The 57,319-nt window shown below is 38.7% G+C and carries 54 protein-coding genes and 1 pseudogene; 35 read left to right on the forward strand and 20 right to left on the reverse strand.

What is annotated here, in order from left to right; translation table 11 throughout:
* Nucleotides 1-159 precede the first annotated feature (159 nt).
* The gene (locus QL998_RS09850; protein ID WP_290192590.1) at nt 160-531 is read right to left on the reverse strand and encodes a TolC family protein; all 372 of its coding nucleotides are present in this window, start codon (nt 529-531) and stop codon (nt 160-162) included.
* A gap of 81 nt (nt 532-612) precedes the next feature.
* Nucleotides 613-939: a hypothetical protein gene (locus QL998_RS09855; RefSeq protein WP_010388429.1), complete on the reverse strand. Its 327-nt coding sequence runs from the start codon at nt 937-939 to the stop codon at nt 613-615.
* Nucleotides 940-1,133: 194 nt separating this feature from the next.
* Here QL998_RS09855 and QL998_RS09860 point away from each other — a divergent pair, with 194 nt between their 5' ends.
* The 5 genes from QL998_RS09860 (at nt 1,134) to QL998_RS09880 (ending at nt 7,887) form a co-directional block, all read left to right on the forward strand.
* The gene (locus QL998_RS09860; RefSeq protein ID WP_002962256.1) at nt 1,134-2,033 is read left to right on the forward strand and encodes a cation diffusion facilitator family transporter; all 900 of its coding nucleotides are present in this window, start codon (nt 1,134-1,136) and stop codon (nt 2,031-2,033) included.
* A gap of 61 nt (nt 2,034-2,094) precedes the next feature.
* Nucleotides 2,095-2,415, forward strand: coding sequence for a hypothetical protein (locus tag QL998_RS09865; protein WP_138578965.1), 321 nt, complete (start codon nt 2,095-2,097; stop codon nt 2,413-2,415).
* Between the two features lie 157 nt (nt 2,416-2,572).
* The gene (locus QL998_RS09870) at nt 2,573-3,781 is read left to right on the forward strand and encodes a TolC family protein (protein WP_290192591.1); all 1,209 of its coding nucleotides are present in this window, start codon (nt 2,573-2,575) and stop codon (nt 3,779-3,781) included.
* Between the two features lie 70 nt (nt 3,782-3,851).
* Entirely contained in the window at nt 3,852-4,748 is an 897-nt protein-coding gene (locus QL998_RS09875) for an efflux RND transporter periplasmic adaptor subunit (protein WP_002962254.1), read from the forward strand.
* Nucleotides 4,749-4,758: 10 nt separating this feature from the next.
* Complete coding sequence (locus tag QL998_RS09880) at nt 4,759-7,887, forward strand: CusA/CzcA family heavy metal efflux RND transporter (RefSeq protein ID WP_197098559.1); 3,129 nt, start codon at nt 4,759-4,761, stop codon at nt 7,885-7,887.
* 84 nt (nt 7,888-7,971) lie between these two features.
* Here QL998_RS09880 and QL998_RS09885 read toward each other — a convergent pair whose 3' ends face one another.
* Nucleotides 7,972-8,859: a cation diffusion facilitator family transporter gene (locus QL998_RS09885; protein WP_002962252.1), complete on the reverse strand. Its 888-nt coding sequence runs from the start codon at nt 8,857-8,859 to the stop codon at nt 7,972-7,974.
* A pseudogene (locus QL998_RS09890) lies at nt 8,846-9,576 on the reverse strand (transglutaminase family protein). The gene QL998_RS09885 and the pseudogene QL998_RS09890 overlap by 14 nt, the downstream one beginning before the upstream one ends.
* A 78-nt stretch (nt 9,577-9,654) precedes the next feature.
* Here QL998_RS09890 and cadR point away from each other — a divergent pair.
* The 5 genes from cadR to QL998_RS09915 all read left to right on the forward strand — a co-directional run bounded on the left by cadR (nt 9,655) and on the right by QL998_RS09915 (nt 12,627).
* Nucleotides 9,655-10,044 (forward strand): Cd(II)/Pb(II)-responsive transcriptional regulator, encoded by a 390-nt coding sequence (gene cadR / locus QL998_RS09895; protein WP_002962247.1) that lies wholly within the window; start codon nt 9,655-9,657, stop codon nt 10,042-10,044.
* Between the two features lie 51 nt (nt 10,045-10,095).
* Complete coding sequence (locus QL998_RS09900; RefSeq protein WP_028834999.1) at nt 10,096-10,464, forward strand: MerR family transcriptional regulator; 369 nt, start codon at nt 10,096-10,098, stop codon at nt 10,462-10,464.
* A 102-nt stretch (nt 10,465-10,566) separates the two neighbouring features.
* Nucleotides 10,567-10,983, forward strand: a complete 417-nt coding sequence (locus QL998_RS09905) for a MerC family mercury resistance protein (RefSeq protein ID WP_235207522.1) — start codon at nt 10,567-10,569, stop codon at nt 10,981-10,983.
* 576 nt (nt 10,984-11,559) lie between these two features.
* Nucleotides 11,560-12,048: a hypothetical protein gene (locus QL998_RS09910; RefSeq protein WP_055011428.1), complete on the forward strand. Its 489-nt coding sequence runs from the start codon at nt 11,560-11,562 to the stop codon at nt 12,046-12,048.
* 21 nt (nt 12,049-12,069) lie between these two features.
* Nucleotides 12,070-12,627: a YfbU family protein gene (locus QL998_RS09915; protein WP_055011429.1), complete on the forward strand. Its 558-nt coding sequence runs from the start codon at nt 12,070-12,072 to the stop codon at nt 12,625-12,627.
* Nucleotides 12,628-12,886: 259 nt separating this feature from the next.
* Here the strand turns inward: QL998_RS09915 and QL998_RS09920 are convergent, their stop codons facing one another.
* From QL998_RS09920 to QL998_RS09955, 8 genes are all read right to left on the reverse strand, one after another.
* Nucleotides 12,887-13,618 carry a glutaredoxin gene (locus QL998_RS09920; protein WP_024032682.1) on the reverse strand — a complete coding sequence of 244 codons (732 nt, stop codon included), beginning with the start codon at nt 13,616-13,618 and terminating at the stop codon, nt 12,887-12,889.
* A gap of 33 nt (nt 13,619-13,651) precedes the next feature.
* Nucleotides 13,652-14,161 carry a DUF305 domain-containing protein gene (locus tag QL998_RS09925; RefSeq protein ID WP_024032683.1) on the reverse strand — a complete coding sequence of 170 codons (510 nt, stop codon included), beginning with the start codon at nt 14,159-14,161 and terminating at the stop codon, nt 13,652-13,654.
* A 140-nt stretch (nt 14,162-14,301) separates the two neighbouring features.
* Nucleotides 14,302-14,820, reverse strand: coding sequence for a DUF411 domain-containing protein (locus tag QL998_RS09930; protein WP_024032684.1), 519 nt, complete (start codon nt 14,818-14,820; stop codon nt 14,302-14,304).
* Between the two features lie 10 nt (nt 14,821-14,830).
* Entirely contained in the window at nt 14,831-15,319 is a 489-nt protein-coding gene (locus tag QL998_RS09935; RefSeq protein WP_008109928.1) for a nuclear transport factor 2 family protein, read from the reverse strand.
* Nucleotides 15,320-15,341: 22 nt separating this feature from the next.
* Nucleotides 15,342-16,250 carry a CopD family protein gene (locus QL998_RS09940; protein ID WP_290192592.1) on the reverse strand — a complete coding sequence of 303 codons (909 nt, stop codon included), beginning with the start codon at nt 16,248-16,250 and terminating at the stop codon, nt 15,342-15,344.
* An 11-nt stretch (nt 16,251-16,261) separates the two neighbouring features.
* Nucleotides 16,262-16,669: a copper resistance CopC family protein gene (locus QL998_RS09945; protein ID WP_004588802.1), complete on the reverse strand. Its 408-nt coding sequence runs from the start codon at nt 16,667-16,669 to the stop codon at nt 16,262-16,264.
* A 22-nt stretch (nt 16,670-16,691) separates the two neighbouring features.
* Complete coding sequence (locus tag QL998_RS09950) at nt 16,692-17,555, reverse strand: copper resistance protein B (RefSeq protein WP_055011431.1); 864 nt, start codon at nt 17,553-17,555, stop codon at nt 16,692-16,694.
* A complete protein-coding gene (locus tag QL998_RS09955) occupies nt 17,552-19,375 on the reverse strand; it encodes a copper resistance system multicopper oxidase (protein WP_024032687.1) in 1,824 nt (607 codons plus the stop codon). The genes QL998_RS09950 and QL998_RS09955 overlap by 4 nt, the downstream gene beginning before the upstream one ends.
* A 166-nt stretch (nt 19,376-19,541) precedes the next feature.
* Here QL998_RS09955 and QL998_RS09960 point away from each other — a divergent pair, with 166 nt between their 5' ends.
* Nucleotides 19,542-20,228 (forward strand): heavy metal response regulator transcription factor, encoded by a 687-nt coding sequence (locus QL998_RS09960; protein WP_004588805.1) that lies wholly within the window; start codon nt 19,542-19,544, stop codon nt 20,226-20,228.
* Entirely contained in the window at nt 20,218-21,615 is a 1,398-nt protein-coding gene (locus tag QL998_RS09965) for a heavy metal sensor histidine kinase (RefSeq protein WP_024601570.1), read from the forward strand. The genes QL998_RS09960 and QL998_RS09965 overlap by 11 nt, the downstream gene beginning before the upstream one ends.
* Nucleotides 21,616-22,036: 421 nt before the next feature.
* Here the strand turns inward: QL998_RS09965 and QL998_RS09970 are convergent, their stop codons facing one another.
* The 6 genes from QL998_RS09970 to QL998_RS09995 form a co-directional block, all read right to left on the reverse strand.
* Nucleotides 22,037-22,252, reverse strand: a complete 216-nt coding sequence (locus QL998_RS09970) for a GDCCVxC domain-containing (seleno)protein (RefSeq protein WP_076916053.1) — start codon at nt 22,250-22,252, stop codon at nt 22,037-22,039.
* On the reverse strand, nt 22,240-22,629 hold the full coding sequence (merC, locus tag QL998_RS09975) for an organomercurial transporter MerC (RefSeq protein WP_024601094.1): 390 nt from the start codon (nt 22,627-22,629) through the stop codon (nt 22,240-22,242). The genes QL998_RS09970 and merC overlap by 13 nt, the downstream gene beginning before the upstream one ends.
* 65 nt (nt 22,630-22,694) lie before the next feature.
* On the reverse strand, nt 22,695-23,072 hold the full coding sequence (locus QL998_RS09980) for a MerR family transcriptional regulator (protein ID WP_010557530.1): 378 nt from the start codon (nt 23,070-23,072) through the stop codon (nt 22,695-22,697).
* A 258-nt stretch (nt 23,073-23,330) separates the two neighbouring features.
* Nucleotides 23,331-23,657, reverse strand: a complete 327-nt coding sequence (locus tag QL998_RS09985; RefSeq protein WP_055011433.1) for a hypothetical protein — start codon at nt 23,655-23,657, stop codon at nt 23,331-23,333.
* A gap of 39 nt (nt 23,658-23,696) precedes the next feature.
* Nucleotides 23,697-23,921, reverse strand: a complete 225-nt coding sequence (locus tag QL998_RS09990; protein WP_069438784.1) for a hypothetical protein — start codon at nt 23,919-23,921, stop codon at nt 23,697-23,699.
* Between the two features lie 380 nt (nt 23,922-24,301).
* Complete coding sequence (locus tag QL998_RS09995) at nt 24,302-24,625, reverse strand: hypothetical protein (protein WP_069438783.1); 324 nt, start codon at nt 24,623-24,625, stop codon at nt 24,302-24,304.
* A gap of 676 nt (nt 24,626-25,301) precedes the next feature.
* On the opposite strand from QL998_RS09995, the gene QL998_RS10000 reads away from it, so the two are divergent.
* The 11 genes from QL998_RS10000 to QL998_RS10050 all read left to right on the forward strand — a co-directional run bounded on the left by QL998_RS10000 (nt 25,302) and on the right by QL998_RS10050 (nt 38,652).
* The gene (locus tag QL998_RS10000) at nt 25,302-25,913 is read left to right on the forward strand and encodes a TnsA endonuclease N-terminal domain-containing protein (protein WP_069438782.1); all 612 of its coding nucleotides are present in this window, start codon (nt 25,302-25,304) and stop codon (nt 25,911-25,913) included.
* Complete coding sequence (locus QL998_RS10005) at nt 25,910-27,937, forward strand: DDE-type integrase/transposase/recombinase (RefSeq protein WP_214552594.1); 2,028 nt, start codon at nt 25,910-25,912, stop codon at nt 27,935-27,937. Before QL998_RS10000 ends, QL998_RS10005 begins: the two co-directional genes overlap by 4 nt.
* Before the next feature lie 35 nt (nt 27,938-27,972).
* Nucleotides 27,973-28,836, forward strand: coding sequence for a TniB family NTP-binding protein (locus QL998_RS10010; RefSeq protein ID WP_290192593.1), 864 nt, complete (start codon nt 27,973-27,975; stop codon nt 28,834-28,836).
* Between the two features lie 45 nt (nt 28,837-28,881).
* Nucleotides 28,882-30,213, forward strand: a complete 1,332-nt coding sequence (locus QL998_RS10015; protein WP_139129352.1) for a hypothetical protein — start codon at nt 28,882-28,884, stop codon at nt 30,211-30,213.
* Between the two features lie 590 nt (nt 30,214-30,803).
* Nucleotides 30,804-31,667 (forward strand): DUF6279 family lipoprotein, encoded by an 864-nt coding sequence (locus QL998_RS10020; RefSeq protein ID WP_290192594.1) that lies wholly within the window; start codon nt 30,804-30,806, stop codon nt 31,665-31,667.
* A gap of 85 nt (nt 31,668-31,752) precedes the next feature.
* Nucleotides 31,753-32,781: an XdhC/CoxI family protein gene (locus QL998_RS10025; RefSeq protein WP_290192595.1), complete on the forward strand. Its 1,029-nt coding sequence runs from the start codon at nt 31,753-31,755 to the stop codon at nt 32,779-32,781.
* Complete coding sequence (locus QL998_RS10030) at nt 32,775-33,392, forward strand: nucleotidyltransferase family protein (RefSeq protein WP_290192596.1); 618 nt, start codon at nt 32,775-32,777, stop codon at nt 33,390-33,392. Before QL998_RS10025 ends, QL998_RS10030 begins: the two co-directional genes overlap by 7 nt.
* Before the next feature lie 101 nt (nt 33,393-33,493).
* The gene (locus QL998_RS10035) at nt 33,494-33,982 is read left to right on the forward strand and encodes a (2Fe-2S)-binding protein (protein ID WP_007582016.1); all 489 of its coding nucleotides are present in this window, start codon (nt 33,494-33,496) and stop codon (nt 33,980-33,982) included.
* Nucleotides 33,983-33,994: 12 nt separating this feature from the next.
* On the forward strand, nt 33,995-36,286 hold the full coding sequence (locus tag QL998_RS10040; RefSeq protein WP_290192597.1) for a molybdopterin cofactor-binding domain-containing protein: 2,292 nt from the start codon (nt 33,995-33,997) through the stop codon (nt 36,284-36,286).
* A gap of 187 nt (nt 36,287-36,473) precedes the next feature.
* On the forward strand, nt 36,474-37,445 hold the full coding sequence (gene moaA / locus QL998_RS10045) for a GTP 3',8-cyclase MoaA (protein ID WP_024598551.1): 972 nt from the start codon (nt 36,474-36,476) through the stop codon (nt 37,443-37,445).
* 169 nt (nt 37,446-37,614) lie between these two features.
* The gene (locus QL998_RS10050) at nt 37,615-38,652 is read left to right on the forward strand and encodes a GGDEF domain-containing protein (protein WP_024598550.1); all 1,038 of its coding nucleotides are present in this window, start codon (nt 37,615-37,617) and stop codon (nt 38,650-38,652) included.
* 10 nt (nt 38,653-38,662) lie between these two features.
* Here the strand turns inward: QL998_RS10050 and QL998_RS10055 are convergent, their stop codons facing one another.
* Nucleotides 38,663-39,601, reverse strand: a complete 939-nt coding sequence (locus QL998_RS10055) for a LysR substrate-binding domain-containing protein (protein WP_007582020.1) — start codon at nt 39,599-39,601, stop codon at nt 38,663-38,665.
* 119 nt (nt 39,602-39,720) lie between these two features.
* Between QL998_RS10055 and QL998_RS10060 the strand changes: the two genes are divergently transcribed.
* The 5 genes from QL998_RS10060 (at nt 39,721) to QL998_RS10080 (ending at nt 49,357) form a co-directional block, all read left to right on the forward strand.
* The gene (locus QL998_RS10060; RefSeq protein ID WP_182197399.1) at nt 39,721-40,890 is read left to right on the forward strand and encodes an efflux RND transporter periplasmic adaptor subunit; all 1,170 of its coding nucleotides are present in this window, start codon (nt 39,721-39,723) and stop codon (nt 40,888-40,890) included.
* 9 nt (nt 40,891-40,899) lie between these two features.
* Entirely contained in the window at nt 40,900-44,052 is a 3,153-nt protein-coding gene (locus QL998_RS10065) for a multidrug efflux RND transporter permease subunit (protein ID WP_290192598.1), read from the forward strand.
* Nucleotides 44,045-45,457, forward strand: coding sequence for a TolC family protein (locus tag QL998_RS10070; RefSeq protein ID WP_182197402.1), 1,413 nt, complete (start codon nt 44,045-44,047; stop codon nt 45,455-45,457). Before QL998_RS10065 ends, QL998_RS10070 begins: the two co-directional genes overlap by 8 nt.
* Nucleotides 45,458-45,467: 10 nt before the next feature.
* Nucleotides 45,468-46,496, forward strand: a complete 1,029-nt coding sequence (locus QL998_RS10075) for a zinc-binding dehydrogenase (protein WP_182197403.1) — start codon at nt 45,468-45,470, stop codon at nt 46,494-46,496.
* A 605-nt stretch (nt 46,497-47,101) separates the two neighbouring features.
* Nucleotides 47,102-49,357 (forward strand): acyl-CoA dehydrogenase, encoded by a 2,256-nt coding sequence (locus QL998_RS10080; protein ID WP_290192599.1) that lies wholly within the window; start codon nt 47,102-47,104, stop codon nt 49,355-49,357.
* 391 nt (nt 49,358-49,748) lie between these two features.
* Here the strand turns inward: QL998_RS10080 and QL998_RS10085 are convergent, their stop codons facing one another.
* The gene (locus QL998_RS10085) at nt 49,749-50,678 is read right to left on the reverse strand and encodes an integron integrase (protein WP_290192600.1); all 930 of its coding nucleotides are present in this window, start codon (nt 50,676-50,678) and stop codon (nt 49,749-49,751) included.
* A gap of 242 nt (nt 50,679-50,920) precedes the next feature.
* On the opposite strand from QL998_RS10085, the gene QL998_RS10090 reads away from it, so the two are divergent.
* The 7 genes from QL998_RS10090 to QL998_RS10120 all read left to right on the forward strand — a co-directional run bounded on the left by QL998_RS10090 (nt 50,921) and on the right by QL998_RS10120 (nt 57,127).
* Nucleotides 50,921-51,277 carry a hypothetical protein gene (locus QL998_RS10090; RefSeq protein ID WP_290192601.1) on the forward strand — a complete coding sequence of 119 codons (357 nt, stop codon included), beginning with the start codon at nt 50,921-50,923 and terminating at the stop codon, nt 51,275-51,277.
* 101 nt (nt 51,278-51,378) lie between these two features.
* On the forward strand, nt 51,379-51,834 hold the full coding sequence (locus tag QL998_RS10095; RefSeq protein ID WP_138627491.1) for a hypothetical protein: 456 nt from the start codon (nt 51,379-51,381) through the stop codon (nt 51,832-51,834).
* A 129-nt stretch (nt 51,835-51,963) separates the two neighbouring features.
* A complete protein-coding gene (locus QL998_RS10100; protein ID WP_290192602.1) occupies nt 51,964-52,335 on the forward strand; it encodes a hypothetical protein in 372 nt (123 codons plus the stop codon).
* Nucleotides 52,336-52,428: 93 nt separating this feature from the next.
* Complete coding sequence (locus tag QL998_RS10105; RefSeq protein WP_290192603.1) at nt 52,429-52,806, forward strand: hypothetical protein; 378 nt, start codon at nt 52,429-52,431, stop codon at nt 52,804-52,806.
* A gap of 248 nt (nt 52,807-53,054) precedes the next feature.
* Nucleotides 53,055-54,581: a transposase gene (locus QL998_RS10110; protein ID WP_290192604.1), complete on the forward strand. Its 1,527-nt coding sequence runs from the start codon at nt 53,055-53,057 to the stop codon at nt 54,579-54,581.
* Between the two features lie 363 nt (nt 54,582-54,944).
* The gene (locus QL998_RS10115) at nt 54,945-55,919 is read left to right on the forward strand and encodes a transposase (protein ID WP_169045311.1); all 975 of its coding nucleotides are present in this window, start codon (nt 54,945-54,947) and stop codon (nt 55,917-55,919) included.
* A 251-nt stretch (nt 55,920-56,170) separates the two neighbouring features.
* A complete protein-coding gene (locus QL998_RS10120) occupies nt 56,171-57,127 on the forward strand; it encodes a phosphotransferase (protein ID WP_290192605.1) in 957 nt (318 codons plus the stop codon).
* The last annotated feature ends 192 nt before the right edge of the window (nt 57,128-57,319 follow it).

Here is a 57,319-nt window from a genome sequence, read left to right on the forward strand (position 1 = left end):
TTTGAGGAGCTTGGTTTATATCCAATAGAAAAAGTGAATACGGGATGGCTTGCTTTATCAGCGTTTAGGAAATAAGTTGATAAAATGTGAAGGGTACAGGAGCCGTATACGAGGTCCGTACGTACGGTTCTGTGAGAGGGATGAGGCATAAGCCTCACCCTACTCGATAGAATCGAGTAGAGATAACAATTGTTGCTGGTTTGCATAAACATCAATTTCACCAATGGTTTTATTTGTTGATTGCTTATCCCAAAAATCTATCGTTTGACTGATACCAATAGAGTAATTATCAAAATCACCTTCTTTTTCATAGCTTGCTTCAAGCTCTGGGTTATATACGGCTTGAGTTAAGCTTTTGGCTCTATGATTACTTGCATTAAGTAACTCTTTAGCCGCAACAACTTCGGGATCTTTATTTATTTGACTATCTAGCCATGAAATACTTTTCTGTTTGCCATAAGTGGCAACTGAAAAACTCACAGCCATGCATAAAGACAGGGTTAAACCTGCATTTTTTAAAAATATATACATAAAACTTCTTAATTTTTTAATTTATAAACACGAACCCTTTATCCTTCTCATGGACAAATAGGTCATTAAAAATCAATCTAATTAAGAAATGGGTGGGCGAAGTATCGCTTCAAGGTAAGTATTTGTTTGATCAATTTGATAAGGCGTTTTATTGATAATGTTTAGTTTGCCCGTGGTATTTGAATTACTGACTAAAATCCAAGATAAGTGGCTGCCACTGCAATGACCGCAGTGATGACAATCTTTTTCATTATGCTGCTCATCACCTACATTATCATTTGAGACATTTCGATCATCTGCATGATCATGTTGAGTTTGAAGGTGCTCTATATCTATTTGGTGATTCTCAGATGTTGAGGATGCTACAGCAGTTAACGATTGTAAAACAATCGAAATAACCAAGAGCATTTTTAGTACAACATAACATTAAGGTTCAAAGTTATCACCAGTTAAATATAGTATTTAAAATACTAGCAGAAACTATTTTCTTAAACTAGCTTTTCAATTCAGTTTCCACGCTTTTACATTAAATAATTTTTTATTTGACTCTATAGCCACTATAGATTTTATACTTATTTTAATATTATTACGGAGTGTTAAATATGTCAGAAAAATGTAGTGGTCAGTGTCAATCATCTTCTACCAATGAAGATGTAAAAATTGATACACAATTAGATAACTATAGTGGCGCGTTTGTCAGTACATTTAAAGTACCTCAAATGGACTGTCCTTCAGAAGAGAGATTGATTAGGTTAGCACTTGACTCAATTGAGCCTTCAGTTGGGTTGCAATTTGATATTCCTAGCCGTTTAGTCAAGGTTTTTCATGATGAAAATTTAGATGAGATAACAAAAAAATTACAACAACTCAATCTCGGTGCAGAGTTGGCATCAACTAAAGAAAGTTGCAGCACCGAAGCTGCAAAAGCAAAAGATCTAGCCCAAAAAAATGAGATGAAAGAAGCATCAACGCTAAAATGGTTGTTAGCCATTAATGGAGTCATGTTTTTTATAGAAGTAATTGCTGGGATTATTGCGCAATCTGCTGGCCTTATTGCCGACTCATTAGATATGTTTGCTGATGCTGCTGTTTATGGTTTAGCTATATATGCTGTCGGTAAAAGCATAAGCATGAAACTTAGAGCGGCACATATATCTGGTGTACTTCAAATTATTCTAGCGCTAGGTGCTTTGAGTGAAGTCGTAAGACGCTTTATTTACGGTAGTGAACCTATCTCTTCTTTAATGATGATATTTGGTGGAATAGCACTAATCGCTAACATTGCTTGTCTGTTTTTAATATTTGGCAACAAAGAAGACGGCGCTCATATGAAAGCGAGTTGGATTTTTTCCGCAAATGACGTAATCGCAAACGTAGGTGTAATCTTAGCTGGCTTATTAGTTACAGTAACTAGCAGCCGTTATCCAGATTTAGTGATTGGTTTGATTATTGCTGTTGTCGTTTTAAACGGTGCTCGCCGCATCTTACAGCTAAAGTCTTAAGTAGAAAGTAGTTAAAAGAATGCACCCGTCATATTTTAAACCATATATATCATACGTGATAATGATTTTAATCGCGGTGCAGTCTGTGTTTTTTTCGCAAGAAGAGATTGAAGGAAACTTAATTGAAAGTTCTTTTAATATATCACTAACTGAGTCTATTACCCCGCTAAAAGCTCCTGAAAGCTCTAATTTATTTGAGGAGGGTAATAGCCAAACTTTAATTGATAATTGTAATTTTTGTTGCTGCTGTCAGTTATTTTTAAATACAGATTCTTCTTGTAATATTTTACAAGCAATAGAATATTTCCCTACCTACGCCTTAGTTTCCCCTGAGCTAAAAGGCTATATGTCGGTGCCATTCCGCCCACCTAAATACGCCTAAATTTTATAGAAAATTAAGAAAGGTCACATGTTAATGACCTAAATATTACATATAAATTTATAGGAAAGTATACATGGCACTTAATACCTGTGTGCATCGCAAGATAGCAATTTTGAGGTGTGTAACACCTCGGCTTAAATATATCGCGTTTCTCGCTTTGTCACTTTTTACATTTAATGTTTATGCGTTTGAAAATCAGTTAAACCTTCAAGAAGCAATTCAGTGGACGCTTAAACAAAATCCAGAACTTAAAATATTTGATTTCAAGCAAACGGCATTAACAGGACAAGAACAAACAGCAAGTTTAAATCCTGCTTATGAACTAGAGCTTGAAGCTGAGAACTTTGCAGGTTCAGGTGAATTTAATGCATTCGGCAGTGCTGAATTAACTGTCGCTCTATCTTCGGTTATTGAAATGGGAGACAAACGCTCAGCGCGAATTGGGCTTATTTCAAACTCAAGAGCACTGCTCACTGCTGAAAAAGAGGTAGCAGCGCTAAACTTAATGGCTCAAGTCACTGAAAAGTACGTGGAAGTACTAGCAGCACAACAAAGAGTAATATTGGCAAAAAATGCACTGAGTTTAGCGAAAGAAACGTTAGAGATTGTATCTCAGCGTAACCGTGCAGGTGCTACTCCTGAGGCTGAAGTGAAACGTTCAAAAGCAGTTATTGCTCAGGCAAATTTGACCGTTCAATCTGAACAAAAGCGCTTGGAATATTTGAAGCTCTCATTAGCAGCCTACTGGGGGGAAAACTCTGTAACCTTCTCTGAAGTACAAGGGGATCTTTTTCAGTTTGGCAAAGATAGTGACTTTAACAGCCTTTTTGCGAAGTTAGAGAAGAACCCTGCTATTCAAATCTATGCAAGTGAACAGCGACTAAAAGAGGCCGAGTTACAGTTGGCTAAAACAGAGTCAACGGCCAATATCAAATGGTCTGTTGGTGTTAGGCGCTCTCAAGAAGCCAATGATACGGCACTGGTCGCTGGCTTTAGCTTACCTTTGTTTGCTGAAAAGCGAAATTCTGGCGCAATCGCTAGTGCGCTAGCAGAGCGTGACCAAGTTGCCATAGAGAAAGAGGCGACTAAGTTAAGATTTAGAAATCACTTACTACGAGCATACTCCAATAGAAAACAAGCCATATTAACAGCTAATTCATTAAAGCAGTCGGTTATCCCAATGCTTGAAGATGCACTGGAAGATACTCAAGACGCCTATCAAAAAGGTCGATATGGATATCTTGATTATGTATCGGCTAGACAAGAGCTGTTAAATGCTCGGCGAACCCTTATTGACGCGGCATCTGCTGCCCTAATTTATGGCGCAGAGATAGAAAAACTAACAAACGAAGCGCTGTCACTCTAAATAAACATCACTTTAAGTTTAATAACAATTTATTGATTCAGTGATTAACTGAATCGTTTAGGAATTCAAAATGAAAAACTATTTACTCGCACTATTGATTTTTATTGGGTATCTATCACCCATTCAAAGTGTTTTCGCTAGTGAAGATGAACATGAAGGCGAAGAAGGCATAAGCAAAATCGACAATAACATGGCAAAAAAGGTTGGTGTTGAAACAGCCTATTTAGCTTCAAAAACGTTGAACCAAACTATCCCTGTATACGGCTCTACGACGATAGGCGCTGAACAATTATTTCAAGTTAGCGCTAGATATAACGGCGTTATAAAGACAATAAACTTCACTGTTGGTGATACGGTAAAAAAAGGCGATCTATTAGCCGTTATTGAATCTAATGAGAGCTTAAATACTTATAAAATAACATCGCCTGTTTCTGGGACTGTTTTACAGCGAAATGGAAATATTGGCGGTATCACGCAAAACACTAGCTTGTTTGAAATCGTCAAATTTGACACCTTGTGGGCTGAATTTAAGGTGTTTACCAGCCAATATAATCAAATCAAAGTCGGTCAGCATGTTGATATTGAGCAAGGTGAACACGCATTCAGTTCAGTCATCACTAATATTATTCCAGCTAAAGATCAGCCTTATGTTTTAGCACGGGTACGATTAAACAACACTGAGTTAAAGCTAACGTCAGGTCAATTATTAAAAGGCAACGTAAAGATAAACCAATTTGAGGTGGATTTAGCGGTCGAGAAAGTTGCCATACAAGAGCTAGGTGGACAATTAGGTGTCTTTGTAAAAGAAAATGAAGAGTACGAGTTTGCACCACTTGTCCTTGGTCGTTCAGACAAAAACTATATCGAGGTCATTGATGGCCTCAGTAAAGACGCTGAATATGTAAACAAAAACAGTTATCTGATTAAAGCAGATATCTTGAAATCTGAAGTAGAAGACGACGATTAGGAGACGCAATATGATTGAATCAATTTTGCGTCTTGCAATAAATAGGCGCTATTTAGTATTAAGCTTGCTGATGGTAATCATCGGCGTTGGTATGTGGAGTTATCAAAAACTTCCCATTGATGCTGTTCCAGATATAACAAACGTACAGGTACAAATAAATACCTCTGCCCCCGGTTATTCACCTTTAGAAGCGGAGCAAAGGGTAACTTTTCCAGTAGAAAACGCATTAGCTGGACTACCAAAGCTGTCTCACACCCGCTCTCTTTCAAGATATGGTTTATCCCAGGTGACCGTTATCTTTGAAGAGGGAACCGATATTTATTTCGCACGCAACTTAATCAATGCAAGATTAGCTGCGATAAAAGGCGTTATTCCCTCTGGCTTAGAGCCAGAGATGGGTCCTATTTCCACAGGGCTTGGTGAAATATTTATGTATACCGTACAAGCTTCTCCTGACGCTAAAATGCCTAATGGAGAGCCTTATACCGCTATTGCCTTAAGAGAAATACAAGACTGGATCATTAAACCGCAATTGGCTCAAGTTAAAGGCGTCATTGAGGTCAACAGCATCGGCGGCTATAACAAGCAGTATCATATAACGCCGAAACCCGAAAAATTACTTTTTCATCAGGTAAGCTTTGAAGACGTTTCTGATGCATTACGTAAAAATAATGATAACCGTGGCGCGGGTTATATTGAGCAAAACGGACAACAAGTGTTAGTGCGCTCCATCGGGCAACTTGCGACAATGGATGAAATCCTCAATGTCATCATCAAAAAGAACGATGGTATTCCTGTAAAAATATGTGATGTTGCCAATGTTGCTATAGGCAAAGAACTTAGAACAGGGGCTGCTACTCGTAATGGCATTGAGACAGTGCTTGGTACAACCATGATGCTGATTGGTGAGAATTCTCGCACCGTTGCTTTAGAAGTGGAACATAAGCTCAGCGAAATACAAAAATCTCTGCCAAAGGGCATTACCGCAGAGCCTGTTTACGACAGAACAACGTTAGTAGATAAAGCGATTGCAACCGTTACCAAAAACCTCGTTGAAGGTGCGCTTTTAGTTATTGTTGTGTTATTTATTCTACTTGGAAATTTACGTGCAGCTCTCATTACCGCTGCTGTTATCCCTATTTCCATGTTAATGACAATCACAGGTATGGTGCAAGCAGGAGTATCTGCCAATTTAATGAGTCTCGGCGCATTGGACTTTGGCTTGATAGTGGACGGGGCTGTAATCATCGTTGAAAACTCTGTCCGTAGGTTAGCACAGGCCCAACACAACGGTCATAGGCAAGACTTAAGAGAACGCCTAAATACCGTTTTTGAAGCCACTTCAGAAGTGATACGTCCAAGCTTGTTTGGTGTGGCAATTATCACTGTTGTTTACATCCCCATTTTCACGCTAACTGGCGTTGAAGGGAAAATGTTCCACCCTATGGCGGCAACTGTCGTTATGGCGTTAATTTCCGCAATGATCCTTTCAGTTACACTGGTTCCTGCTGCTGTAGCTGTGTTTATGAAAGGTAAAATCAGCGAAAAAGAAAGTGTAGTTATTCGTTCAACCAAGTCTATTTATGAACCATTGTTAAAAATGGCGATGAAATTTCGTTGGATTATTGTTTCATTCTCAACGCTGTTAATGGGGTATAGCCTTTGGTTAGCAACTACGCTTGGGACAGAATTTGTTCCTCAATTAAATGAAGGTGATATTGCACTACAGGCATTAAGAATTCCATCGACTGGCCTAGAGCAATCAGTAGAAATGCAAGAAGTACTTGAGCAACGTATTAAAGCGTTTCCTGAAGTTGATAAAGTATTCTCGCGCATTGGCACACCAGAAGTAGCAACCGACCCAATGCCACCGAGTATTGCTGATATCTTTGTTATTTTAAAACCACGTAAAGAATGGGCCGAACCTTCAAAACCAAAAAGTGAATTAGTTGAAGAAATGGAAAAAGTACTGAAAAACATTCCAGGCAACAACTATGAATTCACTCAGCCTATTCAAATGCGTTTCAATGAATTGATTTCTGGCGTTAGAGCTGATGTCGGCATCAAAATATTTGGTGATGATTTGGATCGGTTATTACTTACCGCAAAAGATATTCTAAATATTGTGAAAACCGTGGATGGTGCCGCTGATGCTCGAATGGAACAGGTCACAGGTGTTCCATCTTTATCAGTAATTCCTAAACGAGAAGCGCTTGGTAGGTATGGATTGAACGTTACCGAATTGCAAGACTGGGTTGCCACTGCGATTGGCGGTGAATCTGCGGGGATCATTTATGAAGGTGACAGACGGTTTGAGTTAGTTGTTCGCCTACCAGAGCAAATAAGAACGGATATCGATAGCTTGAAGCATCTGCCGCTTCCACTTGAGAATGGTAACTATGTGCCAATTGAAGAAGTTGCAGAGCTTAAATCAGAGTCTTTACCCGCGCAGATTAGCCGAGAGAACGGAAAAAGAAGAGTTGTGGTTACCGTCAATGTTCGTGGTAGAGATTTAGGCGGTTTTGTAAAAGAAGTTAAAGCTAAAATTAATCAGGAAGGAGAAATTCCAGCAGGATACTGGCTTGATTATGGTGGAACGTTTGAACAACTAGAATCAGCAAGTAAGCGATTAAGCCTAGTTGTACCGATAACATTGGTTGTTATCCTAGGTATTTTGATTATAGCATTTGGTTCATTAAAAGATGCATTAATCATTTTCAGTGGCGTGCCTTTAGCATTAACAGGGGGCGTATTTTCACTTTATTTAAGAGACATGCCCTTATCAATTTCGGCAGGTGTCGGCTTCATTGCATTGTCAGGTGTCGCAGTATTAAATGGCTTGGTTATGTTGGCTTTTATTCGAGATCTTTGGCATGAAAAAGGCGACCTATACGTAGCGATCATTGAAGGTGCCATCATTCGTTTAAGACCTATTTTAATGACGGCACTGGTCGCAAGTTTAGGTTTTATTCCAATGGCGTTAAACACTGGAATTGGTGCAGAAGTACAACGACCACTAGCAACAGTTGTTATCGGCGGTATTGTATCTTCTACCATTTTAACTTTGTTTGTATTGCCTATTTTATATCAATGGGCGCATGGCGCTGAGAGTAACAAACAGCAATCCGACGAAATCTAAAAGCAAAAAAGCAGCTTAATTACTAAGTTATGCCTAATTAAGCTGCTTTTTATATTGTATGCTCCAAAATTTTATTGATAAAACTTACTCTGCTTCATCCCTACAATTTTCATTTAAAAACTCAAACTCTATCGTCGTATGCGATAAATGATAGGAAGATAATTTAGCTGCAACCTCTTGTTTAAGCTTAATTAATTCTTTAACGTCAAAGTTGTCACTCAGCTCAAGGTGCGCTGTTAAAACGTGACTTTCACCATCCAGTGACCAAAAATGCATATGGTGTATACCATTTACTTCAGGAAATTCAATTAATGACTGCTTAATACGCTCTTGGGTCTCTTTATCGGGTGCAGCTTGAAGAAAAAGCACCAATGTTGATTTAAGATTTTTGAAAACGTTAAATAAGATAAACAGCGTAAACCCTATTGATAATAGAGGATCTAATATCGGCAGTTCAACGAACAACAATACAATAGAGACTATAAGAACGGCAACCCAACCGAGTACATCTTCAAGTAGGTGCCATGTCAGCACTTTTTCATTTAGTGTTTCACCCGCTTTTAATTTGAATACCGCATAACCATTTACGGCAACACCGAGTATGGCTAGCCCTAACATCCCCTCAACTACAGGCATTTCAGGATTGGACAGCTTAGGTATTGCTTCAAATAAAACCCAAATAGAGCCGATAATCAAAACAATACTATTTACCAATGCACCAAAAAGTGTAAGTCGGCGATAACCATAGCTGAATTTGTCTGATGCTTCTTTATCTGAAAAACGACTTAAAATCCACGCAAAACCTATTGAAAGACTATCACCAAGATCGTGAACGGCATCCGCCATTATCGCCGTACTGTTTGTGAGCCAACCACCTATAAATTCGATAATGGTAAATATCACATTAAGGAAAAATGCCCAACCAATCCGGTCGTCTTTACCATGCTGATGACTGTGACTATGGTTGTGCATTTTGTACCTCCAGTACTTTTTTATTTCTTATTTTTGATACATTCATATTAATCAAATGTCGGATCACTCGTTGATACAACCAACGTTTTACACCTGATAGATTAGTACCTTTTTCGAGATAGAACTTATCTGGTGAATCATAAAGCCCAAAGTCGTCATGAATACCTTCTTTTTGAATATAGGTATCCTCTCCACGCCAATCCGTACCGGGTGAAGATAAGCACTTTGTTGCAACACCATAACCACAAAACTCATCTTTTGCTTGGCTAAATTTCTGCTGTAGTGAGCTTAAGTATTGCTCATCCAATATAAAGCCCTCTAAGTTTATCCAACGCCCTTCAAAGTAAACTTCTACCCAACTATGAATGATGTATTTAGGTGCTAACCAAAATACAAGCTTGGGATAGCACCTTTTTATAGTTGCTGATCAATGGTAAAACCTTGGAAACGACACTGGATACCTAGTCCACGCAATAGTGCCATTAACAGATTACCCTTAGTATTACATTGTCCATAACCATCTGCTAGCACATCGCTTGCTGAAATATCATCACTCTTGTTATAGCCAAACATTATTTCATCTTTTACAAACTGATAAGCGGCACCAATTTTGTTGAAATTATCCAAATTTTTCCACCCTCGTTGATCGATCAGGGATTGGATATCTTTGTGTTCAAAATTAACGATATTCGTATTGTTTAAATATTTCTCAGTCATTTTTATATATCCCTTTTGTTGCATACCTATACTATAGATCCTATAGTAACTATAGAGTCAAATGTCTGGGGGAAATTGATGAAAATAGGCGAATTGTCAAAAAAATCGGGCTGTTCAATACAAACGATTAGATATTATGAAAGAGAAGGATTACTGTTAAATCCAAACCGTTCAGAAGGTAATTTCAGGCTGTATGATAGTAAAGCACTTAAACAATTGGAATTCGTAAAGCATTGTCGCAGCCTAGATATATCACTCAATGATATTAAACGTCTTATCGAATTAAAAAATAAGCCAGAAGAAAGCTGCTCTAGCGTTAATGCATTAATTGATCAGCAACTTGCACTAGTGAATAAACGTATGAAAGAATTAAGGGCGCTTAAAGCTGAATTACAACAGATGGCAAGTGCTTGTGGTTCAGACAATACAATTGAAGCGTGCGGCATCATCAAATCATTGGATAGCTAAACTAAATATAACTTTAGATTAGTAGTATTCACAAAGGCAATAATGTAAACCATTGGCAAATTAGCACAATCATTAAATTTAAATGTAGAAACCATTCGTTTTTATGAACGAGAAGGGCTGATTACACAACCTGAAAAACCAATATCTGGTTATAGACAATATGACGAAACAATAGCAGGACAACTTAGGTTTATCACAAAAGCCAAAGCGCTCGGCTTTACGTTAAGAGAAATAAAATCGCTAATGTCTATGGACAGCAACTGCACTCAAGTTGAGCTATTAAGCCGACAAAAGTTAGCAATCATTCGAGACAAAATTAATGACCTTCAACGTTTAGAGAAAGTAATTGTGGATATGACAAATACCTGTATGCAAAACGAAGATCCAACACATTGCCCCATAATTGATTCATTAAAATGATTGACTCCGTACTTATATACGGAGTTTAGAATGATGGTAATATCAACCAATAGACTTTCAAATGATAAATAAAATATTAGACAGAGTAGGCTCTAGTGGCGTTTGGCTAGCGGCACGGCCTGCTTCCCTGCATTAAGGTCACTTGCATCGGCATTAGGACTAGGCTTCTTCTCTCACTTCGAAGGAATAGCTGTAAATACGCTTTTACCTATTTTTGCATCTTTGGAACTATTGGTAAACTTATACAACTGGCACAAAAATAAAAACCATACCAGAGCTGTCTTCAGCATTCTAGGGCCTGTAGCAGTGCTATTAACGCTTTATCCTCTTTGGCTATATGATTGGAGCACATACCTATTTTACTTTGGTATTTGCTTAATGGTCGTTATGTCGGTTTTGGATATCGTAAAACCAGTAAGGGAGCAAACATGCAACGTATGGCTAATTGCCGTCGTTGAAACGATTAACGGTCAATGTCTGCTTTTCGCTCAAATAAGACCCAAAAAATGGCTCATATAGCTATCTAGGTTAACGCTTTCAAAAAACAGAAGTATATTTCCGATAACTACCTTTGAATCCCTATAAACGGAAGTTTGCTTCCGAAATATAGCAATATTGGGTTAGAAACCGGAAGTTTACTTCCGTTTTGTACTTTAAGATTATAAGTAGGTATCTAATGAAAGCTCGGCAGTCCAACTCGTTTTTGCCCCAAGACGAGTTAACGTAAATACTCTAAGGACAGCTTTGAGCGAAGCAGGTATTCAAAGTATTAATGAATGAATAAATAATCAATTCTTGTTATGTAATATAATTAGCTTCTCGTTAAAATTTTCATAAAATTTAAGTTGTTAATTTCAAAGCTATTTTTTATGCGTGTTTTCGTAATGTACTTTTACCCATTCTCGAATAAGTAAATTCTCGGTTATAGGAGAGTCTAAAAAAATTGTAATTCCTTTAGGCTATGTGTAAGTTATTAATAATTAAATTAATAAAAATCGTATTTTGATAATTCTGGAAATTGACACATTGAGTGTTAACGGGAATTTTCGGTAATACGCCGTTAGGCTTCACGGAGAAAGGTGTCAAATTTTGAGCATGGAAAGTGTCATTTCAATAATCGGATCTATCGCTTCAATAGGTGGTGCTGTATGGGCATTTGTCGAAGCTAAGAAATCGGTAAACGCAGCCAGTAAAGCAGAAAAGCTTCGTGATGAACTTATAAGCCGTAGAAAAATGGTTGAAGTATCGCAAGTTCACTCCGAAACAAAGCGTGTTTTATCTGTTGTGTCAAAAGTCGGTCCTTCATGTAATGCCAAACTTCTCAAGGGAGTTAACTGCGCTGATATTGCAAAAGAAGTTGAGGTGTATGCTAGTTTCATTTTTGAACAAAGCGGTCATTTCACTGATTTTTTTGAGAACAAAGCAAAAGAACTTTGTAATGATTTAAAAGATGACATTGAATCATTGTCTGAAGCAATTAATTTTGAAGACAAAAAAAATTATGGCAAAAGTATCTACTACAAAATTCAAAACTTTATGCCCTTTGTTAAACAGCTTTCCGATGAAAAAAAAGAACGGGCTTAAGGAAAAAGTAAAGGAAAAACTATGAAATTATCAGACGGCGAAAAATTAATTGTTTTAATGCTTAGCGAGCTTTATGAAAAATTAGATGTTAAAGGTGAAATAGAACCAGATTTTATTAAATCAGCTATTTTCAGTGATCAACTATGGGGCGTAAAATGGAAATACAGTGGCATTCCATTTGAAGAGTCGGACGATCCTGAAATTGTTAAAGAGGTTGTTGATATTTTAGATATGTGGAGCTTTATAGAACACGCCTATAGCAAGCTGAACGAAGAAGAAAAAGCCAAACTAGAATCTGACGTTCCTTATTTTGGTAAAGACCCCAAATTCATTGGTTTTGATGGTAATAATGAAACTGAGTATATGGGAACAGCAATGTTTCTAGTTAACGAATTGGAAAGATTTCAAGAGTTTAGTGGTCGGAGCTTCAATAGTCATTGCCCTTCAATTGACGGTCATAAAAGAATGTTAAGTGCATTTGAACCAATAAGACAAACTTTGTCTTATGAGCCGTTAAACCTTGCGCAATTGACTACTATATTGAAAGAAAAAGTTCACCCTAGTCGAAGAGAATCCTAACAAACGCTTCAACAAAGGACGTTACTGATTAGATACTCTAACGTATTTATGTCCAAAAACGAGTTTGTATGGACGTCTGCTTCTCGCTCATAGCAGTCTGCCTGATGAAGTCTAAACTTATTCACTTAAACTGTAAGATCTGATATGAGCTAGTACAGCTGATATGCTATTTACGACAAAGTCGCTCGGTAATTAGAGCGACATAATCCCTTGGTAATCACACTAGTACATCATCATGTTTTTAAATTAAAGCTGTTGTTTACTTAACAAACATCCAAATACCGGCAGCGATCATAAACAGGTTTTCTGTTAGGGAGATAAACCCTAGTGGTACGTTACTGTCACCGCCTACACACGCACATTTTAACTCTCGTTTATCTATATAGACTGCTTTTATCACTGAAACAGCACCAACCCCACCTATGAACAATGAAATAGGGGCAATAATATAGGCTGGTAATCCGGCTATCATTCCAATGCCAACAAATGCTTCTAAAAATGGGTAAACATAGGCGTACCTGACTACTTTCATAGCGACTAAGTCATAGGTTATAAATGAATTAGTAAAGCTAAATAAGTCTTGAAGCTTTTGTATTGCTAACACTGCCATTGTTAGGGCTACAAACAGTTCAGCGGTTTGCATTGATAATAAGCTATTATTCGCTGCAAAACTAAATGCCACACTAAGCAAAAAACTAACCGAAAAAATCGCAATCACGGGCGTGTAAGTTGTACCTTCTTGCCCAGCTTTTGGCTTATCAAAGTAATCGAGTAAGTCGTCATAGCCACCTATACGTTTATTATCAATAAATGTTTGAGGTGTAGTTTCTACACTGTGTTGTTTTTTAAATTCATCTGTTTGCTCTCGAGAAGTTAATAGCTGATCATCAACTGTATATCCCTCTCGCTCTAGTAGGTCTTTTGATTTTAAACCAAACGGACAAATATGCTCATCTGTGGCCATTCTAAAAAGTTGGGCTGATTTACTCATGTTTAGCTCCCTTTTATGTATTGGTATAAAATTTTACTTAGCATTAAAATCCGGTACGGTCCTAGATTGTGCTTGCTCCTGAGTTTCTGCTAGGCCATTTTTCTCTATATCCTTTAGTAACCACTGCATTTCTTTAATCTCACGACGCTGTGCCTCAATAATATTTGTTGCAAGCTCTTGGACTCGCTTATCTTTGATTTTTGCCCTTTCACTGGTGAGTATTGCAATTGAATGATGTGGGATCATCGCCGACATCCATGAGCTATCATCAACAGTCGCTTGTGATCGAACTAAAAATAAACTTCCCGCAAATACGGTAACACTAGCAATGAGTACTGTTATATTTTTCTTTTTATCTTTATACATATTGAGCATGAAAAGTAGCATTATCACTGCCATCATGGCTCCCATATAAAGCGCCATATAAGTGCGAGTTTCACTAAAAAAAACATGACTTAGCTGATAAGTATTCAAATACATCAGTACAAACATGACTAATGTTGATGTGGCTATCATTAAGAAAAACTTTAAATACTGCGACATTAGATGGCTCCTTTCTATCATTTACTTTGTATATCATTTATACCAATGGGTAATTCTTACAGGTTATTAGGCGTAAACCCACTATATATTTAATCATTGAATCAATGTTTAATATTACATCAAGAGTTGTGCCATAAGTGTTAAAACTGCTCAGCGTATTTGCTAATATGCTTATAAGTATTTTGCTGTAAATCGTGCGTAAGCATTTCAATATTATATTTATAAAAGCGATCGCCCATTTCCATACCTGGCGTACCAGCAGGCATAGCGGGAACAGAGAGCCCTATCGTCTTTTCAGGATGTTGTTCAGCTAAAAACTGTTTTATATGTTTGGCGGGAACATGACCTTCAAATACAAATCCATCGGCTGAAACGGCTGTATGGCATGACCGCATATTTGATTTTATTTGATACTGAGATTTAATCGTCCCCATGTCATTGACGTTAATTGCTTTTGTTTGAATATTGTTTTCGCTCAAATGAGCAATCCACTTATTACAACATCCACAATTTTTACTTTTATAAACGGTAAGCTCAATTTTAGGTTTTTCTGAATTCTCATAAGTTATTAATGCTTTATGTTGTTTTTCGATACTTATCGCCGAAAATGACATAGTTAATGATAAAAATAACGCTGAGGTAATGTAGATTACTCGCATTGTTAACTCCTTAATTTGACCAATGAATATGAGTGATTTTCCAACCTGTATCGGTGTTTTTTAATGTGATTGATTCCATTCCCATAGACTTAATATCTTTTCCTTTGTACTTTCCTTGAGTTTTACTTCTTGAAATTGAGTAAGCTATGTCTCCATTTGTGTAAACTTGATGCTCTAGTAGTTCACTATTAACAGCACTTAAGAATTTCATATCCGCTATCATATGATGTTTCGCGTATTCATCTGCAGAACGCTCAACACTTCCGCCTTCAAAAATGATGACATCGTCGGCCAGTAATTTACGTGCAGCTTCGCGATTACCTTGTTTTAGAGATGCATGAAATAGGCTGACTGTTTTTGCAGCCTCGCTATCAACATTGACAAAGGCCTTGCCTTTTTTTGAATATTTTTCATCGTCATGTGCACTAACAGTAAAAGAACTAACAGTGCTAAAAATTAGTAGCAATAAAATTTTTAAATTAAAGGATTTAATTAACATACGTTTCCCTTTTTATTAATCGTTAAATAGGCGGACCAACAAGTGTGGTAAATACACTTGTTGTAATAAGTACAAACAGGGCAATTACTATTTCAACAGTAATCGAGCGTTTTAATATACTAATATGGTGTTGTTGAGTGATTTGCGGGACTAAAAAAAGCTTATGCCATGCACCTAGGAGCAGCATCGCACTGACGAGTAACAGCTTTAATAAAATTAGTTGCCCATAATCTGATGTAAACAATGCAGAAAATGACTCTAGGTACTGCAGGAGCAGAGTTAAGCCCGAAATAAGTAGTACAAATACAATAACAATAGCGAGTTGACCAAAGTAATGCATTAACCGCTTTACTTCACTGGTAGGTAGTAAAGTGCAGCTTTTGTAAAGCGGCCACAATGACCCTAACCAGCTCGCAATGGCAATAAGGTGAAAGGTTAAAATACTTTTCACTAACCCATTTTCGTTTGCGCTGTGCCCAGTAAAAGTGAAGCTATAAGCGATAAACCCAAGCATGATTAGTATAACGGCACCGTTTTTATAACCTGCTACGTTATCATCTGATTCCACATTCCACATACATGCGCTAATTAGAGCAATAATAAGCGCTGGTATTCTAAACCTTGCTTGGTCACCTATGACTGATTGCCAAACAATTTCAAGCATAAAGGGGTCAAACATTCCCATAAAGCCTGATTCAGCCATTGCTCCAGCTTCTATAGGTACTTGTAAAAGTGCAGCAATACTACCTGTAACTACACACGTAATTTGCCAACGTTTTAAGAACTGATGAAAGCTAATTAAGTGATGCCCTGCAACATTGCTGTTGCCACACATAAAGCGCATTAATAAAGTGCCCGCAAGCCCTACAATTGCTATATAGCTTGCTAGTTTTAATAATAGTAAGAACACTGACCATTCACTTAATTGCATGATGTTGCTACTTAATGATTATGTTTGCTGTGGGTATTAGATTGTTCTTGCATCATCTTATGCGATTCATTTTTATGTACCATAAATCTAAACGTGCCAGTCATTTTATGTCCATCACCACCCAGTGCTGTCCATTTAACCGTGTAAGTGCCTTGGGCTAGGCTCGGTAATGACCAATTAAAGTCTGTGCTTGGGGTGGCGCTGGGTTTGAAATCAAAGTTTATTGTTTTATTTTTTTCATCTTTGATGATGACTTTTGCTAGCCTTACTTCACCACTAAAAATTAACGAAAGTTCCTCTGGTCCTTGCATTAACATGGCTTCTTGTGCAGGTATTGATTGCTTGAGTGATATATGCGCTGATGCGGAAAATGTAAGCACTAAACCTAAAATGGCTACTGCAGAGTTAAAAAACTTCATAATTACCTCTTATTTAAAATGATTAAAACCAAAATTTAATACCCGCAACAAATGCGGTGTTGTTGCTACTTTGTCCACTTGATGTGGCATAGTCGGCGGTATTGCCAAATTTATTGCTCCATTCAACGCCAATATAGGGCGCAAACTGGCGTGTAAATTCATAACGAACCCTAAAGCCAATCGCGCTGCTTGATAGGCCACTTCCAAGCTCGTTTTGTTTATCGTTTTTACCATAAAGTGTAATTTCGGCTCGCGGTTGTATAATTAGCTTTTGCGTGAGTAGTAGTTCGTACTCTGCCTCTAACGTAAATGCGGTATTGCCTCGCTCACCTACGTATGCTGTCATATCAAGTTCAAACCAATAAGGGGCTAAACCTTGTAAGCCAAAAGCCAACCATTGCCGATTTTCACCTTCTTTATTGTAATCAAGACGAACACCTGCTTGAGTATCCCAATATGCTGATACGGCGTGACCCCATAAAATATCGGTTTGGTTTTCTTCAATACTTCCTTCGCTGAAATCACCCTCGGTTTTAATTACCAATCGATCAAAGGTAGTGCCGTACCATGCTTGTAAGTCAAATACACCTGCGTTTGCTTGCTCGTTATATTCAAGACGATCGCCTAGTAATGCGTAAAATGGATGCTCATCAGCGAGTGTTAATCGCTCATTGCCCTCAAGCGCATATGGGCCTTCTGTTAAAGTTGTTCCCGCAGAGTAAGCATGGGGGTCTCTTGCATCTTTAGGTGCACTTCCTCCTTGTGGTTGCATCTTAGCGCTATTCATTTGTGCCATTTCACTTTGCGCTAATAAAGGGAAACTAATTAATGAAGCCCCAGTTAACATTAATAAACTAAATGATTTAGATAGTTTTAATTGTTTCATGATACGACTACCTCTCTAAACATGCCGGCATCCATATGGAATAATAAATGGCAATGCCAAGCCCAGCGCCCTACATCGTGAGGGGTGGTTAAAAAGCTGATTCTTTGTGCGGGTTGAACAGGTATTGTATGACGTCGCACTTGCACATCACCTTGCTCGTTTTCTAAATCACTCCACATACCATGCAGATGCATAGGGTGCGTCATCATGGTATCGTTTTGTAAAATAACTCTTAAACGTTGGTTATGCTTCATATGCACTGGCGTGCTTTTACCAAATTCTAAGCCATCAAATGACCAGCTATAACGTTCCATATTTCCGGTTAAATGCAACTCAATTTCAGCTTCTGGCTCTTGCTGGTTAGTGACCCCTTCAAGTGAGTGTAAATCTGCAAGTGTTAAAACACGGCGACCATTTTTACGTAAACCAATACCAGGATCATCAAGATTTGTTCTAGGCATATCAACGCGCATATCAACTGAAGCTCCATACTCCGTTTTGGCATGACGCACTTTAGGGCTGGCAACTGCCAATGGGTTTTCAGACATACCATGTTTGCTATGATCCATCGCCATTGCACCGTGCTCCATAGCGCTATGATCCATTTCTTTAGAGTTCATACCTGACATGCCAGCCATACCTGCCATTGCAGAATGCTCACCGCCGTGGGTCATATTGCCCATCATATCGGTCATCGTTAACCATTCAACAGGGTCAAGTGCAGGTACTGGCGCATCAATATTAGGCGAGCTTGATAAAGTTCCTTTTGCGTAACCAGAGCGATCCATACTTTGAGCAAAAATCGTATAGGCATCATTTTTAGGCTCAACAATTACGTCGTAGGTCTCACCAGGGCCGAATCTAAATTCATCAACTGTCACTGGTTCAACGTTTTGCCCATCAGCTTGTACAACTGTTAGTTTTAGTTCGGGAATACGAACGTCAAAAAAAGTATTGCTTGAGCCATTAATAAACCTAAGTCTTACTTTTTCTCCAACTTTAAACATTCCTCGCCAATTTGACATTGGCGTACTACCGTTCATTAAAAAGGTCATTGCTGATGCAGATAAGTCAGCTAAATCTGTAGGATTCATTCTCATTTGATTCCACATTTTGCGGCGTTGCAAAGCATTCGAAACACCGCTATTTGAAACGTCATCAAAAAATTCTGGAACAGTGGGCTGATTGAAGTTAAATACATCACTCTGTATTTTTAATTTGCGGAACAGCGCCATTGGGTCATCATCAGTCCAATCAGATAATTGAATAACATGCTCGTTATCTGCACTAATAATATCTTTTTCTCGCGGTTCAATAATTAATGCACCGTACATGCCAGTCATTTCTTGAAAGCCACTATGTGAGTGATACCAATATGTACCGCTTTGTTGTAATTTAAATTTATAAACAAAGGTTTCGCCAGGCATAATGCCTTTAAAACTGATACCAGGTACGCCATCCATTTGATACGGTAAAATAATGCCATGCCAATGAATTGAACTCGGTACTGATAACTTATTTGTTACTCTAATAGTAACGTCATCGCCTTCTTTGAGGCGCAAGGTAGGGGCGGGTATAGAGCCATTGATAGTTGTCGCCATACGTACTACGCCAGTAAAGTTAACCGGCGATTCATCTATAACCAGATCAATTACTTTGCCGCTAAGTTCGGGCACAGTGCCTGTTATTGTTCCTGCTACTAAAGATGATGCAGCATGTAATACACTCGGAAAAGCAGCAAGTACACCTCCTGCAATTAAGCCTTGAACAAATCGTCTTCGTGGTGTGCTAACCTGTTGTGATGACTTTTTAAACCCCATTTCCTTACTCCTTCATACCAGAATATGTATTGAGTATAGAAAATAGACCTGTCTTAAACATGACGCGAACATTACAAAGTTGTAATGTTGGTGTCATGTTGCTGTAGTGACAGATACTGCATAATATTTGCAGAGGTAGTTGTTAGGACTTTAATGAAGGAATTGTATGCGCTTATTAGTTGTTGAAGATGAATCAAAGACAGGAGATTATTTAAAACAGGGACTAAGTGAAGCTGGTTTTCAGGTTTCTTTGGCGCGCAATGGACTTGACGGTCATCACCTAGCAATGACCGACTTATTTGATGTAATAATACTTGATGTCATGTTACCTGACGTATCCGGTTGGAAAATTTTACAGTCGCTACGTGAAGCAGATAACAAAACCCCAGTACTATTTTTATCTGCTCGCGATAGTATAGACGATAGAGTAAAGGGGCTCGAACTTGGTGCTGATGACTATTTAATAAAGCCTTTTGCTTTTGCTGAAGTTTTAGCAAGAGTACGCACTCTTATTCGCCGTGGTGTAGTACAAACAGTTGACGATATACTGATAGTTGCTGATTTAGAAATGGATATTCCAAAGCGAAAAATACAACGTGCAGGCAAGCGTATTTTATTGAGTAATAAAGAGTTTAGCTTACTTGAACTATTGTTACGGCGCGAAGGTGAAGTACTGCCACGTTCGTTAATTGCTTCTCAAGTATGGGATATGAATTTTGATAGCGACACCAATGTGATTGATGTTGCCATTCGTAGGCTAAGAGCAAAAGTTGATGATGACTTTACTGTTAAATTAATTCATACGGTTCGTGGTATGGGCTATAAATTAGAGGTTGAAACTGATGGCTATTAAGTCACGGCCTTTATCACTTACGATGCGTGTTGTGTTGTTTGTCGCTGTAACCGTTATTGCGTGCTTAACTTTAGTTGCCACCTTAATAAATAGTTCGATAAAACATCATTTTTTCCAGCAAGATAGTAGTGAACTGCATGTTATTAATCAATCTATTGAATTAGTTTTAAGACAACAGTATAAATCAAACCTGAAACTTAAAAATGAATTATCTAACGCTGTAGCGGGTCATCACGGTGTTTACTATCAGGTAAATACCGCAAAAGGAGAGCTCATTTTTCAAAGTTCTGAACGAGATTTTAGTGATTTTGTAATGAGTGCTAATGCTTCAGCTGGCTTTAACCGTAACAACATTACCTCATGGCAAAATGATACCCACACCTACCGAGCTCTGGTGAGTAATTTAAGTACTGGGCAACAGCAATACAAAATTACTACAGCGATAGACATGAGCTTTCATTTACACTTTCTCAATCAATTTCAACAAAGTCTTTGGGCTATTATGTTTGGCTCTGCGGTACTCATTTTATTGGTGGCTTGGTTTGCTATACATCAAGGATTGAACCCTTTACGAGGTTTGAGTCAGAAAATGCATGACATCCAAACTAATAAGATGGATGTAAGGCTTGATGAAAATAAAGTGCCTATTGAGCTTGTTAATATGGTGCAGTCGTTTAACTCGATGCTCGACAGGCTCCAAGGTGAATTTATTCGTTTATCAAATTTCTCTAGTGATATTGCGCATGAGTTACGTACTCCACTAACAAATATAATCACTCAAACACAGGTTGGTTTATCTAAAAAAAGACAGTTGTTAGAGTATCAAGAATTATTGTTTTCTAATCTAGAAGAGCTGGAACGACTAACTAAGATGGTTAGTGATATGCTTTGGCTTGCAAAAACTCAGAATGGACTGGTTAAACCCGTTCAAAATACTCTAAAAAGCCATGATGAAATTGAAGCATTATTTGAGTACTTTGATGCTTTGGCTGAAGACTCATTGATTACATTTAAGAAAAAAGGTCAAAACCTTTGTTTTTATTGTGACAAATTACACTTTCGCCAATTATTATCAAACCTCCTATCCAATGCAATAAGGTATGCCCCAAAAGGCTCATCAATCACAGTAAATAGTGAAATATTTACCGCTGATAAAATATGTATTTCAGTGATTAATACTGGGGAGAGAATACCTTCTGAGCATTTACCTTATTTATTTGACCGCTTTTATCGACCCGATAAATCGCGCCAACGACACAGCGATGGAGCTGGTTTAGGGCTTGCAATAGTTAAAGCTCTAGCGCAAGCAAACGGTGGAAATATAGAGGTCAGTTCAAATAATCAAACTACCAGCTTTAAAGTTTTTCTAAATTTAGCTAAAAGCTAATTATTAAATTTAATAACCCAATGTTTGCTTGTACCTCTAGACTTCCCAGCTTTCATTAAACACCGGTTTATAAACTTAAAGTACAAAACGGAAGTAAACTTCCGGTTTCTAACCCAATATTGCTATATTTCGGAAGCAAACTTCCGTTTATAGGAATTCAAAGGTAGTTATCGGAAATATACTTCTGTTTTTGAAAGCGTTGGCCTAGATAGCTATATGAGCCATTTTTCGGGGTCTTATTTGAGCGAAAAGCGGAGGGTCGGGTAAACTCGTTTTTGGACAAAAATGAGTTAGAGCTGAAGGACGGCTCTGTGCCAAAAGCAGCCCTTGAGTGACTTAGTGATAAAGGCTGCAATGATACGATTGCTGACATTTCACTATTTCTTTTTATGCCTTCTCATTGCCATTAATAGACTGTCATTTAGCTATCGCAACAACTTTGACCTTCTTGAATTGGCGGGCATTTCACTGTTCCATAAGAGCAATATACGCAACAATCGCCTTTCAAAGGCTTTAGGAGAACTTTGCAAGATTCACATTCATAATACCACTGGCAAGCGTTGGTTGGCATTTCTTCAGTTTTACTGAAGCCACACTCAGGGCAAGTAATGGTAGAATTTAACTCTATACTTTGCATGTTTGCTCCTTCAAAGGTTTAACAATGTCTAATACGGACATTACAATCATCAAACAAATACCTACATAAAACAAATAAGTGCTCCATTCGTATTGCCATAGTGGATAGAGGGTTAACAAAACCGCTATAGGGCCAATAACCCCAAGAATACCTCTCGCATGATTTTGGTTTTTATACCAGTTATACAAATTTACCAACAATGCCAGAGTTGCAAATATAGGTAACAAGGTATTTACAGCAATTCCCTCAAAGTGAGAGAGAAAGCCTAATCCTAATGCTGATGCTAACGAGCCGAGTGCGGGGAAGCACCCCGTACAACTAAGAGCCGCAAGCCAAACACCACCTGAGCTAACTTTATCTAAAATCTTATTAATCATTTTTAACGTCTAACATTATTTGAATGATTTGAGTATGAACTCCGTAGGTAGGTACGGAGTCAATACTATTTTAGCGAATCGATTATTGGGCAGTGGGATTGATCGTTATTGTTGCGGCATGAATTAGTCATTTCTTTTATGACGACTTCTAAGCGTTGAAGGTCAGCTATCTTATTTTGAATTACGTTCAATTTCAGCAAGCCTAGGGATTCTACTTTGGCACAATCGCCATCCATTGACATCAATGAAGCCACTTCTTTTAGAGTAAAGCCAAGTGCTTTGGCCTTACAGATGAATTGTAATTGTTTGGTGATTGAGTCGTCATAGACACGATAACCATTTTGAGGTTTTTGAGGCTGTTTTATCAAGCCTTCCCGCTCATAAAACCGTATAGTTTCTACGCCTATATCAAGTTCTTTAGCCAACTTGCCTATTGTTTTCATCGTCCAACCATAAAATCAACTTTAATCATGACATTAGTATATCAATACGAAGTAAAATTGCTCGAACTACAATGACTGGTTTTCACTAAAAGCTGCCCTTAGAGCATTTACGTTAACTCGTCTTGGGGCAGAAATGAGTTAAATCGGAAAGGCAGCTCATGGCACAAATGCGTCTGTTCGATTTGGTTGACTCTATTTGTTCAAATCTGACAGTTTTGGTTAGGTCTTATTAAATGAATTCATTCCGCGCTTATCTTGTTAAGCAAAAATGCTAACTAAATCACTATTAAAAGAAAGTCCGCTTAAGTTATTTTCATTAATCAGAGATTTAAACTCAGCATTGCAATAAAGTGCTGTCCCGCCTTGAATGCATGATTTGAAAACAAGATGTTTGTCTGATTTAAATGATAAGGATTTGAGGCCATCCTCAATACCATTCAGGTAAGCCTTTTCAGTAAGAAATTCGTCTTCTTCTTCGAAAACGAGTGGATTAAATAAAATTAGCTCTTTATCACACCTAAGCGGTATAAATTCCCCGTAAACTTGCAGATAGTTCCCTAGGGCAATATACGCTTTATGGTTCAAAACAAGGTAATTCGAAAATAAGTTTACGTCGTAGGCTTGCTATAAAGCTTCTTTTTCAACTTTGCAGCTAAATCCGTTTTTGACTATATCCGTTATTCTAGTTTTGCCGCTTGGAAAGCCAATCTTGGCTAATATTACTGCTTCTTTATAACTGAGGTTATTTTCTTCGGCAATTTGGTCTGCCATCGATACGATATCTAGGTCAATTATATCGTATGTTCTATCTGGTTTGTGCAATTTATAAATATCGAGTTCTTTTCTCATAAGTAATCCTTTGTGAAGTAATATTTGTGCTTATTAAAGATTAATGAAGCCAGAATATCAACTCCTTCGGCAACGCAAGCAGAACCTCATTGGATATTAGCCAAATTTTATTAGGCTGGATTACTAAAGGAGTGCGCATTAGTTATACCTATACTCTATTCATTTATTAGCTTTTACTGTATTCATTTATTAGCTTTTACTGTATTCATTTATTAGCTTTTAATGTATTCATTTATTAGCTTTTAATATAAAACTAGCAACATTTACATAATACAGATTCTCATCTTTGCCTACCAAAGCCCCTAAATATCTTCCATTATGTAGAGCTCACGACCCCCAAAAGTAAAATATAATAGATAGATTACAAGGCGTTAATCGCCTTATTTATCTTCCATAATATCTTTAAGTGCAATGCGTTTTAGCTGAGTGCCATCGCGATACCCTTTTACTAATAATTCATCTAATACAGCGCCGGTGTAAAAGGTATAGCCATTTTCTTCATCAACGGGAAGCTCATAAACAGAGCCTGATATTTGAGGCCAAATCCAATAATTCCCACAGGGTGATAAGTGAGGTAGAACCATTGAACCTGAGCTTACTCTCCATTCATCATCATTTTTCCATGAACAAAACAACACATAGCAGGGTTTGCTATCTATAGTTTGAAACGTTAAAACAACCCACCCCTCTGGCTTGTGTTTCATATATCACTCCATCTTGTTTGTAAAAAAATTTAAGCCTCCATTAACCTTAACCTAATAAGCGAGAACACCCCCTCTTTTTTCTTAAAAAAACACAAAAATAATGAAGCATATATGAACCCAGGATTAATTTTATTGGCACTTTGTTGAATTTTAAAACCAGATTCAAAGAAGATACCAAGAGGTCAGACCAGTTTAACCTTCTCTATTTTTGCGATATCTGCAATCATAGCGACTGCCTTTTGAAAAGCATTAACCTTGCTGGGGCTAGGTGTGAAATTTTAAATTTAAGCTTTTGGGAGTAACGCTAAATATTAATTACGCTTTGGGTGTTTTACTTGAACATAACAACGTCACGTTAAACACAAACATAAAATCGGTTTGGATAAGGTAAAAACAACTCGATAAACCTTCACAGTACTTTAAAGATAAATTTTTTTTGAGAATAAATAATTTGCCCGTAGAAAAAACATTGAACTTAACTTTTGAATTTTAAAGTGAGATTAACCCTTGAAAATAAAACAAAATTTTCAGTGGCTCCAAGGATTGATAAGCCTAATTATGACGAAAGGAATAATGTAAAAATGCTTACCAAGAACAGCTATTCTAAAGATAAACCTTTTAATTTATCACCCATTATCTATAGTGTAAAGACATTTATTTTTTGGGAGGTAAAATTATGACCGTTACAAAGACGAACGCTAACGTTCACAGAGGTCGATTTATTATACGATTTTACTCCCATAAAAATCAGTGCGCACTTAATCCCGAGTCATTTCAGGAGCTGATCCTGGCTTTTAAACTGGAATGTGACCCTAATGTGAAGCTGTTTGCCACCCAGCCTGAGCAAATAGAAGTGACTATAGACAAAAAAGTTTACCGCTATACACCCGACTTCTTAGTCCTATATCATTCTGGCTTCGCTGAATATATTGAAGTTCATCATGAGTCTCAGGTTGATAAAGAGTATCACTCGAAAATTCATCTTTTTAATGAGTACACCCGAAAAAAAGCACAAATAGGTTTACGGTTAATCATCGTCGATAAGCTCAATACTATCTTTATGGCGAACCTTAATCTGATAACAATGTATTACTCGGAGCATTCATTCCCATTAACAATGCTGCCTGATGGAGATTTAACCTTTGGTGAACTCATCGAATGCTTGGAGGGTATAGCTAAAAACCCAGTGGCAGAGGCTTATGGACTAATTGCATCAAATGTATATAAATTCGATATGGAGAAGCCGTTAAACGCCTCTACTACATTGATGCGAGGTCACCTCAAATGATCGGATATGCTACGGGTACTGACTTGACTAATAAGTACGGTAACGTTGAATCTATTGCGTTTGTTGACAGTACATCAATACTCCTTTCCGGTGATGGTATAGAGACTAAGAAGCGCCTATTACCTCGAGACGACTTTGAGAAATCAATTGATGATCAAGGCTTTATATTAAGAAGCGCACAGCATCCACATATTGAACTAACAGAATATCAAAAGTTAACGGTTACATCACGATTGGTTTATCAATCTATCTTGAAAGAACTGGTTAGTGAAGGATACCCTGCTACAACCAAGAAGACATATGATGAGCTCATCAAACGAGTCGAGAGTCAACATCCTGCAACTATAGCCACAAAACACCCGCAATGGAAAACGGTATGTCGCCATTGGCGCGTATGGGTTCAATCAGATTTTAATGATGAAGCGCTTGCGGGAGTGAAGCGTAATAGGCCTATACGGCTAAATGCGGCCACTGAGGCTTTCATACAGCACTACATCGCTACCGTCTATTCGTGTAATAACTCTGCTTTCAAAGGCGCATATTACAGTAACTATAAACGAGAAGCGCAAGAAGCTAGCTTGAAAAATAATGAGATTCAAATCGCATCACAACGCACCTTTTACCGCCGGTTACAAGAGCTTACTGATGCCGAAAAACTTGCTAATTTTAAAGGTCTTTCACAAGCGGAAATCAATAAGCGACTAACAACGCTACGTAAACGAATAAAAACCTATTACGCAATGCAACGCGTTGAATGCGACCGTGTTGTGCTAAATATGTGTTTAATTGATGATAAAACAGGTCTACCGACACCGCCTATTTCTTTGTATGTAGCAATAGACGTTTACACACGCGCACCTATCTCTGTGGTGCTTAGCTTTGAACCTGAAAACTCTGCCGGTGGGCTTAACCTTTTACGTCAAATATTTATGGCGGATAGTAATCTTACAATGAATGGACGTAAACCGACTACATTGATTATGGATAATGGCCCAGGGTTTAATAATCGTTTGATAAAAAAGGCTGCGGAGCGACTTGAGTTAAATATTCATTATACACCTTCAAATCAACCTGCTAAAAAGCCATTCATTGAGTCATTTTTTAACGTATTAAGAGATCACTTTTTTTCGGGTATGAAGATTGAAACGCAAAGTGGTGAGACGAGTATTGGATTTCAAAGTTATTCAGGTAAACGTACTAACCCGAACTCACTCGACACAATTCCATTAGCTAAACGTGCGGATATAAAAGTATCTGATTTTACAAAGCTACTGAATATATTTTTGACAGAATACATGCACAAACACCATAAACAGGCTGGCCATACGCCTATCAAAAAATGGAATCAGTCCATTATTGATACGCCTATGCCTTCATTCACATATGATCAGCTACAACATTGCTTCCACGTGTCCAGAGCCCAGGCCTCACATAAATTACAGCAACGTGGAACTATCAGATGTTTAGGTCAAGATTATTACAGTGATGAGCTAAAACAACTATACGCGGCTACTAAAACAGACATGGAGCTGGGTGAAAACCCCTCTGTTTATGTGTTTCATGACGACCTAGATGCCAGAAAAGTAACAGTTCAAGCAACACTGCCTGGCGAGAACAATCCTGTGGAAATAGTGGCTGATAATATTGACCATCATGATACTAAACTACCAGTCAGCTTTGCTGAACTAAATGGCAATCAAACTCTGACCCAACTCGGAATATATACAGAAACTTTCTCCCATACTCCTACTGGTCACTATGTCGGTGAAATAACTGAATTCGTAAAGCAAAAGCCCAAACGCAAACAGCACAGAGGCCCAAAGGTAGCGTCTTTCAATAAAAATACGAAAGAGAACTTATCCATTGTAGAGCGAATAAAAAAATCTCATAAAGTGAATGAACTTAAATCACAGATATCGCACTCAGGTGAACAAGATACCTACGCAGATACGATAGTGAGCAAAACCAGAGAAATGGCCTCTACCCGTTATAATGATGATGAAGGAAATGAAAAACAATGGTAACTATGCCCAGTACAATTTTCGCATGTGACATACAAATGAAGATATGGCAAAGGATAGCGGAAATCCACAATATGTATCACGTACCTTCAGAGGATAAACGAGCTCAACTTATTTATGGTGCCTCGGGTGCTGGCAAGACGTATATATTAAAGCAGTATCACGCTCAGTTTTTACCTGTTACTAAGCCAGAAAAAACGACAAAACCAATCTTTTATGTCGCTTTTAAGGAGTTTAAAAAAAGTACTGCAGAGATAACTCGATTTTTAATTTCAGAGCTAGACGGAACAACACAAAATTCTCGCACTACTGCAGCTGAATTGGATGCCCAACTTATCTCACTTCTCAAAGGCCTAGAAGTGGAGCTAATCATTCTTGATGAAATTCAGAATATTGCCTCAAGTTATGATGGGATAGAGTTTCAACGAATTATTAAATATTTTTGCTATCTGATCGATAGCAACAAGATCCGTTGTTCGATTATTTTCGCCGGTACAAGCAGTGCTAAGCGCCTTATTACATTTGGTAGAACCGCCGGTAAATTTGACGATGACGAGCAGATGTCTCGTCGACAAATGCGCCCCATTGAAATTAAGCCAATCCTTCCTAAAACGAAAAACTGGATTGCCTGTTGTAATTGGTTCATTCAACAAGTTGGGTTGCCAAATTTAACAAAGGATGAGCACAGTGAGCTACTTGATCGTATTTACCTTGCGTACAGTGAGCACACCATGAGTACAATGCGCGATTTATTTTTACGTAATAACACACGAAATGCAAAAAACTATGATCAGCTTATAGAAGCCTTATTTGAAAACTTTGAGAAATATGCAATTGGGGCTGTCAATCCATTTGATTATGAACTTTTAACAAAAAAAACAATTAGATGCATATCTAAATGAGCAAGATAAAAACCTTAGAAGTCAGTTCTATTCGGGGTTATGCTAATGCGTTTCCCAATAAAACCCTCTTACTATGAAGCGGAGTCAGGTATTGGTTATGTACTTCGTTTACTTAAAAGAAATGGCATACAATCAGAATCTCGCGTACTCAATAAGGCTATGCTAACCAGTATCATCAAAGGTAGATCAACAAAGAACGGACTCCTTGATCACCTTATTCCTATAACTCGCACTTTATCATCATTAAAGATAAAGTGCTGGACACATGCGAGATTGCTAACGCCACAAGTTTGTCCAGATTGTGTTAACCAATATGGGTATTTTAGGGCCCAGTGGCAAAATCCATTTTTACGACACTGTATTATTCATGAGTGTGCCCTGTTATCCGAATGCCCTCATTGCAATTCACCGCTGCAATTTACCATTAATCTTCTAAATGGCCGCTGCACATCACCTTTGTGCGGCTTACGCTTAACGCATATGCCATTGAATAATCAATTAAAATCACCTGAACAAGTCCACGATGCATACCTCATAGCTAAAGTGATAGTTGACGATAGTAATACACGAACGAGTTTCCCACCAAAGGAGATTACCTCCACATTATTAAATAGAGCGGCTGATATTCTTAATAACCCAGATAGTGCTAGAGTATTCTTAAGTGAAAGGGCTAAACGTGTACCAACAGATCTACCGTTGAACATTGAGTTTCACAAAATTGAAATTATTGTTCAGAATTTGCTATGTGAATGGGGGTCATTATCCACACTATATGAAATGTATAATAGCGAGTATATTCGTTCAAAAGCTCCCATAACTCAGCTTTGGTTTGAAGCTCAAACAGCCTCCTCTATAATTGGGATAACCTTTAAACAAATCGCTCTTTTAGTCGAAGTTGGATTGATAAGAACTGATTCAAAAAAGGCCTTAAGAACAGATACTCGCGTTGAAATATCAGGTGTTTATACCTTTTTAGCCGAGTTCAGCCACAATAAAGATTACGTCCCCCTTTCTGAGCTACGTCGCTTTATGGCTCTTCATAATATCTGTATAACTGATGTACTGATAGCTGCTAAAAATAAAGAATTATCAATAACATACAAACCTTCATTAGACTTAATGCATTCCATACACGTTTTGCCTGAAGCATTCGATACCTTTTGTAAATTACATACTCAACTTATAAGAGATAAAACGATGTCCGTTGCAAACGTAGCTGAAGTCACCGGTATACCAAAGGTAGAACTAATGAGGTTGATTAATACCGGTAAGCTCAGGCCCGTTTACATTCATGGCAATAATTCAAAACGTATACTTAATTGTGATACTTTGAAGTTGGCGAAAACGCAAAACAAACAGCTATCACTCGACATTTAGTACTTTGTAATTTCAACTTTAATTTTTAGGCCGAGACATGTTCTCGGTCTATGCTTTATTAATAACAATACCGGCAGTTCACTAAAACTAATCGACTGAATATCAATAAGTTTAACTTTCCCTTTTTTAATAAAGGTTTAGTAACTTCATCCATAACTAAACCTAAATCAAACCAAATTTGAATTAACTCAACATTACAAATGAAGCTTCGCATATCTGCATTTTAACTTTCACTTAAATGGCTTCATTTCTCTTTATCCTAAAAATCCATTTTCTAATCGATTTACTACACTTTTACTAAGTAAATATTAGCGTATAGTGTTCGCCACTAATTTACCGAATACAGAATCTACTTAATTATGTGCTCATTAAAATCAAGTCAGAGTTCTTCAGTGGCAGAATGAGAATCTGCAAGGCAGAATGAGAACTTTTTGGCTGGATGAGAATTTGTGTTGGGGCAGTTTTTAGCTATAAATAATTCTCAATTTAAGAGGCGCAGTACCGATAAAGAACACAAGCTAAGTTATTGTTTTGAAATCTTATTACATGGCTGAGATTCTCAAGTTATATGGCGCCGATCAGAGAAAGTTATGCTTAATAATTTCAAAGCAAAAAAACTAAAACAGATATGCCTTGCTGTAAGTATGTTGTTTTTATGTAGTTGTTCGGCATCTTTTACTTACAATAATTTGAGTTGGCTTTCATCGTTTTGGGTTGACGATTATGTTGATTTAAATAAAAAGCAAAATACACAGCTAAAAAACATAATTACAACAACACAAAATTGGCACCAAACTACCCAGTTACCCGCCTACAGACAAGACATACAAAATATAAAAGTATTGTTTAACCAAACATTGGAGGCTAAACAATTAAAAACACAGGTTGTGCTTGCAAAACAACATTGGCAGAACCTACTTGGATACGCAAAGCTGCCTTTAGCTGAGCTTGGGGCAACCTTATCAAGTGAGCAAAGAGGTGAGCTTTTAAACAATATCCAAATAAAAATTAACGACGAACGCGAAGAGTTTAACGAACAAACCCCGCTTGAGCGAAAAAGTGAGCGTTTAGAAGAGCAATTTGAATACTACGAGCAGTGGATAGGCAAGCTTAATAAACAACAAAAAGCGCTGATTAAATCGACTAATGAGCAACATCAAGACTCAGGAGCGCTGTGGTTAGAGTACAAGCAAAACCGTTTGAATGCAGCCAAACAGGTATTTACAAATGCTGAAATTACAAAAAAAGAATTTATAAATCAGTTAAGTACGGTTATTGAAGAGCGCGAACTTTATATGAGCAACGCGCTATTGAAAAGCAATGAAGTAAACTTAAATTTATATATAAATTTACTCTACAAATTAAACCTAACTCTAAATGATAAACAACGCCAAAGTGTTAATGATCAATTTGATGAGTTAATTGAGACCTTAAACGATATAATAGAAAACTAAATTGTGCGTGAATTATTAAGTTTTAAATTAGCTGTTTAGGCTGGTTTGTTTTTAAACGCAAAAAATGCTTTTTAAAGGGCAATATATGGTTACAGATTTGAAGAGTATCTTAAACACTTGGCATCTCAATAGGGACAACCAAGAATGGGTTTTAGCTACTTTGTACAAAATTGAAGGCTCTAGCTACAGAAAACTAGGGGCTATGATGCTTATATCTAGCCTAGGCGAGCGCCTGGGGATGCTTTCGGGTGGCTGTTTAGAAGCTGACATACAGCGCCATGCTAAACAAGTAATGAGTACTTTAACAAGTAAAACCATCAGTTATGATGCCACCGATGAAGACGATTTAACATTTCAACTTGGTATTGGTTGTGGGGGCATAGTACACATTTTACTGCAGCCCATTCACAAAGCTAATGACTATTTACAGTTAGAGCTTGTATCTAAAGCACTTAATGAGAATAAACCAGGGCGATACCTTCAACAGGTAAGCCCCATTTTGCCAGCCGGTAGTGGTGTATTTACGCAAAATGATGAGTTACATGGTTTATCAATGAACCGCAAAGCGCAGTTGGTAGAATTACAAGGCGCTACGTGCTTGCAAACTTCTATTTATCCGCCTCCTCATTTATTAATAGTGGGTGGTGGGGCCGATGCAGTTCCGGTTTATACATTTGCCAAACAACTTGGTTGGAGTGTAACTGTATGGGATACACGTGCTGCCAATGCAAAAAGGCAATATTTTAAAAATGCTGATGCTATTTTGCGCTTCACACCGAGTGAGTTAAAAGAATATTGCATAACTAATAAAGTCGATGCGGCTATTTTAATGGCTCACAGCGTTGAGCTCGACGCGAGTACGTTAGCTCAATTTAAAGATGTTTCTTTTAAATACATAGGGTTATTGGGTCCTAAGCACAGACGTGAACAAGTTTTAGAGCACGCAAATACGCGTGTTTCACAAATAAAGTCTCCTGTTTTTGGGCCTGTCGGTTTAAATTTAGGCGGCGACTCGCCAGAGAGTATTGCACTATCGCTGATCAGTGAAATACATGCAGTGCTGTGTGACAAAAACGCCCAATCGCTAAGCCATTGGGGGCAAGAGGCGTGCTAATTGCAAAAGTTGTTTTAGCCGCAGGTCAATCATCTCGCTTTAACGGCTGTAAATTAACGGCTGATATCGGGTTTGGCAAAACAATGATTGAGCATGCAGTAAATACACTTCAAGCACTTGATGACACGCCCGTGTATGTAGTTACCGGGGCATGGCATAAAGAAGTATCACAAGCACTGGCAGGTTATAAAAACATAGAGCTCATTGAGAACAAGCAATGGAGCCAAGGTTTAGGTAATTCAATCGCGATAGCTTCTCAAACAGTGTTTAAAAATAAGTCCTTTGATGGGGTTTTATTTATGCTCGCGGATCAGGTTGAGCTAAAAGTAGCGCACTTAAGTGAGCTAGTTACTGGTTTTACACGTAATCCATCGCGCTGGTGCGCAAACTATGGTGAGCGTTTAGGCGTACCCGCTATATTCCCAGCAGTTGATTTATCTCAGCTTACAAGCTTAACTTCAGATAGAGGTGCACAGCAATTACTGCGCTCCAGCAGTGAGGTCGTCAATACAATTAGTTTACATAGTGCGAGTTTAGATATAGATACGCAAGGGCAATTAAGTGAGTTTTTAAGTAAAACAAAATATAAAAATTTTAATGAAAAAATATGACGAGTAGGGTCAGTAGTTATATTTTTAATAGCTATAGTCACTTTTAAAGCTGTTCGTATAGTTTAAAAGTGACTATAGAAATCGTAATTAAGGGGCAAGCTATGGTGACGTTTACAATTAATGGCAAGGTGGTCGAATCACACGCAAGTGAAGATACACCATTGTTATGGGTTATTCGTGATGAAATTGGATTAAAAGGTACGAAGTTTGGTTGCGGTATTGCAATGTGTGGTGCGTGTACAGTGCATTTAGATGGGCAAGCAACCCGCTCATGTGTTTTACCAATTGGCGCAATTGCAGGAAAAAACATTACCACAATTGAAGGGCTTAATAACGAACACCCACTTCAAAAAGCATGGGTTGAAGAGCAAGTACCACAGTGCGGTTACTGTCAGTCGGGGCAAATAATGCAAGCTGCTACATTACTGGCAGCTAATCCAAGTCCTTCAGATGAAGAAATAGTAAGCCATATGAATGGTAACTACTGTCGCTGTATGGCTTATAAACGTATTAAAACTGCTATTCAACGCGCTGCAGATGAGTCACAAAGTGTAGTAAATATATTTGATCCAAATGCACAAGACGCTTAACTGGAGCCGATAATGAAAAAATTATTTCAAAAAAATAGCGAAACCGTTAATTTAAATCGTCGCTCGTTTATGATTGGCACTGCTAGCGCAGGTTTAGTCATGGCGTTTGCCCCTGCGTTATTTTCGGGGTCGGTAAGTGCAAAAGAGTCAATTGCGCAACAGGCTTTTTCACCAACCATTTGGTGGACTATGAGCACCGACGGCGCCGTAGAAGTAAGTATTGCTAAAGCTGAAATGGGTCAACATATTGGTACTGCTCTTGCGCGTATTGTGGCTGATGAGCTTGAATGTGATTGGGATAAAGTATCAATTACCTACGTAGATACCCATGAAAAATGGGGCTTTATGGTAACGGGTGGTTCGTGGTCTGTATTTCAAAGCTTTAAGCCATTATCTCAAGCCGGTGCTGCAGGTCGAATTGCATTAATAGACGCAGGCGCGAAAATGCTCGGTGTGCCTGCAGATAAATGTCGTGCTGAAAAGGGCTATATTATTTCAGGCGAAAAATCGGTTAGTTACGCAGACATAGCCAAAAAAGGCGAGTTTAATCGTACATTCACCAGTGATGAAGTTGCAAACCTTCCACTAAAACCTGCTAATAAGCGTCATTTAACAGGGCTTAAACAAGACTTTAAAGCGCTTGATATACCAGCCAAAACAAATGGCACTGCGGTATATGGTATAGATGTAGAAGTTGAAGGCATGCTGTACGCGCGACCAGTAATACCGCCAACCCGCTATGGCAGTACAGTAACAAACGTTGACGATAGTGCAGCAAAAGCTATTAAAGGTTACAAAGGCTATGAAATTTTAAATGATCCTAGTAACACAGTGCAAGGCTGGGTTGTTGTATTAGCTGATAGTTACCCAAGTGCCATTAAAGCAGTAGATGCTTTAAAGGTGAGTTACAAAAAGGGTGAGTCAGCAAATATATCTGAAGCTGATATTCAAAAAGAAGGTAAGCGATTATGCGAGCAACGCGACTCGGGTACTTTATTTGTTGATCAAGGCGATATAAAGAAAACCCAAGCAGACGCCAGTGAGTCGTTAGAATCAATGTATACCACAGCGACAGCGAGTCATTATCAGCTAGAGCCATTAAATGCGGTTGCAGAATTTAAAGACGGTAATTGGATTATTCATACTGGTAACCAATGGCAGTCACTTACGTTACCTGCGCTTGCTAAAGCACTTGAAATAGAACAAAACAAAGTAATTATTCGTCCTTATTATTTAGGTGGTGGTTTTGGTCGTCGATTATTTGGTGACTGGACTGTACCTGCAGCTCTAACCGCAAAAGCAGTAGGTAAACCAGTAAAACTGGTATTTACACGAGCAGACGATAGTTTATTCGATCAGTCTCGTTCTGCATCTGCTGCAAAAATGACGGCGTCGTTTGATAAAAACGGTACTTTTACTGGTTTAGAGCATGCATTTGCTGCAGGTTGGCCTACTAAAGCAATGGCACCAGGGTTTTTATCACCGGGTGTGGATGGTAAAGGTAAATTTGATGCATTTTCGGCATCGGGCGCTGATCATTGGTACAGCATGAGCAGTCATCGTGCACGTGCTATTAATAACGAAGTTGCACAAAGCACCTTTACTCCTGGTTGGTTACGTTCAGTAGGGCCTGGCTGGATTGCATGGAGCCTTGAGTCGTTTATTGATGAAATTGCCCATAAGCAAGGCAAAGATCCAGTTCAATTGAGAATTGAAATGTTAGACGGTAAAGGCAAGCAAGCGGGTAAAGCACCTGAGAGCGTTGGTGGAGCACTGCGCTTACGTAATGTGCTTAAAACGGTGTCTGATAAAGTAGCTTCTGTTAAATTAGCTAAAGATGAGGGCATTGGTTTTTCTGTAAGCTCAGGGCAAGAACGTACCATGCCAGCATGGCTTGCAACCGCAGCGCATGTTCACGTTAACCGTGATAGTGGTAAAATAACGCTTAAAAAGCTCTATGTTGTTGTAGATGCGGGCTTAATAGTTCACCCTGATGGCGCACTGGCGCAAATTGAAGGGTCGTTACTATGGGGCAGCAGCCTTGCATTGCATGAATCAAATACGTATAAAGATGGACAGGTATCAGCGACTAACTTTAATACTTATTTACCGCTAAGAATGCAAGATGTGCCAGATATTGACATTAAATTTTTACAAAGCGATGAGTTTCCAGTTGGTTTAGGCGAACCTGGCGTTATAGGGGTCGCTCCTGCTATTGGTAATGCTGTGTTTAATGCAGTAGGCGTGCGTTTACGTGACCTACCAATGAAGCCAAGCGAACTTAAAAAAGGCTTAGAAGCGTAAAACAAAAATAACTAAAGGGGGTATGCTTTAAGCTGCCCCTTTTAGTTATTAAATATATTTATGTAATTATTATTTATGTATTAATAAGTAGCGTTGTTTATACCAATTTGCTTAATTAAATGATTAAGTATTATTGCAAATTGGTATTAGGTTGTTATTACTTGTTGATATTAGTTAAGGTTTATTTATGCTAATCGACCCAACAGGGCGAGAGTTTAGTTACTTACGTTTGTCTATTACTGATGTATGTAATTTTAAGTGTGTTTATTGTTTACCAGATGGTTATCAGGGGGGGCACGACCGTGGCTTCCTTACAATTGATGAAATTAGCAACACGCTTAAAGCGTTTGCACACCATGGTATCGAAAAAGTAAGGATCACTGGCGGAGAGCCAACCCTTCGTAAAGACTTTATAGATGTTGTTCGCGCGGCAAAAGATGTCGCGGGCATAAAAAAAATTGCAATGACTACGAATGGTTTTTCCCTTCATAAGAATATTCATGACTGGGTAGATGCAGGCTTAAACGCCATTAATGTAAGTATTGATAGCTTAGATTCACGCATGTTTAACACCATTACTGGGCATGACAAATTTACCTCAGTAATGAAAGGTATTGATACTGCGCTTGAAACGGGTATTGATTCGGTAAAAATAAACAGCGTGCTGATGAAGCAATACAACGCAAAAGAGTTTGATACATTTTTAAATTGGGTTAAACACCGTCCCGTTACCATCCGCTTTATAGAATTGATGCAAACAAACGACAACAAAGCCTTTTTTGATGCTAACCATGTTTCTGGGCAAGTTTTAAAAACTCAGTTATTACAAACGGGTTGGCAGCAAGTTGCGCGTAGTGCATCAGCAGGTCCTGCTCAAGAGTTTGCCCACCCTGATTATCAAGGCAGAATTGGTTTGATCATGCCTTACAGCAACGACTTTTGTAGTACCTGTAATCGATTAAGGGTTACAGCTAAAGGAAATCTGCACTTGTGTCTGTTTTCTGAAGAGGGTATTTCGCTAAGAGAATATATGAACGACAGTTCAAACAGTAAATTAATGGCATTGTTATCTCGTTATATTAAGACCAAAAAACCAACTCACCTTTTACACCAAGGTAATACGGGTATCACTACGAATTTATCCATGTTAGGTGGCTAGTTGTTAAAGCCACTTAGTGATACTAAATCACCAAACGTGTCTCTAAAATACGCTATATCATCCTAAAGAATCAAATAACAGGTTGTGTTTACATGCTCTATACCAACAAGGCTTGTTAAATTATATTTTCACGTTAAACTTACTTTTTATATTTTATCAAGTGATTAGAATGGATATTGCGGCACTTAACAGCACTAAATCATTAAGGAAGAGCGTTCTTAGATGGATGTGTCTTTGTTTTGGTTTTTTATCGCTAGTATTTGCGAGTGTTAATTTAACCGTAAATAACTTTCCATTACTTGGCTATATCGAAATATGTTTTTCCGTTTATTGTATATTTACTTATATTTCAGTTACACGCCGTCCACTACAGTTTTGGCAATCCTTAATAATGTGCGCACTGGTAACGTTAATCATTATTTTAGGTACATACTTAGCATCGCCACGTAATGGTGTGTTTGTATGGTCGTTTGCATTACCTATTTTGTACTACCTGTTGTTAGGTAAACAATACGGTGTAATTTTCTCTGCAAATTTATTAGTTATCCAAGTGCTTATTTTAGGGAGTAAGTCTACTCTTACCCCCTTTGAAACTTTTAACTTATCCCTTAATTTAATCTGTGCTTATTTTAGTATTTGGGCGATTTCTCATGTTTTTGAAGGAAGCCGCTCGCATTTTTCAAAGCGCCTTAAAAATTTAGCGTTACTTGATCCATTAACGGGTGCAGGTAACCGCCTTTCAATGAACCACTACTTTGAAGTAGAACTAAAAGATAAGTCGCAGTTATATTTGTTTTTACTTGATTTAGACTTTTTTAAACAGGTAAATGATGAGCATGGCCATGGTGTGGGTGACCAAGTACTTGTCGAGGTGGCCACTTTACTAAGAGTTGTCCTTGGTAGAGGGTATGTATTTAGAGTAGGCGGTGAAGAGTTTGCCTTATTTAGCTCTTTTGCAAATGAAGAGGCTGCACTTAATACCGCTGAACAAATAAGAGCACGTTTTGAAAATACCACATTTGACATTGACGGCCTTGCAATTAATGTTACAACCAGTATTGGTGTTGCAAAATTTAAAAGTACTAATTCATTGGAAAGCTTTGTAAACCAAGCAGATAAACAGTTATACAAAGCAAAACAATTTGGTCGCAATAAAGTGTATTGTAAGTTTAAAAAAGAACATGACTACGAAACGGTAGTTGCTTAAGCAGGGTTACTTAATACATTTGCTCAAAATTGGGGATCCCGTTTTCCCAAATCGGTTTATCTTTTCCTAAATGCTCGCGCACAGCATCAAAAAACAACCGGGTCCTCACTGGTAAATCTCGGTGCGGATATACGGCATACATCGCACTAAACTCCATCAGTTTTACATCGGTCAATAAAGGCACTAGCTTACCTTGTATTATTTCATCACCAATAATAAATGCAGGGGCGACAAAGTAAGTTGTGCCCGATAATGTTTTCATTAACAATGACTCTGCATCATTAGCACGAAATACACTTTTTATTTTTTGTTCGCAGCGTTCACCCTTACTATCGTAGTAATCTATGGTTTCTACTCGAATAGAATTACTGGCATAGCTTGCTGCTGGTAATTGCGCTAACTCTTCGATTGTTTTTGGCATACCGTAAGTTTCAATAAACTGTGGTGCAGCTAAAATTAATAATCGGTTACGCGCTATTTTACGTGCAATAAGTGACGAATCTTTAGGCTCACCTACACGAAAAGCCAAATCAAATCCTTCAGAGACTATATCTACTAATCTATCGTCTAAACGCAGTTCAACTTCTACTTGCGGAAAGCGTTTTTGAAAATCATTAAGTACAGGTTGTAAATAACGACGACCAATAAGTGTTGATGAAGTGATTTTTAATACGCCACGCGGTTCTAAATGGTAGTTTTCAGCCATGCGTACGGTTTCGCCAAGCAGCTCTCTAAGCTCAGCGGCTTTTTTGATCATTTCGGCACCCGCCGCTGTAAGCGAAAATGAACGCGTTGTGCGGTTAAGTAACCTAACGCCTAACTCATCCTCTAAACGGCTAATTTGTTTAGATATAACAGAGCGATCTATGTTGCGGATTTCTGCAGCTTTTGCAAAAGAGCCTTGCTCAACCACTTCAAGTAACATTAAAAGTCGACTTGTTGTATCCATTATTACACCTTAACTAACCTATTGATGCCATTTTGGCATTAATGAATTTAAAAATCTATGGTTTTTACACACGGGTTTAATCCGTATTATGCGAGGCTAATCAACAATGGAGCGTCTTCATGAACAAACATCTAATTGCTGCTGCACTTACTGCGGCATCTTTAACACTTGCGGGTTGTGCTGATGAGAGCACAGCTCAATCAGCACCTGCACAGCAACTTCAACCAATTGATGTAGCACAGGTGCTTGTTAAGCCGGTACAAAGCTGGCACACATATACAACTCGTTTAGAGTCTCCACAAGAAGTTGCTTTAATGCCGCGTGTATCGGGAATCATCGATAGCATTGAATTTAAAGAAGGCGATGTGGTTAAAGAAGGCGATGTTTTATTTCAATTAGATGCTCGTCCATTTGCTGCTGTGGTTGCTAGTTTAAAAGCGCAAATTAACAGCGCAGAAGCCGCACTTGAACAAGCTAAAAGTGAAGACAAACGTGCGGTACGCTTATTAGACCGTAAGGCAATCTCAACTGAGCAAGCACAAGCGCGTACTTCAACACTACGCCAACGCGAAGCACAGCTTTCTGCACTTCAAGCACAACTTACCTCAGCAGAGCTTGATTTAGAGTTTACGTCAGTAGTATCACCAATTGATGGCATTATTTCTCGCGCAAATATTACCAAAGGTAATAACATACTTGCGGGTCAAAGCGTATTAACGTCAATTGTTTCAAACCAAGCTATGTATGCTTATTTTGATGTTGATGAACGCACATGGAATAGCTCTTTCAATGATGTTACTGCTGCGAGCCATCAAACTGTTGTAATGCAAAAGGTCAGTCAAAGCGATTTTGCATACAAAGGCTACATTAACTTTATTGATAACCAAATTAATTCATCAACAGGTACATTACGCGTACGTGCGGTATTTAATGAAGACAGCAACCAATTACGCGCAGGCTCGTTTGCACGTATTAAGCTTGCAGCCAACTCTATTAGCGACGCGATTATTATCCCAGAACGTGCAATTGGTACCGACTTAAAAAATCGTTTTGTATTAACGGTTGGCGAAAACAACGTACTTGAATACAAACTTATTACTGTAGGTGAAAGATACGGTGCTTTGCGTGCGGTTACATCGGGCCTTAGCGAAGGTGACGTAATTGCAGTAAACGGCCCAGCACGTGTAGGCCCAGGTATGCCAATCTCTCCACAAACAGTAACAATTGATACAAGCGGTGTTGCATTTACATTGTCAAACGACAACGCACAACTTGTGGCTAAGCAATAAGGTTTATTGATGAAATTTTCGCATTTCTTTATACAGCGCCCAATATTTGCGGCAATGCTGTCGTTGGTTATTTTAATTGCTGGTGGTATTTCACTATTCCAACTACCAGTAAGTGAATACCCAGAAGTGGTTCCTCCTACAGTGGTTGTGACTGCAAGTTACCCGGGTGCAAACCCAACCGTTATCGCGCAAACAGTGGCAACACCGCTGGAGCAAGAAATTAACGGTACTGAAAACATGTTGTATATGTTTTCGCAAGGTACAAGCGATGGACGCATGACACTAACGGTAACTTTTGCTTTAGGTACCGATTTAGATCGTGCTCAAGTACAAGTACAAAACCGTGTAAACAGTGCATTGCCACGTTTGCCAGAAGAAGTACAACGTTTAGGTGTTGTAGCCGAAAAATCATCACCCGATTTAACCATGGTGGTGCACTTATATTCGCCTGAAAAAACGCACGACACAGCTTACTTATCTAATTATGCTGATTTAAACATTAAAGATGAAATTGCACGCTTACCAGGCGTAGGTGATATTCGTTTATTTGGTGGTGGCAAATACTCAATGCGCGTATGGCTAAACCCAGATGCTCTTGCTGCACGGGAATTAACAGCAACAGATGTAGTTGCTGCCCTTCGCTCGCAAAACCAACAAGTTGCAGCGGGTAGCTTAGGTGCGCAGCCAATTTCAAACGATAGCCAATTTCAAATACTCTTAAACGTTAAAGGACGTTTAAACAGTATTGAAGAATTTGAAAACGTTATTATTAAAGTAGGCGACGAAGGTCAGTTAACGCGTTTATCTGATATAGCCCGTGTTGATTTAGGCCAAGACACTTACGCACTGCGTGCAGAGCTTGATAATCAACCGGCACTTGCAATGCCAATATTCCAACGCCCAGGTTCAAACGCTATTGAGCTTTCTGATCAAGTACGCGAAACAATGGCGCGCTTATCTAAAGATTTCCCTACTGGTGTTGAATACGACATTGTGTACGACCCTACGGTATTTGTTCGCGGCTCAATTGACGCGGTAATTGCAACGTTGCTTGAAGCAATTGTGCTGGTAGTTATTGTTGTTATTGTATTTTTACAAACGTGGCGTGCATCAATTATTCCATTAATTGCTGTGCCTATTTCGCTCATTGGTACGTTTGCAGTAATGCAGTGGTTAGGTGTCTCAATTAATACCTTGTCGTTGTTTGGCTTAGTATTGGCCATAGGTATTGTTGTAGATGATGCGATTGTAGTTGTTGAAAACGTAGAGCGTAATATTGAAAAAGGCTTATCGCCACTTGAAGCAACCCGCGTTGCAATGAGCGAAGTAACAGGCCCTATTATTGCCATTGCGCTAGTACTAAGTGCTGTATTTATTCCTACAGCGTTTATTACCGGTTTATCAGGTCAGTTTTATAAGCAATTTGCACTTACAATTACAATTTCGACGATTATCTCAGCGTTTAACTCATTAACGTTATCGCCTGCGCTTGCTGCACTGTTATTAAAATCACATGATGCAAAACCAGATGCGTTCACGCGTTTACTTAATAAATTGTTTGGTCGTTGGTTATTTGAACCATTTAACCGCGTTTTTAATCGTGGTGCTAAAGGGTACGAAAAACTGGTACAAAAACTAATCCGTATGACCGTTGTTGTAATGGTGGCTTATATTGCACTTGTTGGCGGCACAATTAAGTTATTTGATACCGTACCTGGTGGCTTTATTCCACAGCAAGATAAACAGTATTTAGTGGCTATTGCGCAGTTGCCTGACGCATCAAGCCTTGATCGTACTGAAGATGTACTTGCTCAAATGCAGCAAATTGCATTAGAAGTACCAGGCGTTGCACATACTGTTGCTTTTCCTGGCTTATCAGTGAACGGTTTTACAAATAGCCCTAACAGCGGCATTGTATTTACACCACTTGAAAGCTTTGACAAACGTACCGACCCAAGTAAGTCTGCGATGGCAATTGCGGCACAGCTAAACCAGCGTTTTGCAGCGATTGATGAAGCCTTTGTTGCTGTATTTCCGCCACCTCCAATTCAAGGCCTAGGCACAACAGGTGGTTTTAAACTGCAACTTGAAGACAGAGCAAATAAAGGGTTTGAAGCATTATTTAATAGCCTACAAACGGTTATTGGTAAGGCGCAGCAAGACCCTGCATTAATGGGACTTTACTCAAGCTTTAGAATTCAAGTTCCACAAATGGATATAGATATTGACCGTGAACAAGCACTTATTCAAGGTATTCCACTTGATGAAGTATTTAATGCACTGCAAATTTACTTAGGCTCTGTGTATGTAAACGACTTTAATATGTTTGGTCGTACTTACCAAGTAAATGCGCAAGCTGATGCTGATTACCGTAAAGAACCTGAGCAAATACTTAACTTAAAAGTACGTAACCGTGCAGGCCATATGGTGCCATTAGGATCTGTATTAACAGTAACCCCAACGATTGGTCCTGACCGTGTTATGCATTACAACGGTTACCCAAGTGCCGAGCTTAATGGTAGCCCAGCACCGGGTTATAGCTCTGACCAAGCACAGTTAGCTATTGAAAAAGTACTCGCAGACACACTGCCATCAGGTATTGAGTACGAGTGGACTGAAGTAACGTACCAACAAGTACTTGCGGGTAATACAATGGTTTATGTATTCCCGTTAGTTGTATTGCTTGTATTTATGGTACTTGCAGCGCAGTACGAGAGCTTACGTTTACCACTTGCGATTATATTAATTGTACCGATGACTATTTTCTCTGCTTTATCAGGTGTGTGGTTTGTTGGCTCTGACAACAACATATTCACCCAAATAGCGCTCATAGTTCTGGTCGCGTTGGCTTCTAAAAATGCGATATTGATGGTTGAGTTTGCAAAAGATAGACACGACACAGGCTTATCGCACTTAGAGGCAATACTTGAGGCATGTCGTATGCGTTTGCGCCCAATATTAATGACCTCAATTGCATTTACAGCAGGTGTTGTACCGTTAGTGCTTGCTACAGGTGCAGGCGCTGAGATGCGTCACGCAATGGGTAACGCAGTATTCTCAGGCATGATAGGTGTAACTGTATTTGGTTTATTATTTACGCCGGTGTTTTACATGCTAGTAACGAGCAAAAAAGATAAAGCGCAGGAGAATACTCATGACTAAATTAATGCAAAAAAGACTTAAAACAAGTCTGACTGCCAGTGCGGTATTAGTCGCTGCGTTTTTAGCCGGGTGTGCGAGTAAAATTGACACCATGAGCGAGCAAAAAGCCGTTAACGAATTTGTTGCCAAAGCTAATATTGCTAGTAACGTTAGCGTTGCTGATGAAACAAACTGGTGGAAAAAGCTTAATTCTGATCAACTGAATGAGCTTGTTACTGGTGCGCTAGCAAATAACTATAATTTGCAAACAAGCCAGCTAACACTTAAAAGTGCATTAGCGCGTTTAGGAGAGCAAAAAGCCCAATACCTACCGCAAGGTGGCGTAAATGTTGGCGCAGCTCGAAGCGATGCACCAAGCGTGTTTGACCGCCAATCAAGTGCAAACGTTGCACTTGATTGGCAGCTAGATTTATTTGGTCGCATAACGGCGTTGGTTGATGCTGCAAATGCATCGGCCATGAGCCAAGCAGAGCAAGTACGTTTACTGCAAATTGAAGTTGTTTCGTCAGTTGTTAAAGGCTTTGTAAGTTATCAAGGAAATGTTGAAAAACAACACATTGTTACGCTTCAAATTGAAGCCCTTGAGCAAAGTATTGACGTACTACAAGCTCGCGTTGACGAAGGCGTCGCAAACGAGCTTGATTTAAACCGTACGATGGCGCAGCTTAAGCAGCAACAAGCACTAATACCTGCTATTGAATATGCAAAATACAGCGATTTATCGGCACTTGCGGTACTAAGCGGTAAGTTAACGCAAAATATTGCTATTGAAAATGAGCAAAGCGTGCTTGAACGTGACTTTAGCGTCTCACTAAAAAACGCTAATAATGCCATTGCCTTACGCCCAGATATTAGCCGTGCGCTGTTTGATTTTAGCCAAGCAAATAGTTTAAGTGTTGCAGCGAGCAAAGCGTTATTACCCGATATTAGCTTATCTGCATTTGCAGGGGTTGTGAGTATAGACAGCACAGGCTTAAAAAATACCGACCAACAGTGGCAAGTAGCGCCGCAGTTACAATGGTCGTTATTAAGCTACCCAACATTATTAGCACAGCGCGACGCGCAGCAGTTTTTAAGTGAAGCCGCTTACAGCGATTATCAACAAGTGGTATTAACTGCACTAAGTGAAAGTGAACTTTCACTGCAATTGTTGGTCAATCAAGCACAGCAAAAACGCTTTGCAGATGAGCGCTATGACTTTGCTAATAAAGCATTTTTACAAGCCCAAGCAATGTATGAAGAAGGCCAAATTCCTTATCTTGAGTTGTTAGATGCGCGTCAGGATGTTTTAATAGCACAAGAAAATGCTGTTGAAACAACAATTTCTTCACTGCTTGCCAAAGTAAATGCTTACCAGTCATTTAATGGCCAATGGAGTTATGCGTTAAACGACACTAATAAGTAGAGTTATATTGATGCCAAATACTGAAAATTTACATGAATACATTATCCCGCAAACGATGCGCGCTATTGTACTGCCAGAACCAAATGAAGCAATTGACTTAGCAGATGCTGAGCTGCCTGTTCCAGACTGTGCAGATAACGAGCTGCTTGTAAAAGTAGAGTACGTTGGTTTAAATCCAGTTGATGGTCAATTTGCTAAAACAGGCTTTTGTAAATGGCAGTATCCACACATTTTAGGCTTAGATGCTGTAGGTGTTGTGGTTAAAGCTAATAAAGGTGTGTTTCCAAATGTTGGCCAGCGGGTTATGTGGCATGCCAACATTGGTGAGCAAGGTGCTTTGAGCGAATACACCAAAGTACCTAACTTTGCAGTGTCGGTTGTGCCAAGCGGTTTAAATCCGGCCATAGCAGCAACACTTCCATGCGCCGGTATGGCAGCACTTATCAGCTTAGATAAAATAGGCATTAGTGAAGGCGATACTATTTTTATTGAAGGCGGAGCCGGAGCGGTAGGGCAGTTTGCTATTCAATATGCAAAACAGCGTGGTGCAGATGTATTTACCACCGCATCAAAGCGTAACCATAAATTGGTTAAGCAGCTAGGCGCTGATGTGGTTTTTGACTATAGCGATAAAAAGCTATGCGAAAAAATCCGCAGAGAACTTGGCCCGCAAGGCTTTGATGCGGTTATTGATACGATAGGTGGAGAGTGTACTCAGCGTAATATTGAGCTAATGCGTTTTTGCGGACGTATTGCCTGCTTAAATCCGCTACCTTGTTTTGATCAAGACTTAATGTATCACCGAGCGCCGAATATTAGCGTTGTATCGATTGGTGGTGCATGGCTTGCTAATAGTTTATGTGCACAACAACGCTTGAGCTTTATGGGCAACCTGTTACTTGAAGGCGCTGTTAGTGGCGACATTAAACACCCAGAAATAACGCCCGTAGACTTTAGTGCTGAGTCAGTATCGCAAGCGCTTAATAAACAACTTGCTGGTGGTTTTACCGGCAAGCAAATTGTTAAAGTTGCTAAGTGAAGCGCTTATACAATTTGATTTAAATTTAAGTAGTTTTAGCTAGATTAACTGATAATGTAGCCTCTACAAATTGAATAAAAACGTAGCCTATTTGTGCTGCGTTTTTTTATGCCCATAAAAAAATAGATACAGCGCTAGGGTCTGTTGATCTTTCAAGGTTGAATTTGCAGCAGTCTGTTTGGTATTTAGGCAAGGCAGAGCCTATGTAGTGTGGTTATTCCCCATAAATGGGCGATAACGTAGCATTAATGACAAACAGGCGCTGCCCAAAGGGTTCTTCCTAGGGGCTATTTACTCTTTGTTGCTCGGTTTTTACTTAGCCCACTAGGTTACAAACCTCGCGCCGCGATTAAATAGCCCCTAGTTTGAACAAATTTTAATCCGCAAAGATCAACAGACCCTAGAGCTTTTGCTGTTTTATTCATCATTTTAGTTAAAATACTTTTTTTCAGCGTACAGCTGTAAGCCTTTGTGTTTCAATAGTTTACGTTCAGGTAAAGAAAATAAATTGAAAAAACTGTTAATTAATTGAATAGAGTAATTGATCTAAACGATTTTTTATGACGTAATGTAGGTATTATTTAGCTGGTCGGATGAGTTCAATCATGAGTTTACGTACAAAACTAAAAAAAGTATTACCAAGTATTTCTATCACAGAACAAGAAGCGCTAGACGCGGGTGATGTATGGCTTGAAGGTTCTATCTACCAAGGTAAACCTGATTTCAGTGCACTTCGCGACGTACCTGCTGCTACATTAAGCGCAGACGAGCAAGCATTCTTAGACGGTCCAGTAAAAGAACTACTGGGCATGATTGACGATTCAGTGATTCAAAACGGCATTCATTTACCAAATGACATCTTAGAATTTTTGAAAAAAGAGCGTTTTTTCTCGCTTATCATTCCTAAGTCGTTTGGTGGTTTAGAGTTTAGCCCTTATGCAAACTCTACTATTGTTGGCACAATTGCGACTAAAAGCTCAGCAGTTGCGGTAACCGTAATGGTTCCTAATTCGTTAGGCCCAGGTGAGTTATTACTTCACTTTGGTACGCAAGAACAACAAGCACATTACTTACCACGCCTAGCAAATGGTACAGACATTCCATGTTTTGCACTAACAAGCCCAGAAGCGGGTTCTGATGCAGGTGGCATTCCAGACATTGGTACAGTAACTAAAGGCATGTACAACGGTGAAGAAGTGCTTGGCCTTGAGATCACATGGGACAAACGCTACATAACGCTTGCACCTATTGCTACTGTACTTGGTTTAGCATTTAAAGTAGTTGACCCTGATGGTCTGCTAGGTGGTAAAGAAAACCTAGGTATTACCTGTGCACTTATTCCAAAAGAGCACCCAGGTGTAGAGCTTGGTAATCGCCACGACCCTATGGGTATTCGTTTTTACAACGGTACTACACGTGGTAACAAAGTATTTGTACCAATGGATTTTGTTATTGGTGGACAGAAAAACATCGGCCGTGGTTGGCAAATGCTGGTTAGCTGTTTAGGTGCTGGCCGTGGTATTTCATTACCTGCGCTAGGTGTTAGTACAGCACAAGTTGCATTTAAATCAGCATCTGAATACGCAGCAGTGCGTGAACAGTTTGGTTTAGCCATTGGCCAGTTTGAAGGTATTCAAGAAAAACTAGCCGACATTGCAGGTAAAACATACCTACAAGAAGCAATGCGCGTACTTACAACTGAAGGCTTAGGCATGGGCTTAAAACCATCAGTAGTAACCGCAATCGCTAAATACCACATGACAGAGTTTGGTCGCGACGTGCTTGATTCAGCAATGGATATTCAAGCGGGTAAAGCGATTCAAAACGGTCCACAAAATACATTAGCAAGTGGTTATGTTGCTCAGCCGATTGCCATTACGGTAGAAGGTGCGAACATTCTTACTCGTAACCTAATGATATTTGGTCAAGGTGTTATGCGTTGTCATCCATATTTACAATCTATGGTTGAGTCAATTCACAGTGAAGACAAAGGCGCAGATAAAGAATTTAACGGCATTTTACGTAAAACAATTGGCTACAGCACAGCAAACAGCTTACGTGCTTTCCGCCTAGGTGTTTTACCATTTACAGCAAGTGCTAATTCTGAATTGCCAGAAGTACGCGACTACGAAAAAGCAGTACATAAATTATCTGCAAAACTTGCAGTGTACGCAGACTTTTCGTTACTTGTACTTGGCGGTAAGTTAAAGCAAGCAGAAATGCTATCGGCACGTTTAGGCGATGTAATGAGCTTCTTATATGCAGCTATGGCATCAATTAAATACTACGAGCAAAAAGTATCAAGTAGTGACCGTGAGCAAGCAGCGCCGTATTTCCATTACGCGACTCGTTTTGCACTACAAAGTGCTGAAGAAGCATTGCATAAGTTTTTAGATAACTTCCCTGCAAGCGGTACACGTAAGTTTATTCGTTTCATTACAATGAACTACTCAACTAAAATGCCAAAAATTAGCGACGATTTAATCCGCGAACTAGCTAAGCAAGCTCAGCTAGATACCGCATTTAAAGCGCAAATCACGCATTTAGTTAAACCAGTAGTGGGCGATGGCCATCATATTAATGAGCAAGCTTACAAAGCTAAAATGGCATCACTTGGCGAGCTGGCTAAAGTTAAAAAAGCATTACGTGCTAAAGTAATTAAGCCAGGTGCACGTTTTAACATTACACTTGATAACGCATTAGCTGCAAACGTAATTACGCAAGCTGAGCACGTTCAGTTAATTGATTACAACATCAAACGTGAAAAGGCGATTCGTGTAGATGAGTTCGATTTTGATATGAACATACTAGACGATAACGCACAGCCAATTAACCCGCTTAAAAGCGTAGTTAATCAGTAAGTTAAAGTAATTAAATTCAATGATGCAAAGCGCCCGCAGTATCGGCGCTTTTATTTTTGAAAAGTATTAGTGTGGAGCCCCGCTTGTGTAAAAACAAGCGGGGCTTTTTTATGTGTTATTTAAAGTAGAAATAGATGACGGTATTGGTTTGAAAGTGAATATGTATCTGTAGAGGATTAAAAAGAGACGCTTATAATCTTGAAAAAGGGCTAACAACCCCGTTAGCACCTTGCTGTAGTACATGGGTAGGATACCCACTGAATTAAAACGTTGAACATTTTAGCGTTCTAAATAACTCATTAACTGCGTTAAAAACTTCTCATATAGATAAACTATATTACCAAGTTTTTGCCTTGTTACTGAGCTATTTATCTATCGCTAAAATTGCTCACTAATTCAATACAGCGGGTATTATTTGCGTAGTACGCACATCACTGTGACCTAGCTGTGTTTGTACTGTGCGGATGTCAGCGCCATTTTGCAGCAAGTGCGTAGCGAATGAGTGTCTTAATGTATGAGGTGTTATTATTTTTGTTAACCCTGATTTTTGGACAGCTTTTTTAATCTCTTTTCTAATACAAGAGTGATGAAAATGATGTCGCCTTATTTCACCACTTTGAGGATCTGAACTTAATATATGAGAAGGAAATAAATATTGCCACGCAAGCGATTTTGCGGCACTTGGATATTTTTTTGTTAAAGCATATGGCATCCATACGCCAGAATATTCCGTATTATTTAAATCCAGTTTTAAATAGTCATCAACGTTCAAAATTTGATTTCTCAGCATAGGAATTAGCTCTGTGGCCAGCGTAACAATGCGGTGTTTATTACCTTTTCCATTCCATACTTGAATGCATTTATAATCAAAATCAATATCTTTTACTCTTAATTGCACCGCTTCCATTACTCTTAAGCCACTTCCATACATAAGGGCTGCAATTAAATAATAGCGCTTATTTAAATGAGCCATCAACATTTTAACTTCCTCTGGGGTCATCACTACAGGGAGCTTTGCTTGTTTTTTACTACGGGCAAAATTTAAATTTAATGAGAGTTCTTTTTTTATTATGTGCTTGTATAAAAATGACAATGAATTGAGTGCGGTGGCTTGCGTACGTGGTGCAACGTTTTGCTTTAACACTAAATGTTCTAAGTAGCGTTCGACTTCATTGTCCCCCATTGAGGCGGGATGGCGTTTATTATGAAAATGGATATAAGATGCAATCCATCTTAGGTAGGTATCTACGGTGCGTAATGAATACTGACGTACCAACATATAATCGGCTATATAATTTAAAAATGGGGAACGTGTTTTCATACTATTACCAATAACGGGGCTGTTTTTATATACAGTATAGTTGTGATGCACACATATTCAAGAAAATGAGCGGCGAGCGCATTTTGTCTTTTATTGAGAGTTTGAGTGCTAATAAAAAATTATATATAGCAATGTATTAAGTTATTTGGTAAAAAAGATTTATAAAAAACATGAGCGTATCGTTGGCAGAAATATGCGCGATGAGCGCACTATTAAATTGTTAGCTGTCTATGAGGATTCGGGTGAAAGTATTACTAACACTAATCTTATTATCTTCTATTGGGGTATATGTTTATTACTCTCAATCTCAAGATGTTAATGTTGGACTTATGCCACCTGAATTTACTCTTTGTGGGAAAGTCATCACTTTCGAAGACGCTGAATACGTTGAAATTAGAAGTTGGCTAAGTGAAAATAAAAGTGGTTGGGACATTGATTGGAACACACCGATTGCTGGTTTATTATACTCATATCCTTCTTATTCAATAGTCGTTTTTCCCACAGGTGTTCATGTCGGTTATAAAACGGACAATGGATTTACAAGGCTAATAAAGTCTAAAAAGCATAACCTTAAAACGTCATGTGAAAGCGTCAGCTAACAAGCCATTAAACAGGGACAAATAACAGTTGGTTTTTGCTCCTGCGTCGCTTATTTTAACCAACTATTATTTGCCCATTAATGGGGCGTTAGGTACTTCTAGTGTTTAGGTGTAATTTTCAAGTTTTATTAATATCAATTATTGGAATGCCATTTATTGCATCAGCGCAAGATGATAAGTTGTGCGAACACTTAATTTCCTTTGCTAGCAAATCAAAAGTCGCTAAACCTTTAAAAGTTATATTAATTAATGATTGGGCTAACTTCTCAAAGAGCTGTGAGGATAATGGAACAGAGGAAGGTAAGGAGTTCTGCAATTACTTAATAAACAATACTTCAACTGAATTTATGAATATTAATTTATCAAGAATTCTGAATTGTAGTGTAAATGATTTTAATTTAGGCAGTGTTCACCTAAATAAAATCTCAGGTGAATTTTCAGTATTTGAAATACCTAGCCTAAACCAAGATATTACATTGAATATAAATTTCTCAATTGGGGACGATGTAATAAAAGACTTTATAGAAATCGAGGCTGAAAATGAGCCTGAAGAATAAGTACCTAACAAGCTAATAAACAAGGACAAAAAACAGTTTGCTGTTTTCGTTCCTCAACATTTTAGCAAACAATTTTTTGCCTGTTATTAGGGCGTTAGATAGCTTGGAAGATCGTGAGGGAATTTGAAAATGGATGCAATAAAAGACCTAGAAAACGAACATCTTATTGCCTCTCATTGGCGACCAATTATCAAGCTTGCTGTAGATGCATTTTCACAAAATGATTTTGGACTCTCGACACCGATAGAAAATATTCAACCTATACCAGTCGACATTGCACTTGCTAACAAAAGTTATGTTTCAGATTATGGAGAGGTTTTAATCAACCTGCCTGAAGAAACTTGGGAAACATCTTGTGCTCAATGGATGGGTGATTATTGGCAAATTATAGTCGACCTTTTTACCGAAGATGAAGGACGGAGTGACTTAGTATTAAACGGTCGGGTAATGGAAAAAAACGGTAATCTAAGTCTAGAGATAGGGTTAATTTATGTACCTTAACGAGGTGGCGCAATCTAACAAAACCATCAACCGGATTTGTGGAAAAGCACCACAAACCGGTTATGGTAAGTGTTATAGCAATAAGGAGAATTCATGATCTGCTTTAAGCACAATGATAACCAAAGTATTGGTTTGTGTAAGTCTTGTGGTAAGGCCGTTTGCACAGACTGCGTTATAGAAATCGATAAAGGACTAGCGTGTTCTGAGGCATGTGAAAAGGACGCGAAGGAGCTGGTCGAAATGAATGAGCGCGGAAAGAAAATCTATGGGATTGGAGATTACAAATCTAATAAATTGGCGTCTGGCGTTTGGGTATGGTTACTGCTCTCGGGGGCAATGTGGGCTGCCGCAATTGTAAGCTTTTTCATGTCGAATAAGCCCAATTATGGAAGCCTTGTAATGGCTGTGCTGTTTTCCATAATTACAATTATTGTCTATCGGGCGAGCAAACGTACTGGTTTAAATTGCTAGCTATAACAAGGCCATGCAGCATCAGCCACTTCGTGGCTTGGACAGCCTAGTCATTGCTCGTTTTGTGCATGGCTACGCCATTATTCACAAAACAACCAACAACCAGTCTGCCGCTGATGGCGACGTTGAGGCTGTAGAATTACTCTTTTTAGGAACGTATCCAACTATTCTTGGTTGGTTGCTTTTTAACCTTGAATCCATCTGTTCGCTGTGATCTAATAGATATTATTCACCCACGGTAAACTGTTATGGCTAACTACAAGCCTGACTTATCCTGTCAAAATAAATTCATTCCTATCAATTTCGCTGAGCAAATTTTGCCTGGCACATTTGAATATGCCCTTTGTTATATCGTCGAAAATAAACTCGATTTATCGGGATTTGACGCGTGGTATAACAACGACAAAACGGGCGCTGCTGCGTATCCGCCTTCGGTAATGCTAAAGATTATTTTACTGGGCTATGCACATGGTTTTATCAGTAGCCGTCGGATTGCAAAGGCTTGCGAGCATAATATTTTATTTATGAGTGTGTCGGGTGATATCCAGCCACATTACACATCTATAGCGGGTTTTGTGGCTAAAATGCATGAACAGATTGAGCCACTTTTCACGCAAGTGCTGATGATATGTGATGAGGAAGACTTGATAGGCCGCAACATGTTTGCTATTGATGGGTGTAAATTAAAGTCCAATGCGAGTAAAGAGTGGAGCGGCACATTCGATGAGTTAAGCCGCAAAAAAGCAAAACTAGAACGCGCAAGCAAACGTATTATTGAACGCCACCAATCACAAGATGGACTGGGCGAAGAGTTGATAACTCAGGACTTAAAACAAAAAGAAAAGCTGGATAGAAGTGCAGATAAAATCACCGATTTTTTAGCCACTCACGAAGAGAAAACAGGCAGTAAAGGCAAGCCTGTTAAAAGTAATATCACTGACCCAGATAGTGCGAAGATGACGACCTCAAAAGGGACAATTCAAGGCTACAACGGCATCGCGATAAACGATGATAAACATCAAATCATCCTGCAAGCACAAGCGTGGGGCTCAGTGGGCGAACAACAAACTTTACAGCCAGCCGTTGCACAATTAAAACAGCAACTCGCTAAACTCAATACAGAAAAAATGACAGATAAACACACCATCAAATTCACCGCAGACAGTGGGTTTAACAGCGAAGTAAATCTTGAGTTTATGGCGCAAAGTGGGTTCGATACCTACATTGCGGATAACCAATTTAGAAAACGAAATCCGCTGTTTAAAGCCAGCGAAACATACGAAACTGAGCAAGAAAAGCGCCGACTAAAACGCAGTAAAGGCAAGCCTCGGTTATTTACCTCAGACGATTTTCATTATGATGAAGCAACCCAAACATGCCGCTGCCCAGCAGGTAATGATATGTGGCGAAGCGGAGTTAATGTAAACAGCCATAACCAACAATACACACGATTCTGCGGTTACTTAAAAGATTGCAAAGTATGTCCACTACAACAGCAATGTATGCGAAAACCACCGATAGAAAGAGGACGACAAGTACAGTTTATAAATAATAAATCACGCAAAAAGCTGAGCTATGTAGACAAAATGAAAGTAAAAATAGACAGCCCCATAGGTCGACGACAATATAGCAAACGACTTGGTTGTATTGAGCCAGTGTTCGGGAACATTACAGTGAATAAAAGCATGAATAAATTGACCTTACGGGGTCAAGCGAAAGTAAATGCGCAATGGCAACTGTATTGCCTTGTTCATAATATAGAAAAGCTGCAATGAGAGAACAAACTAGACACCCATCCTAAATTTAGAGAACAAACTAGACACCCATCCTAAATTTTGCACTTTTCAAAATTAAAGGCTTGAGAGAACAAACTAGACACCCATCCTAAATTTAGAGAACAAACTAGACACCCATCCTAAATTTTGCACTTTTCAAAATTAAAGGCTAGCCTTTTATTAGTACAAAAAACAAGCAGGGCGTCTTATGGCAATCGCAAGAAAGCGTCAAGTAAGTTTGGTTGATACAAAATACTATCACTGTATTTCACGTTAAATAAACTAGACACCCACTCTAAATTTTGCACTTTTAGAAGTTAAAGACTAGCCTTTGTTTAGTGTAAAAAACAAGCAGGGTGTCTTATGGCTATCGCGAGAAAGCGTCAAGTAAGTTTGGCTGATACAAAATACTACCACTGTATTTCGCGTTGCGTGCGCCGTGCATTTTTATGTGGCGAAGACCACTTTACAGGTAAGTCTTACGAGCATCGACGAGGCTGGGTTGAAGACAAACTGCTTGAGTTAGCCAAGATATTTTGTATTGACGTATGTGCTTATGCCGTAATGAGTAATCATACACACTTAGTCTTGTATGTTGATGATAAAAAAGCGAATAGGTTAAATGATAAAGCGATTGTTATTCGCTGGCATAAACTGTGTAAAGGCACCGTACTTACGCAAAAATATGTACAGGGTGAAAAGCTAAGTAAAGTTGAACTTATCTTTTTTTATCAAACAGTAAAGGAATATCGAGAGCGCCTATCAAGTATTAGCTGGTTTATGCGGTTGTTAAATGAAGATATTGCTCGCAGAGCAAATAAGGAAGATAACTGTACCGGCAGGTTTTGGGAGGGGCGATTTAGATCGCAAGCACTGCTTGATGAAGCCGCACTTGCCGCCTGTATGGCGTATGTCGATTTAAACCCCATTAGAGCCAAGATGGCTAAAACGCCAGAAGAGTCAGACCATACCAGCGCTCAAGTACGCTTAATATGCGCAAAAGAAGGCAAGCAGCCAAAACAACTACTGCGCTTTGCAGGCATGCCACGTAAAATAATGCCCAAAGGGCTGCCGTTTGAGCTTAAATCGTACCTTGAACTTGTTGAATTAACAGGGCGTTGTATACGTGAAGATAAGCGAGGGTATATTGAGAGTTCACACTTACCCTTACTCGAAAGAGTGAATATATCCCCCGAAAACTGGTTAAAGCTCACCACACAATTTACGCGTGTATTTCATGGCGCAGTAGGCAGGCCAGCCTCACAAGAAGGTTATTGTGAAAACTTAAAGCGAAAGCGGCGAGCGAATATCAGTAACTGCGAAAAGCTACTAGCATAAAACTTAAACTACTCAGTACGAAATTAAAACTGCAAATATGCAGTCATTTTCATGCGTGCAATTTAGATTTAATAGGCTAATGACTTATTTAATGGATGAAATGGAAATAACCTGGTGTAGTGGCATAGTGATTTTGGCCACTATTTAAATACAAACTTGTATAAAACCAAGTGGAGCTTTTTTATGCCTTAGTTTTATTAAAAACGTCCACTAATGTTAAACTACAAAAAACTTAATTACTTAATATAGCTATGGCATTTTACATTCCTTTATTACAACCTCACTTTAAGCACATTGAAATTGGCGATACGCTTACATCACTTTGGAGTGGATGTGGCAGTATTGTGCAGTGCCAGCTTGATGATAAAGCCTGCGTTATTAAAGCGATTATAATACCCAGTTATATACACCATCCTAAAATTAAACAAAGCGAATTTGCGCTTAAAAGAAAGCAGCATTCCTATAGTGTTGAATACACTTTTTATAAGCTTTATAGCCAGTATTTACCAGTACATGCGCAAAGTATTGAATGTATAGGTGCAATTAATAAAGATGATGAATATGCGCTGGTATTTAAGGATTTCACCAAACATGGGTTTGCTCAAGCAGGGCCACAACATGTTAAAGCTATAGTAAAGTGGCTTGCACACTTTCATGCGTTTAACTTAAGTAAACCCGCTGAAGGGTTATGGCAGCAAGGCAACTACTGGCATTTAAGCACGCGCCCAGATGAGTTTAATAAACTAAAAGATAACCTTGATAAAAAGTCCGATATTAAAAATATTGCACATAAAATAGATGAGCAACTACAAAGTTGTGCGTACAAAACGCTGATTCATGGCGATGCAAAACTTGCTAATTTTGCAGCAAATGAGCACGATAAAATACTCGGTTATGATTTTCAGTATATAGGTGCAGGTTCTGGGATAATTGATGTAATGTATTTTATGACCAGTTGCTTAAGTGATGCACAATTACACGAGTGCGCTGATGAGTATCTTGCGTATTATTTTGATAATTTAAAGGCTGCTATTACTACTTATCATCCTACAGCACCAGCAGGTAAAATAGCTGACGATTGGCTCGCTTTATGGCCTGCTGCATGGGCTGACTTTTATCGATTTTTAGCTGGCTGGAGCCCCGAGCACCAAAAAATAAATAGTTATATGCAACAGCAAGTAAACAGCTGGTTAGCGAGTAACATTTAATAAACACAACGGGTTGATTGCTTGCATAAATATCAAGCAAAACAGTGCATTTTGGCACGATGTATCACGGCAAGATCATTATAAATTGAACTTATAGAGCAAGTAGTGATCAGATCAAGGCATAATAATTACTTGGTCGCATAAATATGAGCACTACTTTTCTGAAACATTTTAATTCAATTACAGATCCTC

The sequence above is a fragment of the Pseudoalteromonas sp. APC 3691 genome (assembly GCF_030408135.1).
Taxonomy (GTDB): domain Bacteria; phylum Pseudomonadota; class Gammaproteobacteria; order Enterobacterales; family Alteromonadaceae; genus Pseudoalteromonas.

Coding starts and splice junctions, on each gene's coding strand:
- QL998_RS09995 (WP_069438783.1), bottom strand. CDS start 24,625: ATGAAACACAAGCCAGAGGGGTGGGTTGTTTTAACGTTTCAAACTATA.
- QL998_RS09880 (WP_197098559.1), top strand. CDS start 4,759: ATGATTGAATCAATTTTGCGTCTTGCAATAAATAGGCGCTATTTAGTA.
- QL998_RS09930 (WP_024032684.1), bottom strand. CDS start 14,820: ATGCGAGTAATCTACATTACCTCAGCGTTATTTTTATCATTAACTATG.
- QL998_RS10120 (WP_290192605.1), top strand. CDS start 56,171: ATGGCATTTTACATTCCTTTATTACAACCTCACTTTAAGCACATTGAA.
- QL998_RS09865 (WP_138578965.1), top strand. CDS start 2,095: ATGATTTTAATCGCGGTGCAGTCTGTGTTTTTTTCGCAAGAAGAGATT.
- QL998_RS10105 (WP_290192603.1), top strand. CDS start 52,429: ATGATCTGCTTTAAGCACAATGATAACCAAAGTATTGGTTTGTGTAAG.
- QL998_RS09945 (WP_004588802.1), bottom strand. CDS start 16,669: ATGAAGTTTTTTAACTCTGCAGTAGCCATTTTAGGTTTAGTGCTTACA.
- cadR (WP_002962247.1), top strand. CDS start 9,655: ATGAAAATAGGCGAATTGTCAAAAAAATCGGGCTGTTCAATACAAACG.
- QL998_RS09965 (WP_024601570.1), top strand. CDS start 20,218: ATGGCTATTAAGTCACGGCCTTTATCACTTACGATGCGTGTTGTGTTG.
- QL998_RS10050 (WP_024598550.1), top strand. CDS start 37,615: ATGGATATTGCGGCACTTAACAGCACTAAATCATTAAGGAAGAGCGTT.
- QL998_RS10010 (WP_290192593.1), top strand. CDS start 27,973: ATGAAGATATGGCAAAGGATAGCGGAAATCCACAATATGTATCACGTA.
- QL998_RS09855 (WP_010388429.1), bottom strand. CDS start 939: ATGCTCTTGGTTATTTCGATTGTTTTACAATCGTTAACTGCTGTAGCA.
- QL998_RS10020 (WP_290192594.1), top strand. CDS start 30,804: ATGCTTAATAATTTCAAAGCAAAAAAACTAAAACAGATATGCCTTGCT.
- QL998_RS10100 (WP_290192602.1), top strand. CDS start 51,964: ATGGATGCAATAAAAGACCTAGAAAACGAACATCTTATTGCCTCTCAT.
- QL998_RS09920 (WP_024032682.1), bottom strand. CDS start 13,618: ATGAGTAAATCAGCCCAACTTTTTAGAATGGCCACAGATGAGCATATT.
- QL998_RS10085 (WP_290192600.1), bottom strand. CDS start 50,678: ATGAAAACACGTTCCCCATTTTTAAATTATATAGCCGATTATATGTTG.
- QL998_RS10070 (WP_182197402.1), top strand. CDS start 44,045: ATGACTAAATTAATGCAAAAAAGACTTAAAACAAGTCTGACTGCCAGT.
- QL998_RS10055 (WP_007582020.1), bottom strand. CDS start 39,601: ATGGATACAACAAGTCGACTTTTAATGTTACTTGAAGTGGTTGAGCAA.
- QL998_RS10115 (WP_169045311.1), top strand. CDS start 54,945: ATGGCTATCGCGAGAAAGCGTCAAGTAAGTTTGGCTGATACAAAATAC.
- QL998_RS09955 (WP_024032687.1), bottom strand. CDS start 19,375: ATGGGGTTTAAAAAGTCATCACAACAGGTTAGCACACCACGAAGACGA.
- moaA (WP_024598551.1), top strand. CDS start 36,474: ATGCTAATCGACCCAACAGGGCGAGAGTTTAGTTACTTACGTTTGTCT.
- QL998_RS09970 (WP_076916053.1), bottom strand. CDS start 22,252: ATGCAAAGTATAGAGTTAAATTCTACCATTACTTGCCCTGAGTGTGGC.
- QL998_RS09925 (WP_024032683.1), bottom strand. CDS start 14,161: ATGTCGCAGTATTTAAAGTTTTTCTTAATGATAGCCACATCAACATTA.
- QL998_RS10035 (WP_007582016.1), top strand. CDS start 33,494: ATGGTGACGTTTACAATTAATGGCAAGGTGGTCGAATCACACGCAAGT.
- QL998_RS09850 (WP_290192590.1), bottom strand. CDS start 531: ATGTATATATTTTTAAAAAATGCAGGTTTAACCCTGTCTTTATGCATG.
- QL998_RS10110 (WP_290192604.1), top strand. CDS start 53,055: ATGGCTAACTACAAGCCTGACTTATCCTGTCAAAATAAATTCATTCCT.
- QL998_RS09915 (WP_055011429.1), top strand. CDS start 12,070: ATGAAATTATCAGACGGCGAAAAATTAATTGTTTTAATGCTTAGCGAG.
- QL998_RS10060 (WP_182197399.1), top strand. CDS start 39,721: ATGAACAAACATCTAATTGCTGCTGCACTTACTGCGGCATCTTTAACA.
- QL998_RS10000 (WP_069438782.1), top strand. CDS start 25,302: ATGACCGTTACAAAGACGAACGCTAACGTTCACAGAGGTCGATTTATT.
- QL998_RS09875 (WP_002962254.1), top strand. CDS start 3,852: ATGAAAAACTATTTACTCGCACTATTGATTTTTATTGGGTATCTATCA.
- QL998_RS09950 (WP_055011431.1), bottom strand. CDS start 17,555: ATGAAACAATTAAAACTATCTAAATCATTTAGTTTATTAATGTTAACT.
- QL998_RS09960 (WP_004588805.1), top strand. CDS start 19,542: ATGCGCTTATTAGTTGTTGAAGATGAATCAAAGACAGGAGATTATTTA.
- QL998_RS09980 (WP_010557530.1), bottom strand. CDS start 23,072: ATGAAAACAATAGGCAAGTTGGCTAAAGAACTTGATATAGGCGTAGAA.
- QL998_RS10005 (WP_214552594.1), top strand. CDS start 25,910: ATGATCGGATATGCTACGGGTACTGACTTGACTAATAAGTACGGTAAC.
- QL998_RS10065 (WP_290192598.1), top strand. CDS start 40,900: ATGAAATTTTCGCATTTCTTTATACAGCGCCCAATATTTGCGGCAATG.
- QL998_RS09990 (WP_069438784.1), bottom strand. CDS start 23,921: ATGAGAAAAGAACTCGATATTTATAAATTGCACAAACCAGATAGAACA.
- QL998_RS10025 (WP_290192595.1), top strand. CDS start 31,753: ATGGTTACAGATTTGAAGAGTATCTTAAACACTTGGCATCTCAATAGG.
- QL998_RS09935 (WP_008109928.1), bottom strand. CDS start 15,319: ATGTTAATTAAATCCTTTAATTTAAAAATTTTATTGCTACTAATTTTT.
- merC (WP_024601094.1), bottom strand. CDS start 22,629: ATGATTAATAAGATTTTAGATAAAGTTAGCTCAGGTGGTGTTTGGCTT.
- QL998_RS10040 (WP_290192597.1), top strand. CDS start 33,995: ATGAAAAAATTATTTCAAAAAAATAGCGAAACCGTTAATTTAAATCGT.
- QL998_RS10080 (WP_290192599.1), top strand. CDS start 47,102: ATGAGTTTACGTACAAAACTAAAAAAAGTATTACCAAGTATTTCTATC.
- QL998_RS10075 (WP_182197403.1), top strand. CDS start 45,468: ATGCCAAATACTGAAAATTTACATGAATACATTATCCCGCAAACGATG.
- QL998_RS09860 (WP_002962256.1), top strand. CDS start 1,134: ATGTCAGAAAAATGTAGTGGTCAGTGTCAATCATCTTCTACCAATGAA.
- QL998_RS09940 (WP_290192592.1), bottom strand. CDS start 16,250: ATGCAATTAAGTGAATGGTCAGTGTTCTTACTATTATTAAAACTAGCA.
- QL998_RS09885 (WP_002962252.1), bottom strand. CDS start 8,859: ATGCACAACCATAGTCACAGTCATCAGCATGGTAAAGACGACCGGATT.
- QL998_RS09910 (WP_055011428.1), top strand. CDS start 11,560: ATGGAAAGTGTCATTTCAATAATCGGATCTATCGCTTCAATAGGTGGT.
- QL998_RS10015 (WP_139129352.1), top strand. CDS start 28,882: ATGCGTTTCCCAATAAAACCCTCTTACTATGAAGCGGAGTCAGGTATT.